This window comes from Paeniglutamicibacter psychrophenolicus, from assembly GCF_030812255.1.
Taxonomy (GTDB): Bacteria; Actinomycetota; Actinomycetes; order Actinomycetales; family Micrococcaceae; genus Paeniglutamicibacter; species Paeniglutamicibacter psychrophenolicus_A.
The window spans coordinates 1-56,138 of sequence record NZ_JAUSSH010000003.1 but is presented as its reverse complement, the minus strand read 5'-3'; the positions used below and the strand labels follow the sequence as shown (position 1 = coordinate 56,138).

Genomic DNA, 56,138 nt, shown 5'->3' with positions numbered 1-56,138 from the left:
GCGCACGAGGGGCCGGTGCTGCTGGATGTGGTGACAAACCCGGATGAGGTCTCGATCCCGCCGGACACCAAGATCGGCCAGGCGCTGGGGTACGCGAGTGCCAGGCTCAAGGAGTCCCGGGCGCACCGCCCCGGTGCCTGAACGGGATCGAACCCGGCGGGTAAACGGCGAAGGCGTCGGCCCGGTCGCCCCCATGAGGGAGACCGGGACGGCGCCTGGCGTGTCGTGCAGGTGCCTTCCGGAGGGCTTAGCCTTCGGCTGCGAAGCGCAGCAGCACCTTGCCGGATTCCGCGGAGTTCCTCGCCGTCTCAAAGGCCGCCAGTGCGTCGGCAACGTCGAACTCGTGGGTGATCACGGCCGAGACATCCAGCGTGCCCTCGGCCAGCGCGGTGAGCACCTGGTCGATCTCGTCGTTGAACCGGAAGGAACCGACCAGCTCGAGTTCGCGGGTGATGGCCAGGGAGATCAGCGCGGGCTGCTCGCCCGAGGGCAGCAGCCCGACCATCACGATGCGCCCGCCGCGCATCGCGCCGCGGATGGCCGAGGCCAGGCCGCGGTGGTTGCCGCTGGCCTCGATGACCACGTCGGCTTCCACCGCGGCGATGGCTTCGGCGTCGTCGGCCTTCAGGGTGGCGGTGGCGCCCGCCGCGGCGGCGATTTCCAGCGGGTAGTCAAACATGTCAACCGCGATGATCTCGGCTGCTCCGGCGCGCTTGAGCACCGCGACGGCCAGCGCGCCGATGGGCCCGGCGCCGATGACCATGACACGCTTTCCGGCGACCTCCCCGGCGCGGGCCACGGCGTGCCAGGCCACCGCCGCGGGTTCGGCCAGCGCGGCATCGCGCAGCGAGAGCCCGGCGGGCAGTTCGCGCAGCATCCGGGCCGGCAGGTTCACGCGCGTGGCAAACGCGCCCTCGGTGTGCGGGTAGCGGGCCGCGGACCCCAGGTAGGTGCAGCCCGGGGACAGGTTGGGCCGCTCCTGGGGGTAGCGTGCCCCGGTGCCGCCGGGGGTGGCCGGGTGCACGGCCACCATGGTGCCCGCGGCCGGTCCGGTGCCGTCGGCCGCGGCCATCGTGACGGTGCCTACGATCTCGTGGCCCAGGACCATGGGCGCCTTGAGGATGGACTCCCCCGCCGCCCCGTGGCTCCAGTAGTGCAGGTCCGAGCCGCAGATCCCGCCGTAGGCGATGGCGATCTGTGCCTCGTGCGCCGCGGGTGCCGGGACCTCGATGGTCTCGACGCGCAGGTCGTTTGCCGCGTGGGCGACGACGGCCGTGGCGGTGGTGGTGGTGTTAGACGACAACTGTCATTCCTCCGTCGATGAAGATGGTCTGGCCGTTGACGTAGTCCGAGCCGTCCGAGGCCAGCCACACGGCCGGCCCGGCCAGGTCGGCCACGGTGCCCCAGCGCCCGGCCGGGGTGCGGCCCAGGATCCAGGAGTTGAACTTTTCGTCGTCGACCAGGTTCTGGGTCATTTCGGTGTGGATGTAGCCCGGGGCGATGCCGTTGACCTGCAGCCCGGCCCCCGCCCACTCGGCGGTCATCGCGCGGGTGAGGTTGCGCAGCCCGCCCTTGGCCGCGGTGTAGGCGGCAATGGTGGGGCGGGCCAGATCGGTCTGCACCGAGCAGATGTTGATGATCTTGCCTTCCCCGCGGGCGAGCATGCCCCGGGCCGCTTCGCGGCCCACCAGGAACGCGCTGGTCAGGTTGGTGTCCAGCACGCGCTGCCAGTCGGCGACGTCGAGCTCCAGCAGCGGGACCCGGTGCTGGATGCCGGCGTTGTTCACCAGGATGCGGATCGGGCCGACCTCGGCCTCGATCGCGGCGATGCCGCCGGCCACCGCCTGGGCGTCGGTCACGTCGAACGCGTAGGAGTAGATGCGTTCCTGCCCAAAGCGTTGCGCGAACTCGGCGGCGGTTGCCGCCAGGGTCGCTGCATTGCGCCCGTGCAGCACGATGGTCGCGCCGGCATCTGCCAGGCCAGCGGCAAGTTCCTTGCCGATGCCGCGCGAGGAACCGGTGACCAGGGCGATGCGGCCGGTGAGGTCAAAGAGGTTGCTGCCCATGATTCTTCCTTTGCTGGTGTGCGAGTCGTACGCAGGTGGAGTGTACCTAGAAGGCCGCGGCGACGGCGTAGATCAGGTACGCAATGGCGAAGCCGATGACACCGACCAGTGCCTGTCCGACGGTCCAGACCTTCAGCGTGGTCTTGACGTCCATGCCGAAGAAGCGGGAGACCAGCCAGAAGCCGGAGTCGTTGACGTGCCCGGCGAACACCGAGCCGGCGGCCAGGGCGAGCACGATGGCCACGACCTCGATCTGGTTCAGGTCGGCGTTGCCCACCACGACGGGCTGGATGATGGCGGCGGCGGTGGTCAGGGCGACGGTGGCCGAACCCTGGGCGACGCGGACCACGGCGGCGATGATGAAGCCGGCGACGATGATCGGCAGGCCCAGGGCGTCAAGCGAGTCGGCCACGGCATCGCCGATGCCGCTGGCGCGCAGCACCGCACCGAACATGCCGCCGGCGCCGGTGATCAGGATGATCGAGCAGACCGGGCCGAGCGCGGAGTCGACCACGGTTTCGACGAGGGTCTTGTCCTTGTTCTGCTTGTAGCCCAGCAGGTACATGCCCAGCAGCACGGTGATCAGCAGGGCGATCGGGGTTTCGCCGACCAGGCGCAGGATCTGGACCCACTGGGCGCCCTTGTCCACGATTCCGGCCGAGGCCAGGGTGTTCAGGCCGGTGTTCATGAAGATCAGGACCAGCGGCAGGAGCAGCAGCGTCACCACGGTGCCCAGCTTCGGCGTGGAGGCGAAGTCGTGCTGTTCCTGTTTGGTGCCGGCGAGGATGTCGGGGATGGCGATGTTGAACTTGCGGCCCACGTACTTGCCGTAGAGGTGGCCGGCGAAGTACCAGGTCGGCAGCGCGACGACCAGGCCCAGCAGCAGGACCAGGCCGACGTTGGCCTCGAGCAGGCCGGAGGCCGCCACCGGGCCCGGGTGCGGCGGCACGAAGATGTGCATCACCGAGAAGGCGGTGGCCGCCGGGAAGGCGTAGCCCAGGAAGGAGCCGCCCAGGCGGCGTGCCACGGTGAAGATGATCGGCAGCATGACCACGAGGCCGGCGTCGAAGAAGATCGGGAAGCCGAAGAGCAGCGAGGCGATGGACAGGGCCAGCGGTGCGCGCTTCTCGCCGAACTTGCCGATCAACGCGTTGGTCAGCACCTCGGCGCCGCCGCTGGTCTCGAGCATGCGCCCGAGCATGGCACCCAGGCCCACGAGCAGGGCCACGGAGGCCAACGTTCCGCCGAAGCCGCCGGTCAGTGTCGGTATCACCGAGGCCACCGGGATCCCGGTGGCCACTGCGGTCAGCAGCGAGATGACGACCAGCGCCACGAAGGCATGGATGCGCCATTTGATAATGAACAGAAGCAGCAGCAGGATCGCGCCCACGGCGATGGAGAGGAGCGCGGGGGTGCCCAGCGTCCAGTTCATGACTAACTCGTCGGTCATCATTGTCCTTCGAAAGGTGTAAGTGGTCTCGGGTGGTGGGGATGGAACCGGATGGTCCCTGGGGTGCTACGGGGCGTTCAGCGTCCTGGCCACCTGGGCCACGATGTCCTCGGGGGTGAGACTGACATCGACTTCGATGGCTGCCTCGTCCGGTTCGAGGGCTTCGAGGGTGCTCAGCTGCGAGGCCAGCAACGTCGGGGGCATGTATTCGTGGCTGCGTTCATCCAGGCGGTGCTGGATGAGATCGGCCGTGCCGCGCAGGTGGATGAAGACGGTGGACGGCTCGTGGCCGCGCAACAGGTCGCGGTAGCTGCGCTTGAGTGCCGAGCAGGCGATGACCGCCGGCGTGCCGTCCTGAACGCTTTCGGAGAGTTCGTCTCCAATGGTTGCGAGCCAGGGCGTGCGGTCACCGTCGTTGAGCGGGTGCCCTGCAGCCATCTTTTCCTTGTTGGATGCGGGGTGCAGGTCGTCTCCGTCGATGAACACCGAACCGAGCTTCTCGGCCAGCAAGCGCCCCACCGTGGATTTTCCGCATCCGGAAACGCCCATAACGATCATGGGCGGGTAGGCAGGGCTGTTCATCGTCACTCCATCGTGGAACCAGGCTAATGTCGGACATAACTACGTGATGTTCGGCATAAATATGATTTATACAGACTAGGACGCGCACGACCGGGGTGTCAACAGGGGGCATTGATCCAATCTTTCTAACAACCTCGGCAACCCCCGGATCCCCGTCACCGCGTGCAATCCGCGGTGCCCGCTCACCGATTCGAGGCAGCCTTTCGGGCCGTTTTGCAGCGGTTCCCAGCCAGCGCCAAGGTTCTGTTCCTAGCGTGGGGAGGGTTCACGCAAGATCAACGAAGGGAAAACCCGCCATGGGACTCGGAGACAAGATCAGCAACAAGGCACAGGAAGTAGCCGGCGAGGCCAAGGAAAAGCTTGGCGACGCCACGAACAACGAGCAGCTGCAGGCCCAGGGCCTCAGGGACCAGGCCGCGGCAAAGGCCAAGCAGGCCGGGGAACACGTCAAGGACGCAGCCAAGGACATCACCGGCGGCTAGACCCCGGCACCAACCAGCCGAAGCGCCCCAACCCCCGCACGCGGGGGTTGGGGCGCTTCCATGTCCACCCTCCTATCGCACGAGGCCAAGGCCCTGCCTTCATGTGGCGGACCCTTCACGCCTGGCATGGTCCGCGCAACACGGCACGGAAACCGGTTCACGGGACGAACGCGTCCCGGCCAACGAAGCCCGGCCGGACCGGGGCCAGGTGCCGGGGCTCCCCCGCCGAACCACGTCAAACCTGATTTCAAGCCCGCAGAAGTTCCGCGGCGTACCCGTCGAGGACAGCAAGGATCCCGTCGTGCTGCCACACACGGTTTCGCTTGTATCCCGAACGCTCCACGACAACACCGGCATCCTGGAGCTGGGCCAGCGCACGCAAGGCGCTGGTTTGCGATGTCCCCAATAGCCCGGTGACCAGCTCGGTGTTCATGACAGGATGGGAGACCAGATGCGGCAGCAGCGCCCACGCCATGGCCTGTGGACGCAGGGCGGCAAGCGACTGCCTGGCGGCGTCCAGTTCCAGCCCCAGCTTGTCGATCAGTTCGGCACCCGAGTGCGCCGCGAATCTCGAGGCGGCTGCAAACTGCTCGCATATTGGACCCGCTTCCCCGGCACGGTAAGACGTCAGTGCCTCGAAATATCGGTTCGTGTTCTTCAGCAGGCCCGCGGACAACGGGGCCGTGGTCGAACGCACCAATCCCTTGCCGCGCAGCAAGGCATGGACCAGTGCCCGCCCGGTCCGTCCGTTGCCATCCACGAACGGGTGGATGGTTTCAAGCTGGGCGTGGGCAATGGCGATCTGAACCAGCACCGGAAGGTCGTCCCGAGAGACGAAGTCCACCAGATCCTCAATCAAGTCGTCCACCAGCTCGAACCTGGGCGCCACGAAGGTCGCTCCACGCGGGCTCGTCCCTGTCGATCCAATCCACACCAGCTGCTGCCTGAATCTTCCCGCGTGGCTTTCCCAGCCTTTTTGCCCCATGAGCAGCTTTTCGTGCATTGTGAGGATGGCCGCCCTGTCCACGTGGTCCGCCAGCTCCAGGGCCGCTTCCATGGCGTGGACGTTCGCCGAAACGGACATGGCGTTGGTCGATGTCGATTGGTTGAGTTCGGCCAGGGCAAGCTGCCGCGCACCCACCGTCAGGTTTTCAATTTGCGAGGACGAGGAAGACTCGGTGCGCAACAGGATCGAGGACATCGGGCCCAGCATGGGAGAGGACGTTCCCAGCCGATCCCGGGCGTGGCTGTCGAAACGCACCAAGGCCGAAACCGCGTCCTCGACGTCTGCCGCCAGCAGCGCGGGAACGTCGAGCTGGAGGTTGGCGATCTTCGGCGGGACCGCCGATTCGTACGGCCCGGATCCACGGGCAAGCTGTGCCCGCGAACTCATCCCGTCCTGCTCGGCAAGCCACTGATGGGTTTCAAGTTTGATTGGCGGCACACGCAGTGAAACTGTTGACATGATCCGATCATACTTACAGTTATCGTGAAACTGTAAGTATGGAGTCGGCTTACTTACGGTTCCGGGTGAAATGGAACGCAAAAAAGCTCCGCGTCCCGGAATCTCTTCCATGACGCGGAGCTTTGTTTTGGTGGGCCCTACCGGGATCGAACCGATGACATTCACGGTGTAAACGTGACGCTCTACCAGCTGAGCTAAAGGCCCCGAAACAACACACTTCTTCGGAAGATTTCCGTTCCAGTGCGTTGCAACAAGTAGATAATCTAATACACACATCCCTGACTTGGCAAATCGCCGGTGCCCACGCCGGGATGCCAGGCACGCGTCGTCGGCACGTCCCCAAGGACCACCTGCCGACGACGCAACGCCGGGCTTGCTAGGCCTGCTGGTAGCGCTTGCGCACGAAGTACAGGCCCACGAGGGAAATCACGGCAATTGCCATGTAGTAGAGACTCGGCGCATTCAGCGACCCGGTGACGCTGAGCAGCCACGTCAGCACGAGCGGGGCGATGCCGCCAAGCAGCGTCACCCCGACGTTGTAGGTCACGGCCAGGCCGGTGCCGCGGATGGCCGCCGGGAACAGCGAAGACAGCAGCGCCGGCAACGGGCCGAAGTAGAAGGCCATGATCACACCCAGCAGGCCAATGACCAGGATCAGCATCGGCACCGTTGGCTTGGTGACCATCAGCTGGAACAACGGCCAGGCCAGCAGCAGTGCGCCGATCGCGGCATAGGTCATGACCCGGGCCGGACCGATCCGGTCGGCCAGGTGCCCCACGAACGGGACGCCGACCAGCGCGACCAACCCGGCCACGACGCCGCCCAGGAACGCGGCGGTGGCGGGGATGCCCAGGTTCTTCACGGCAAAGGTCGGCATGTACAGGATCATGTACACCGAGATGGTTGCCACCCCGATGACAGCCGAACCTGCCAGCAGGCGGCCGTGGTGGTGCACAAACAGGTCCTTCAGCGGGGTCTTGGTCCTCTCGCCCTTGGTGAACTCCTCGGTCTCGTCGAGCCTGGCCCGGATGTACAGGCCCACCGGACCGATCAGCAGGCCCACGAAGAATGGCACCCTCCAGCCCCAGCTGTACAACGCCTCCTCGGAGAGCCATTGGGTCAACCCGTAGCCGAAGGCCGAGGCCAGCAGCATCGAGGCGCCCTGGGCGGCGACTTGCCACGAGGCATAGAAGGCCTTCCTGTGCGGGGCCGTTTCGATCAGGAAGGCGGTTGCCGTGCCGAACTCGCCGCCGGCCGAGAAGCCCTGGACCAAACGGGAAACCAGGATGATCACCGCACCCCACACCCCGACCTGGGCATAGGTTGGTGCGACCGCCATGATCAGCGTGCCGACCATCATCAGCATCAGGGTCAGCATCAGGGCATTCTTCCGGCCCTTGCGGTCCGCGAAGCTGCCCAGCACCATGCCGCCCAGCGGGCGGATCAGTTAGGAGATCGCGAAGGTGGCAAAGGTCAGAATCAACCCGATCGTGCCGTTGGACTCCGGGAAGAAGTTCTCGGCAATCACGACGGCGAAGGTCGCGTAGACGATGATGTCGAACCATTCCAGGGCGGCACCGATCGAACTGCTGATCACCGCCTTCTTGGCCGCAGCGAGCTGCTGCGGGGTGGCGGCTAGTATCTCAGCCATGGGTATCTCCTTGGGGGTGGATGTAGCGCCGTGATGTCGCGATGCGAATCAGGCGCTCAGTTCGGTAATGAGGTTCTCGATGAAGGCCTCGCACGCGGCGATCTGTTCGAGTTCGATGTATTCGTCCGGGGCGTGGGCCTGGGCAATGTCGCCGGGGCCGCAGACCACGGTGGGGATGCCGGCGTTGAAGAACAATCCGGCCTCGGTGCCGTAGGTGGCCTTGTCGGGGCTGGGCGTGCCGCCCAGTTTGGCCGACAGGGCCACGATTCCCGCATCTTCCGGGGTGTCCAGGCCGGGGGTCTGTGCCAGCACCGTGAAGTCCACCCGGGCGGCCGGGTTCTGCAGCTGCTGTTCCCCTTCGATGCGCTTGGCCTCGGCGCGGTAGCGTTCGATCAATGCGCCCGGGTCATCGGCACCGATCGAGCGGAACTCGAAGTGCAGGGTGCATCCGGCCGGGATGGTGTTGACCGCGATGCCGCCGGAGATCTTGTTCACCGTGGTGGTGGTGTACGGGACGATGAAGGCCTCGTCGAAGGGACCGTCCTGCTTGAAGCCCCGCGCCAGGGAGTCGACGAAGCCGGTGAATTCGGCCGCGGCGGAAATCGCGTTGACGCCCTGGGTGGTCAGCGAGGAGTGTGCCGCCACGCCGTGGAAATCCACGCGGATCACGTTGACCGACTTGTGGCCGCGGACCACGCGCATGCTGGTCGGCTCCCCCACGATGCACCCGCGCGGGGCCAGGCCCGCCTCGGTGATGGCGGCAACCAGGTCCACGGCGCCGAGGCAGCCGACCTCCTCGTCGTAGGAGAAGGCCAGGTGGATCGGCTCCTTCAGCTTCGCCGCCGTGATCGATTCGAGCTTGGCCATGATCACCGCGACGAAGGACTTCATGTCGCAGGTGCCGCGCGCGTAGAGCTTGCCGTCGCGGACCTCGGGGGTGAACGGGTCGCTGCTCCAGTCCTGCCCGTCGACGGGCACGACGTCGGTGTGCCCGGAGAGCACGATGCCTCCGGTGCGGGTGCCGTCGGCGGCCGGAATCGTAGCCAGCAAGTTGGCCTTGTTGCCCTCGGCGTTGTGCACGAGGGACGATTCGACACCGAGGGCGTCCAGCCGTTCCACGACGTAGTCGATCAGGGGAAGGTTCGAATCCCGGCTGGTGGTGTCGAAGCCGATCAGCTTGGTGATTTCGGCCATGGTGTTGGCGTGGGGTTGTGCTGGCATTGCTGCTCCTCGTGGACGCGAAGGCGATCGGGAAGCCGATGGCCAAATCTGACAGGGATCATGAAAATTCTCTCACTGCGGATGCCGAGGGGCGTGGCCGCACTTCCGCGCACGTAACAGGGTCCGTCCCCGGCCTTGCCGGAACCGGCCCGGGCCCGGGGCCCCGCGTCATAAACCGCGTCGCTCGTGCCGAAAGAAGATGCGCCGACCACGGCACCGGGGGCGGCATCCAGGGTCGCCGGCCACCGAACGGGGACGCCGTTCACCGCCCGGCGACTCATGGTTGCGGCAATGCTCCGCCTCCGGTCCGCCACGGCGCGGAGATGAAAGCACGAGGAAAGTGCCCGGTCGAAGAATGTGGGTTTGTCACTGCGAACCCAGGAGAAGCCAGTCATGCCAGATGAATATTTCGTCCCCGCGCCGGCGGCGGGCGCCGCCAGACCCGCCGCATCCTCCCCAGCTCCGCTGAGCCGGATGCGCGTGGTGTGCGTCTGCCTCGCCTTGTTGCTCGAGGGCATGGGTTCCTCGAGCATCAATGTGCAGATCGTTGCCAGCGCCTTCCTGCTCAGCTATGCTGCGCTGCTGCCGCGGGCCGGGCGCCTGGTCGATGCATGAAACCGCCGTCGGATCTTCCTGATCGGCGTCGGGCTGTTCGGGCTCGGTTGCCTGGCTTCGCAGTTGCCGATTCCGTGCTGCTGCCGGGTGCCGGGCGCTTCATCCAGGGTGCCGGTGCCGCACTCAGCGACCCTGCCGCACTCGCGCCCATCACGACGGGGCTGGCTGAATCGGGCCGCCGCAATCGCGCGATTTCCTTGTACGGGGCGATGGGCGCCGTCGGGTTCTCGCTGGGCCTGGTGCTGCCGGGGGCGGTGGCCACGCTGCTGGGCTGGTGCGTGAGCTTCCTGTTCTTCCTTCCGGTGGTGCTGCTCGTGCTTCGTGCCGGGGCCACGGTGCGGATCCCGGACGTTGGCCTGCGGCAGCGGATCGACGCGTTCGGAACGCTCATGCTCACCGGCGCCCTGATCCTCGCGGTCCATTTGTTGGGTGTGTTCACCACCCTGCCGACGCCGTGGCTGGCTGCCGAGGCGGTTGCACTGCTGGTCTTGGTCGGTGTGCTCCGGTTCCGTGGGTCGCTTCGATGGCTCCCGGGACCACCCTGGCGGGATAGCAGCCGGACCCAAGTGCTCGTTCGATTCCCTGCCCTCGATTGAAGCGCCCTGACTGCGTACCGACGGCACCGCTTCGGGAACACCACCCGCGGATCGCTCGGGCAGCGAATCGGCACGGGGAAATGTCGAGGTCACCGCTACCTGTCGCCTGGTCTCTCCTGCATTGGCAACTGCCGGGCGGCGCGAAGCCGAACAAACCCGGGACGACCGGGCGGCCGATGTCGGCCGCCCCGTGGTTTGGCCGGCCTTGCTGAGCAGGAATATCAGCGTTGGTTCTCACAAGGCGGCCGCCTCTCGCGCCTCCGGATCGAGGCACCGTCCGGGTCTACCCCCGAGGCCTGGTTTCTGCCCTGGCCCAGGCTCCTTCAAGGTTTCATGGCCGAGTTGCCGGGACTGCTGCTCGGCAGCGGCGCAACGGTCGCAGCGCGGGAGCGACACGGCCGCAACGATGCTTTGACAGGAGCGGTTGGTTGCTGAAGTGAACCGAAGGTAGAGGTCACTGGACCAGCTCGGAAAAAGACATGGTCCGGGTTCCTGTCCCCGCTATCAAACAGGAATAGTGCGGTTATTCATCCAGTGGACACTTTCCCGCATCCCACCGAATGGATACAGGTGAAATTGGATTCTTCCGTAATTCTCGCTGTCCATGATGGACGCGAGTCGATTCCAGTATCGGTCCGCGTTGACGTGGAGCGTCGGATCATCCGCCGGCAGTCCATACTCCCGTGCGATGGCCCCCGAGGGTTCGACGCCAAATTGCCGGGCGAAACGGAGGAGCTTGCCTGCTTCGGCGGGACCTGGGACACCAAGTCGAATGGGCGCCTCGATTCCCTCGTGGCGCAGTCGCTCGAGCCAGCTAAGAACTGCATCGGCATCAAAGCCGTACTGTGTCGTGATTTCTACGGTGCACCCTGCGTCCTGCAGAAAGCCGACCTTCCACTTCAAGCTGGACCACAGCGTGTTGGCGTCGATCTTCGGATGCCCCTCCGGGTACCCCACGATGCCCACGTGCCGAATGGAGTGGCGTTCCAGAACACCGCTTTCCAGCAGCGCCATCGAATCTTCGTAGGGTCCTGCCGGAGTGGCCGGATCTCCGCCGACAAAAATATAGCGTGACGGCGCGGCCGCTTCGATCAAGTCATTGAGCAATTCATCGCGGTCATGCCCGGAACGCAGCCGACGCGAGGAAATGATGGGGACGGGTTCGAATCCATTCTCCCGTATGAACCGTGCCGCGTTGATGCGCTGGCTGTGGTCCTCATTGCCGAGGAACGCCACATTGATCGGTGTTTTGGGTGGAATGAGGTCTTTCGCGGCGGCAATCTGGCCGATGCCCTTTCCCGTCGTCTCCAAGGTGTACCAAGCACCGTGGAGTTTCACCGGAGATTCGGGCTTCGGTTTCGTATCGGGAATTTCCATCACCTGGTTCTTCTGAGGCACCGGCATGCGGCTGAGCTGGCCTGCAACCAACCCGGGCGCCACGGCCCGATCTCGTTGCAGGGTTCAAGACATCCCAGCATCCTACCAACCCCGGCAATCGGTCCATCGACGAAGCCACCACCGATCGGGCAGACAACTTCCGGCTGCTATCCCTCTCGAGTTCCATTTGGAGTGAAGGGACCCTCTTGAGGTGCGGATCGGGAGCCATGGCGTTGTGGACGACCCAGCCAATGCGCCGCTGCACAACGGCCCACACCTGGGAGGGGGTGCACCACTTGTCACCCCGGGTGCGCCCAGGTCGTTGGACCGGCGAATCGCATGATGTGGATTTCAAAACCGGGGTACCACGCCGGTGGACCGCCGCAAGGGTGGGCCACCGGCCGTGGGTGAGAAATGCGTGAAGTTGCAGCTTTGGACAGCAACCTGCTGGTGGGCCCTACCGGGATCGAACCGATGACATTCACGGTGTAAACGTGACGCTCTACCAGCTGAGCTAAAGGCCCTTGGCACTACTGAATTCTTTTGGTTGACATTCCGCCGGAAGTGTTCGTGACAAGAATATGACTGTTGGCAATGTACCCGCCCGGGCTGTCGAAATAGACGCAAAGATTCTTCGACAACAATTAGGTGAGTAGGTCCATGGCCTCTCGGTAGCGCGCGATGGCGCGCGCCTGATGGATAGGTGAACTAAAGGAATCCACCACGCGTCCCTCTGCAATGAGGAACGTGTGCCGCGTTGCCGCGCCGGACTCGAAGTTGAATGCGCCGTAGCTGCTTGCTACGGCACCGTGTGGCCAGAAGTCGGCCAGCAGATCAAACCCGAATCGGGCTTGGTCCGCATAGATGCGCAGTGCGTACTTGTGATCCACCGAGACACCCATGATGCGGATGTTTCGTGCGGCAAATTCTTCGCGCACTTCTTCCAGCTCTTCCAGTTCCGACCCGCAGACCGCGGAGAACGCGAACGGATAGAAAACCAGGAAGTAGGCCTGCTCCCCCAAGGACCGGGACTCGATGAGTTCACCGTGTTGGTTGGGAAGGGCGAAGCCCGGGGCCGTTTGACCGGCCCGCGGCGGCGAGGAGGGACTCCCCGTCGCCGTTTGAGATGGTTCCACAGCGCTAGTTCTTGCGGCGCGCAACAAGTCGAGTGGCCGACCAATCCTCGGAAACACCCTCGGTGTTGGTCACGTGGAGGCCCGCGGTGGGCGCATCGGCCTGGATCGAGGCAGGTGAAACGTATCCGTCTCGACCCGACTTCGGGGTCAAGAGCCATACGACGCCCTTTTCATCCAGGCTGACCAGCGAATCGACCAAGGCATCAATCAAATCCCCGTCGTCATCGCGCCACCAGTAGATGATTCCGTCGACTACCTCGTGGTCTTCCTCTGTCAGTAGTTCGGAACCCACTGCGTCCTCAAGGGAATCGCGCAGATCAAAGTCCACATCGTCGTCGTACCCGAGTTCCTGAATCAGGTCCCCGTCTTTGAAGCCCATTTTCTGTGCGGCTTCGTGCTTTGCCGGTGCGGCGTCGCTCACGTCACTCCTCCTGCTGCTGTAAAGCGTCTGGTAACAACCAAACACCCTTTTGCCCTTCCCATCAAGCGCAAAGCGTTCAACACGCCGAAATAGTGACGACTTCGACCCGCATTCGGCTCTCGGCACATTCGCCGTGTAACTTCAAAACGTCGCATGTGTTTAGCCCGGATACGTTTTGGGTCTGCATGCGCATTAGAGTGTAATCGGCGGTCCGCGACCAACCACCCTTGGGGAACGGGCCAAACCTTTGGCGCTAGCAACGCCACTGTGGGTTGGAGATGCTTACTTGCGCCCAACGCACAGTCCCCGCTGTACCCCCATAACGAGGAGAAGATGGACGTGGCTGTAGAGGAACATATTTCTCACATCCGTAGCGGCTTGACCAGCCAGTTGCCCGATCGGGATCCGGAGGAGACCGCCGAATGGATTGAGTCCTTCGATGATCTGGTCGAAACGCAGGGCACCGAGCGTGCCCAGTACATTGTTCGTTCACTGCTACAGCGCGCAGGCGCCAAGAGTGTGGGCGTCCCCATGGTTACCACCACGGACTACGTGAACACGATTCCGGTGGACCAGGAACCAGAGTTCCCGGGTGACGAGCAGATTGAACGACGCTACCGAGCCTTCATGCGCTGGAACGCCGCGGTCATGGTGCACCGCGGGCAGCGCCCGGACGTCGGGGTGGGCGGACACATTTCCACCTACGCCGGTGCCGCAACCCTGTACGAGGTGGGCTTCAACCACTTCTTCCGCGGCAAGAGCCATTCGGGCGGAGGCGACCAGGTCTTCTTCCAGGGCCACGCCTCCCCCGGCATGTACGCCCGCGCGTTCCTCGAAGGACGCCTGAGCGAAGAGGACATGGACGGCTTCCGCCAGGAGAAGTCCCGCAAGGGCCACGCCCTGCCCTCCTACCCCCACCCGCACTCCCTGCCGGACTTCTGGGAATTCCCCACCGTGTCCATGGGCATCGGCCCGATGAACGCCATCTACCAGGCGCAGTCGAACCGCTACCTGCAGAACCGCGGCATCAAGGACACCTCCGACCAGCACGTCTGGGCCTTCCTGGGCGACGGCGAGATGGACGAGCCCGAATCGCGCGGCCTGCTCCAGCTCGCCGCCAACGAGAAGCTCGACAACCTCACCTTCGTGGTCAACTGCAACCTGCAGCGCCTCGACGGCCCGGTGCGCGGCAACGGCAAGATCATGCAGGAACTTGAGGCATTCTTCCGCGGTGCGGGCTGGAACGTCATCAAGGTCGTCTGGGGCCGCGAGTGGGATGCCCTGCTGGACAAGGACGAGGACAACTCGCTGGTCGACATCATGAACCAGACCCCGGATGGCGACTACCAGACCTACAAGGCCGAAAATGGCGCCTTCGTCCGCGAGCACTTCTTCGGAAAGTCCCCGCAGACCAAGGAAATGGTCTCGGACCTCACCGACGAGCAGATCTGGAACCTGAAGCGCGGCGGCCACGATTACCACAAGGTCTACGCGGCCTACAAGGCGGCCACCGAGTTCAAGGGCAAGCCGACGGTCATCCTGACCAAGACGGTCAAGGGCTACGGCCTGGGCCCGCACTTCGAGGCGCGCAACGCGACGCACCAGATGAAGAAGATGACGCTGGCGGACCTCAAGGCCTTCCGCGACCACCTGCGCATCCCGATCACCGACGAGCAGCTCGAAGCCGACCCGTACCTGCCGCCGTACTACCGCCCGGGCCAGGATTCTGCCGAGTACAAGTACATGATGGAACGCCGCAACGAGCTCGGCGGTCCCGTGCCCTCGCGTCGCACCAAGTCCAAGGAGATCCACCTCCCCGAGGACAAGGCCTACGACACCGCCTCCCGCGGTTCGGGCAAGCAGCAGGCGGCCACCACCATGGCCTTCGTGCGCCTGCTCAAGGACCTGATGCGCGACAAGGAATTCGGCAAGCGCGTGGTCCCGATCGTGCCCGACGAGTCGCGCACCTTCGGCATGGATGCCTTCTTCCCGACCGCGAAGATCTACAACCCGGCCGGACAGAACTACCTCTCGGTTGACCGCGAACTGGTTCTTGCCTACAAGGAATCCCCTGCCGGGCAGCTGATCCACCCGGGCATCAACGAGGCCGGCGCCGTCGCGGCGTTCACCGCAGCGGGCACCGCCTACGCCACCCACGACGAGCCGTTGATCCCGATCTACGTGTTTTACTCGATGTTCGGCTTCCAGCGCACCGGCGATGCCTTCTGGGCAGCCGGGGACCAGATGGCCCGCGGGTTCATCATGGGCGCCACCGCGGGCCGCACCACGCTGACCGGCGAGGGCCTGCAGCACGCGGACGGGCACTCCCCGATCCTTGCCTCCACCAACCCGGCCGTGGTCACCTACGACCCGGCGTACGGCTACGAGATCGGCCACATCGTCAAGGCCGGCCTCGAGCGCATGTATGGCGGCAAGCACGAGGACCCGAACGTGATGTACTACATCACGATCTACAACGAGCCCTACCAGCAGCCCAAGGAGCCGGAGAACCTCGACGTCGCCGGAATCCTCGGCGGCATCTACCAGGTCTCCCCGGCGACCGTCGACGGACCGCGCGCCCAGCTGCTCGCTTCCGGCGTGGCCGTCCCGTGGACCATCGATGCCCAGCGGATGCTGGCCGAGGACTGGGGCGTGTCGGCCGATGTCTGGTCCGTCACCTCCTGGAACGAGTTGCGCCGCGACGGCCTGGAGTGCGAGGAGCAGGCGTTCCTGAACCCGGGCGTCGAGCCGCGTGTGCCGTTCGTTGCCCGGCAGCTGGCCGGTGCCACCGGCCCGGTCGTTGCGGTCTCGGACTACATGAAGGCCGTGCCGGACCAGATCCGCCAGTTCGTGCCCAACGAATTCGCCACCCTGGGCGCCGACGGGTTCGGTTTCTCCGACACCCGCGCCGCGGCGCGTCGATTCTTCAAGATCGATGCGCACTCGGTGGTTGTCCGCACGCTGCAGATGCTGGCCAAGCGCGGGGAGGTCGACGCCTCGGTGCCGGCAGCCGCCTTTGCCAAGTACAGGCTCGACGACGTGACCGCCGGCACCAGCGGCAACGCGGGCGGCGACGCCTAGTTTCGCGCTGCATGTAAGCACCGGCGGTGGCGCGGCTCCCCCTTGGCGGGGAGCTGCGCCACCGCTTTTTTGCGTGCATTTCCCGGCTCCGGCACCCGGCCACGCGGCTGTGCCACTTTGCGGCGTGGTTGTGCGAAGCCTACAAAATAGTTCACCGGGCCGATGATGCGTATGCTCGTTCTATGAGTGATGAGCAAACGCCGAATCCTGCCCAACGGATCCGGCCCTTCCGGCAAGCCAAGGCCAGCCCGGAAACCCTCAAGCGGCTCAAGCAGCACCTGGGCGTGCTCTCCACCGTGGCCCTGAAGCACCTTGACCAGTCCCTTCCCTGGTACCGCGGCCTGCGCCCCGAGGAGCGGGCGGCCCTGGGCCTGGTGGCCCAGAAGGGCATCGCCTCCTTCGTCTCCTGGTACGAGCGGCCCACCACCTCACCCCAATGGGTGCTCAATGACGTCTTTGGTGCGGCCCCCACGGAACTGACCCGGTCCATCAGCCTGCAAAAGGCCCTCCAACTGATCCGCACCATCGTGGAGGTCGTCGAATCCCAGGTCCCGGACATCGCCCCGGAGTCCGAGCACACCCAGCTGCGCGAAGCGGTCCTGCGCTACTCGCGGGAGGTCGCCTTCGCCGCGGCCGACGTGTACGCCCGGGCCGCGGAAACCCGCGGGGCCTGGGATTCACGGCTCGAGGCGCTCGTGGTCGATGCGGTGATGCGCGGCGAGTCGCAGGATTCCCTGCGTTCGAGGATTGCCGCCGTGGGATGGAAGTCGCACGAGAACATCCTGGTGATGATCGGTGCCACACCGGTCTCCTCGCAGGTCGGATTCGTCAGCGAGCTCCGCCGCGCCGCCGCCCGCTACGCCCGCGATTCCCTGGTCGGGGTCCATGGCGAACGAGCCATCTTGATGCTCGGCGGGGTGGAGGCGGACCGTGCAGGAATGGACCGCCTGGCCTCGTTCTTCGGCGAGGGCCCGGTCGTCTACAGCCCGCTGGCCCCCACGCTCAAGGAGGCCTCCGCCAGCGCCAAGGCCGCCTTTGCCGCCATCGCCGCGGCCAAGGCCTGGCCACTGGCCCCGCGCCCCGTGGACGCCGACGACCTGTGGCCCGAACGGGTCATGAACAACGACACGGAGGCGCGCGAGGCGCTGGTCTCGGGGATCTACAACCCGCTGATCAAGGCCGGAAACGGGCTGATCGAGACGCTTTCGAGCTACCTGTCGCTGGGCCACTCGCTGGAAGGGACGGCCCGCGAGCTGTTCGTCCACGCCAACACCGTGCGCTACCGGCTCAAACGGGTCTGCGATGTCACCGGCTGGGATCCGCTGGTGCCGCGCGAGGCCTTCGTGCTGCAAACCGCGCTGGTGGTCGGCCGGCTGGACAGCGAAACATCTGCGAACTTGCCCGAAACGCGGCAACCGGTGCCGCGCAAGGGCCCAGCCACCTTGTAGGATTCATACAAAAGCATGCCGTCAAGTCGGTGTGTCAAAACAGCCGTCGTGACCGACTTCTTTGGAAAGCTGGAGTAGTGCTAGCAATCGTGTGCCCTGGACAGGGCTCCCAGACCCCCGGATTCCTTTCCCCATGGCTTGAGGTCCCGGGTGTTTCCGAACATCTCGCCGAACTCTCCGCCATCACGGAACGCGACCTGACCGCCCACGGGACGGTCTCGGACGAGGAGACCATCAAGGACACCGCGGTGGCCCAGCCGCTGATCGTGGCCGCGGGCCTCGTTGCCGCCCGCGCCCTGTTTGGCGAGGCATTGCCGGCCAACGCCGTGCTGGCCGGCCACTCCGTCGGCGAGATCACCGCAACCGCACTGTCCGGCGCGCTGTCCGAGCAGGACGCCATGGTCTTCGTGCGTGAACGCGCCAACGCCATGGCCCTGGCCGCCGCGGCAACCCCCACCGGCATGGCCGCCGTCCTCGGCGGGGACCCCGAGGACGTCAACGCGTCGATCATCGCCGCCGGGCTGACCCCGGCCAACGCCAACGGCGGAGGCCAGATCGTTGCCGCCGGCACGCTGGAGCAGATTGAGGGCTTCGCCGCCAATCCTCCGGCCAAGGCCCGGGTCATCCCGCTGAAGGTCGCCGGGGCATTCCACACCCACCATATGGCCCCGGCCGTGGCGGTGCTGGAGGAACTCTCCGAAACGCTGGAGGCCAAGAACCCGAGCACCACGCTGCTGTCCAACTACGACGGCGCCCCGGTCACCGGCGGTGCGGCCAACCTTGCCTCGCTGGTTGCCCAGGTCTCCCGCCCGGTGCGCTGGGACAAGTGCATGGAGCAGATGGCCGCACTTGGCGTCACCGGCATCATCGAGCTGGCCCCGGCAGGAACGCTGGTGGGCCTGGCCCGCCGCGGCCTGAAGGGCGTGCCCACGCTGCCCCTGAAGTCCCCCGCAGACCTCGAGGCGGCACGCGCCTTCGTACTCGAACACACCCAAGCATAGGAAGTCACCGAACCATGACTGCAGTGATGAACCAGACCAGCGCGCGCGAATTCAGCCGCATCCACGGTGTGGGCTCCTTCCGCCCCGATGTCATCGTCACCAATGACGACGTCTGCCAGTGGATCGATTCCTCCGACGAGTGGATCCAGCAGCGCACCGGCATCGTGACCCGTGCGCGCGCCGGTGAAGACACCTCGCTGCTGGACATGGCCGAAGGCGCGTCCCGCGAAGCATTGGCTTCGGCAGGCATCGAGGCCAGCCAGATCGGTGCCGTCATCGTTTCCACCGTGACGTTCCCCTATGCCACCCCGTCCGCGGCGGCAGCCCTTGCCGATCGCATCGGGGCCACCCCGGCACCGGCATTCGACATCTCGGCAGCCTGCGCCGGCTACTGCTACGGCGTGGCCCAGGCAGACGCCTTGGTGCGTTCCGGCATGGCTGAATACGTGCTGGTCGTGGGCGCCGAAAAGCTCTCTGACGTCATCGACAACCACGAACGCACCATTTCCTTCCTGCTCGGCGACGGCGCCGGCGCCGTCGTCATCGGCCCCTCGGACATCCCGGGGATCTCCCCGTCGGTGTGGGGCTCGGACGGCTCGAAGTGGTCCGCCATCGGCATGACCCACTCCCAGCTGGATCTGCGCGACGCGGTCCTGCAGGCCGAGTCCTCCCCCGAGGGCACCGCGCTGGTCGCAAGCACCGAGGCCCAGCTGTGGCCCACGCTGCGCCAGGACGGCCAGACGGTCTTCCGCTGGGCCGTGTGGGAAATGGCCAAGATGGCCAAGAAGGCCCTGACCGATGCCGGAGTCACCGCCGAGGACCTGGCCGCGTTCATCCCGCACCAGGCCAACATGCGCATCATCGACGAGATGGTCAAGCAGCTGAAGCTGCCGGAGTCGGTGGTTGTCGCCCGCGACATCGCCACTTCCGGGAACACCTCCGCCGCCTCCATCCCGATGGCCATGGACCGGATGCTGAAGGAGAACCCCGAGCTCTCCGGCGGCCTGGCCCTGCAAATTGGATTTGGCGCCGGGCTTGTCTTTGGCGCACAGGTCGTTGTCCTGCCCTAGGGTTAACCCCCAGGGACACAACCCATCATTCGGACCGCACACCTGTGGTCTGCATAGTCGTCGGGCTTGTTACCGGCAAACACAGAAAAGGAGCCATCATGGCTAGCAACGAAGAGATTCTGGCCGGCTTGGCCGAGATCGTCAACGAAGAGACCGGTCTGGAGACCGAAGCAGTCGAAATGGACAAGTCCTTCACCGAGGACCTGGACATCGACTCGATCTCGATGATGACCATCGTCGTCAACGCCGAGGAAAAGTTCGACGTGAAGATCCCGGACGAAGAGGTCAAGAACCTCAAGACCGTTGCCGATGCAGTGAACTTCATCGCTGGCGCACAGGCCTAGGCACGGCATTGATGCCACCCCTTGAAGTACGTTCCCGCTATGGGTCGTGCTTCAGGGGGTGCATCGCCCCGGCCCCCATGGCCACCGGTTTGCCGGCACCTGCCAGCCAATCCGCTTTACCGGTTTCGTAACCGATCCCCAGATTTTCGATTCAATCCGGATCCCGCACCCGTTGGTGCCGCGGCCCGATGCATGGATCGCGCGCTAGCTTCGCTAGCCGTATCGCCCCAACCAGTAGAGAGTTTCAACATGGCTCGCAAAGTTGTTATCACCGGCCTTGGTGCCACCACGCCCATCGGCGGAGACGTCCCGACCCTGTGGGCCAACGCCCTCAAGGGTGTTTCCGGCGCCCACACGCTGCCCGATGAATGGGTTGAAACCTACAACTTGCCGGTGAAATTTGCCGCCAAGGCATCCACTCCGGCTTCCGAGGTCCTCTCCCGCGTGGAAATGAAGCGCATGGACCCGTCCACCCAGTTCGCCGTGGTTGCCGCGCGCGAGGCCTGGAAGGATTCCGGCATCGAGACGGTCGACCACGACCGCCTGGCGGTGGCGTTTGCCACCGGAATCGGCGGCGTTTGGACGCTGCTTGACGCCTGGGACACCTTGAAGGAAAAGGGCCCGCGCCGCGTGCTGCCCATGACGGTTCCGATGCTGATGCCCAACGGCCCGGCCGCGGCCGTCTCGCTGGACCTCGGCGCACGCGCCGGAGCACACACCCCCGTTTCCGCCTGCGCCTCGGGCACCGAGGCCATGCACATGGGCCTCGAGCTGATCCGTTCGGGCAAGGCCGACGTCGTGGTTTGCGGCGGTGCGGAAGCCGCCATCCACCCGATGCCGATGGCCTCCTTTGCCGCCATGCAGGCGCTGTCCAAGCGCAACGACGACCCGGAGCACGCCTCGCGCCCTTATGACATCGACCGTGACGGCTTCGTCATGGGCGAAGGAGCCGGTGCCCTGGTCCTCGAGGCCGAGGAGCACGCCATTGCCCGCGGCGCCACGATCTACGCAGAGTTGGCCGGCACCTCGGTCACGGCCGACGCCTACCACATCACCGCGCCGGACCCGGAGGGCCTGGGTGCCACCCGCGCCCTGAAGGCCGCGATGTTCGACGGTCGGATCCAGCCCGAGGACGTGGTGCACGTCAACGCGCACGCGACTTCGACGCCGGTTGGCGACAAGCCCGAGTACACGGCCCTGCGTGCGGCCCTGGGCTCGCACCTGGACAAGGTCTGCGTCTCGGCCACCAAGTCGCAGATGGGCCACCTGCTCGGCGCCTCCGGTGCCGTCGAGTCGGTGCTTGCCGTGCTGGCCGTCTACCACCGCAAGGCCCCGGTGACCATCAACCTGGAAAACCAGGATCCGGAAATTCCGTTGGATGTCGTTGTCGGCACCCCGCGCGAACTGCCCGAGGGCTCCATCGTTGCACTGAACAACTCGTTCGGCTTCGGCGGCCACAACGCCGTCGTTGCCATCCGCAGCGTCTAGCGCCCCGGCGGGGCAGCGCCCGCCGAGCTGACAATGCCCGGGACTCGATTCGAGTCCCGGGCATTGTCGTTAACGAGCTGGGTCGGGGAAGTGTGGGACCGGCAAGGACAACCGGCCCGAAGTGCGGCAAGGGTGCGACCGTCTCTCGCCGATCGCGTCCTCTTGGGAAGCCCAACCGTCGCCGGCTTTCCCGGAGCACAGCGCATCCCTCCCTGCGGGCAACGCCACGACAGACCGCCAAGCCGGGCCTTGAAGCCAGAAGCAGTGCCAAGCTGGTGGGCGGCAAGGGAACTGGCGGATTTCCGTTGCCGCGGCGCGTCCCGGTCGCCGGAGCGGACTGCTGCTTGCTGTGCGTTTTTGCGCCGGGCTTCTTCGGCACATGGTCGAACGGTCCCGCGTCATTCCCGGAGCAGGATCGCCCGTGTGCGACGCGCGTTGCAACCAATCGCAAAGTCGCCGGATGCCTTGTCCCCGAACGATGTTCCTCCTGGTTGAAATGGTGACCATTCCGTCCAGGCCGTGCCGCTCTGGTGCTTTCGTCACGGCCCGGAGGAAAGCCGTGGCTGTGCGGCGCGGATTGCCCCGGTGGGATGAGCCGGCTAGATGACCTGGTGCAGCCAGCGCACGGGTGCGCCCTCGGCCGCATAGCGGAAGGGTTCGAGTTCCTCGTCCCAGGCCTCACCCAGGGCGATGGAGAGCTCTTGGTACACGATGGCCGGATCCCCGGCACCCTTTTCGTAGGCCCAGCGGATGCGTTCCTCGGAAACCATGATGTTGCCGGCGGCATCGGTGGTGGCATGGAAGATGCCCAGTTCCGGGGTGTGCGACCAGCGGCTCGAGTCGACACCGGGGCTCGCTTCCTCGGTGACCTCGTAGCGAAGGTGTGCCCAGCCGCGAAGAGCGGACGCCAAAAGAGCACCGGTCCCGGGCCTGCCGGTCCAGTTGACCTCCGCCCGGGACATGCCGGGGGCCGCGCTCTGCTCCGTCCAGTGCAGGTCGGTCCGCTGGTCGACCACGGATCCGATCGCCCATTCGATATGCGGGCACAGCGCTGAAGGGGCTGAGTGTACGAAAAGTACGCCCCTTGTCAGTGCGTCAGACATGCTTTCCTCCGATGTGCTGTTGGAACGTCTTCCCCAACGTCAACAACCCTGATTCGAAGTCCAGTAAGTCCTGTTTAGTATTGTGCATGATTATACGTCGTTCGGCCAGCGACTTTAGACCATGACTTCGGTTTATGCGCGCGGATGGGCCTTTTGGTAGCTGTCCTTGAGCCGCTCCACGGACACCTGGGTGTAAAGCTGCGTGGTGGCCAGCGAGGAATGCCCCAGGATCTCCTGCACGGCACGCAGATCCGCTCCCCGATCCAACAGGTGGGTTGCCGCGCTGTGGCGCAGTGCGTGTGGCCCGCGCGCGGCGGTGTCCCCCAGCGCCGCGAGCGCGTCTGAGACCACCTGGCGGGCCTGGCGGGCATCGAGCCGCTTCCCGCGACGACCCAGCAGCAGCGCACGGGCGGAGCCATCGGTGCGCAAGACCGGTCGGCCACGGCGCAGCCAGTCATCGAGGGCATTCAACGCCGGCTGGCCGAACGGGACGGTGCGTTCCTTGTTGCCCTTGCCGATGACCCGCAGCGTCCGCCGGTCCAGGTCGATGTCGCCGATATCCAGCGACACCAGCTCCCCCACGCGGATGGCGGTGGCATAGAGCAGTTCCAGGATGAGCTTGTCGCGGTCGGCGAGCGCGAGCTGTTCGGCGGTGGGCTCCGGGGTCTTGTCGTCAGGGGTGCCGGGTGATTGGGACGTGGGCTTGAAGATCCGTTCGATCTGGTTGTTTTGCAGGATGTGCGGGAGGCGTTGTTCGCGCTTGGGTGACTGGAGGCGGATGGCCGGGTTGGTGGTGATGAGGTTTTCGCGTACTGCCCAGGCGAGGAAGCTGCGGATGGTGGCGGAGCGTCGGGCGAGGGTGGCGCGGGAGAGGCCGGATTCCTGGAGTGTCATGAGCCAGCCGCGCAGCAGTGTGAGGTCGAGGCCCGCCATGTTGGTGGCGCCGCGTTTGGTGGCATAGGCGTAGAGGTTGGTGATGTCACCACCGTAGGCGCGCAGGGTGTGTTCGCTGCGTTCGCGCTCCAGGGCCATGTGTCTCAGGAAGCCGTCGTGGGCTTCCTGGAGCTCGGCCGGGAGGGGCGGGGCTTCGGTTTTTCGTTCGATTGGCTCTGGCACGTCTCTACTGTCTCCCGTGCGGGGCCCGGGGCAATGGTGCCACGCCGGTTGGTCGGTGCGTGGTGGTGCTCAGTCCGGCTGGGGGGCTCCGCGTTGGGGTTCGCGTCCGTTGGGGAAGCGGCGTATCCATCCGTTGCCGGTGCGTTGGGCCAGCGAGCGGGCCGACAGGCGGGAGAGTCCCCCGAGGATCGATCCCATGCCCAGTCCGGCGACGATGGCCAGTTGGTCGGCGGTGCGCGGGATGCGGACGGGCAGGGCGTCGAGCAGGAGCAGGTCTTGGACGGGCAGTCCGTCGTAGTCCCTGCGGTCCTCCGCTTCGGTGGTGCCGGAGTCCCGGGTTGCGGGGACGGGTGCCTGCGCGGGGAGGTTGAGTAGTTCGATGGCTTCTGCGGCGTCGGTGACAAGGGTTGCCGCGCCCTCGCGGATGAGACGGTGGCACCCGGCGGAGTTGGCGGAGAAGACGGAGCCGGGGACGGCTCCGACCTCGCGGCCCATTTCGGCCGCGTGGTGTGCGGTGCTCAGTGCCCCGGAGCGCCAGCGGGCTTCGGAGACGATGGTTGCGGCGCACAGGGCGGCAATCATCCTGTTGCGTTGCAAGAACCTCCAGCGGCTGGGGGTTGCCCCGGGTGCCACCTCGGCGAGGAGCAGGCCCCGGCGGTGGACGGCCTTGAGAAGGTCTTCGTTCCCCACGGGGTAGAAGCGGTTCAGTCCCCCCGCCATGACGGCAATGGTTGGGGGCGTGGCGGGCTGGCCCGGGGACTGGTTGGTGGGCGGGTCTTCGGCGAGCGCGGCTTGGTGGGCCTGGGCGTCTATGCCGTAGGCGCCGCCGGAGACGATGCAGATGCCGTGTGCGCGCAGCCCGTGGACGAGTTCCGCGGTGACGGTGCGTCCGTACTCGGTGGCGTCGCGTGATCCGACGATGGCGACCAGGCGGGAGGTTTCGCGCAGGATGGCCAGGTCCCCTTCTCCCCGGTACCACAGGGCCAGCGGTGCGGCGAGGCCGAGGGCTTCGAAGCCGGTGGGCCAGTGGGGGTCGTTCGGGGCGATGAGCCCTCCCCCGAGGTGGGCCATGAGCTTGAGGTCCGCTTCGGGGTCGGCGAGCGCCGCGCGTGGGCGCCAGCGTTCGAGTCCGGCGTCCAGGCGCAGGGCGGAGCGGGAGGCTCCGTGGGCGTCGAGCAGTTCTGCGACTTGTTGCTGTTCGCTGGCCGGGGCGGGTCCGGCATGGTCTTGGATGAGCCGGTAGGCGTCGATGGCTCCGGCTACCTGCACCAGGGCGGCTCCGGTTTGGTCGTTTGGTTCGATGATGTGGGTGAGGCCGGCTCGCGCCAGGACCTCCGGGTCGGTGTTGTCCATGTCGGCGTTGCTTCCCGCTGGTGTGGTGGCGTCCTCCCGGGCGTTGCGCCGTGCCCTTTCCGCTCGTGTTCGGGCAGGGGCCGGGAGGGTCTTGGTGTTCCCCCATGGTGCGGTGGACTGCTGCCGGTGGTTCGGGCGGGGATCGCGGCGTGTGGACGGGGCGCGGGCACACGGCCTTGCCGGTTGTGGGGGCAAGTGTGTCTCGCGTGCCGGTGATCGTCACTCGGCGGCGTCTGGGCGCTCCCGGAAGGGAACAAATGTTGCTTGTGGGAGAGCAAATAGGTAACGATGGGTTCAACGTCCATACCGACGGCCACGAGCTTTCGGGGGCGATCGCCGGTCCGAACAACTGAAACGAAACTAGGCACCACACATGAGAAAACAGAAGCTTCCCCTGATTGCAGCCCTGTCCGTCGTGGCCGGTTCGCTGATCCTGTCCGGGTGCTCCAATCCCACCGCGGCTCCTTCCCCCAGCGATACGGCAAGCGGCGGCACCCTGACGGTGTCCTCGGCGAACTTCACCGAATCCGAGATCATCGGCAACCTCTATGCCGAGGCGCTGAAGGACGCGGGCTTCACCGTGGAAACGAAGTTCAACATCGGGACCCGCGAGGCCTACATCCCGGCGCTGTCCGACGGTTCGATCGATGTGATCCCGGACTACACCGGGAACCTTTTGCTCTTCCTGGACAAGAACGCCGACGTGTCTTCGCCGGACTCGATCCTTTCAGCCCTTCCGGCGGCGCTGGCCACCAAGAAGCTGGCCATGCTCACCGCGGCCTCCGCCGAGGACAAGGACGCGGTCGTTGTCACCCGGGCCACGGCCGAGAAGTGGAACCTGAAGACGATCGAGGACCTGGTGCCGCACAACGACGAGGTCATCATGGCCGGTCCGCCCGAGTTCAAGGAACGGGCCGTGGGGCTGCCGGGGCTGGAGAAGAACTACGGGTTCGCCCCGGTGAAGTTCGAACCGATTTCCGATGGCGGCGGCCCGGCAACCGTGAAGGCACTGCTTGACGGGAAGGTGACCGCGGCGAACATCTTCACCACGTCCACCGAGATCCCGGCCAACGACCTGGTGGTCCTCGAGGACCCCAAGAACAACTTCCCGGCCCAGCAGGTCGTCCCGGTCGCCGCGGAGGGCAAGCTCGACGACAAGGCCGTTGCGGCGATCGATGCGATCTCCGCGAAGCTCAGCACCGAGGAACTGATCAAGCTCAACGGACAGGTCTCCGGGGACGCGAAGGTCGAGCCGAAGCAGGCGGCCATCACGTGGCTCACCGAGCAGGGTTTGCTGGGCAAATAGCGCGGGATTCCGCCCAAAAACAACCGAATTAGAACGCATGTTCGATTCGGGGATGGGTGGGCTTGCCCGCCGGTGGGCCACACCCATCCCCGACCGGATTTTCGCGCCGCACCGCCACGACAAGGACCCCAAGAGACCGCAATGATCACCTTCGAATCAGTGTCCAAGCTCTACCCGGGCGGCACCCAGGCGGTCACCGACCTGGACCTGCAGATCGCCACCGGCTCCTTCACGGTGCTGGTGGGCCCCAGCGGCTGCGGCAAGACCACCTCGATGAGGATGATCAACCGCATGGTCGCACCGACCGGCGGCCGGGTCCTCATCGACGGGCAGGACGTGGCGGACATCCGTGCCGTCACCCTGCGTCTGGGGATCGGCTACGTGCTGCAAAACGCCGGGCTCTTCCCGCACCGCACGGTGCTGGACAACATCGCCACCGTCCAACGCCTGCTGGGCCTGTCCAAGGCCCAGGCCCGCACCAAGGCCCACGAGGCCATGGAACGGGTCGGGCTGGACGCCTCCCTGGCCACCCGGTACCCGGCACAGCTCTCCGGCGGACAGCAGCAACGCGTCGGGGTCGCCCGCGCGCTGGCCGCCGACCCGCCGATCCTGCTCATGGACGAACCCTTTTCCGCGGTGGACCCGATCGTGCGCCTGGAACTGCAGCAGGAGGTCGCCCACCTGCAGGCCGAAATCAAGAAAACCATCGTGATGGTCACCCACGACATCGACGAGGCCCTGACCCTCGGGGACCGCATCGCGGTGCTGGCCCCCGGCGGGGTGCTACACCAATACGCCGCCCCGATCGACATCCTCGCCCGGCCTGCCACCGACTTCGTCGCCTCGCTGGTTGCCAAGGACCGCGGGTTCCGCACCCTGTCCTTCGAGACGCTCACCGGCCTGGGCACCACCACCCTTCCGGCATCGGGCCCCGGGGGCCTCATCGACATGTCCGCGCTGTCCCCGGGATGGAGCGTGCAGGTCAACCGCGATTCCGGCACCGCCGCCTGGATCGACGCCGACGGGGCCGTGTTCGGCCCGCACCCGCTGGTGCCGGCGGATGCCTCCCTGCGCACCGGGCTGGACGCGGTGCTGGCCTCCCCGACCTCAGCGGCCCTGCTGGTGGATGGTACCGGGAACATCGGATCCTACTTCACCCTGGCGGACCTGGGGCCGCTGCTGCGTCCCAACGAACAGGCCCGCGCATGAACTGGCTGCTGGACAACCTCCCGCAGGCTCTGGGGCTGACCGTTGAGCACCTGTACCTGAGCCTGGTCCCCACCCTCGTCGGGGTCGTGGTGGCCCTGGGGCTCGGGTTGGCCTTCGGGAACCGGCCGCGCGCCCGGGCGATCATCACCGCGGTGGCCAGCGCGATCTTCACCATCCCCTCGCTGGCGCTGTTCGTGGTGATCCCCTCGATCATCGGCACCCAGATCCTGGATCCGCTCAACGTGGTCCTTGCCCTGGCCCTGTACTCCACCTCGCTGTTGGTGCGCACCGTGTTCGACGCGCTGGACGCCGTGGCCCCGGAGGTGCTTAATGCCGCCGAGGCCCTGGGCTACTCCCACGCGAGGCGCCGGATCTTCGTGGACCTGCCCCTGGCCGTGGCCCCGCTGGCCGCCGGCACCCGGGTCGCCGCGGTGACCAACGTGTCGCTGGTGTCGGTGGGTGCGGTGATCGGCGTGGGCGGACTGGGCCAACTCTTTGTCTCGGGCTACCAGCGCAACTACCCGGACCAGATCCTGGCCGGAATCATCGTGATCCTGCTTGTGGCCCTGGTCTTTGACCGGGTCATCGCGGTCACCGCCCGGCTGCTGACCCCCTGGCTGCACCAGGGTGCTTCGGCGGCTTCCGGGGACGGCAAACGCCGCCGCACCAGCCCGGCACCCGCCGCACCGGCACCGCAAGGGCTGGCCGCATCCGGGCGGGAGGCCAAATGATCAACGAAATGCTGGCCTACTTCGCCCAGGGCGCCAACTGGGCCGGGGAGGCCGGGATCCCGGCCCGGCTCGGCGAGCACCTCTGGTACTCGTTCCTGGCCGTTGCAGCCGCCGCGGTGCTCGCGTTCCCCGTCGGCGTGTTCATCGGGCACACCGGGGTGGGCAGGGTCTACCTGGTGTCGGCCTCCAACGTGCTGCGCGCGCTGCCCTCGCTGGGCATCATGACGCTGCTGGTGCTCCTGATGGGCATCGGGCTGCTGCCGCCGCTGGCCGCGCTGGTGCTGATCGCGATCCCGCCGATCCTGGCCGGGGTCTACGCCGGGGTCGCCAACGTCGATCCCGAGGTGGTGGACGCCGCCCGGGCCATCGGCATGAAGGACTCCCGGATCATCCTGCAGGTCGAGCTGCCGCTGGCGCTGCCGCTGATCCTGGGCGGGCTGCGCGGGGCGATCCTGCAGGTGGTGGCCACCGCCACGATCGCCGCCTACGTGAACCTGGGCGGGCTGGGCCGCTACATCTTCGACGGGCTCGCGCTCTACGACTACGGCCAGGTGCTGGTCGGCGCGGTGCTGGTCACCGCGCTGGCGCTGGTGCTTGACGGGTTGCTGGCCTTGCTGGTCAAGGCCGTGTCCCCGGCCCGGCGCGCGATCGCCAGGTAGCGCCTGCACCCTTCGGCGAGCGCGGTCGCGAACCACAGAACCCCTGTGTCTTTGTCGGGATCCAGGGAAACCGCCTGAAACTCCTGTCACATGCAACCCACGACGCCCAGGAGCCAGATGTCGTCCTGCGCAGTTGCACCCGCGCGGACACGGAATTCTTTGCGCGCATGGTCACGGATGGACACGTCACGCGTTTTGTGGGCGAGGGCCGCCCCTGGGACAGCGGGCTGATCGCCGCGCAGGTTGATTCCGCGTTGGGTGGGTTGCCGACGGGGCATCCCAAGGCCACGCGCTGGTTCATTGCCGCCCTAGGTGATGAGCCCGCCGGCCTGGTCGTCTCTTCCCGCCGCGAAGGGGCTGTCGAAATCGGTTATTGGTTGGCACCCGGTTATTGGTTGGCATCCGGGCATTGGGGCAGGGGCTTGGCCCGGCGGATGGTGGTTTTGGCGGTCCCCGCCGTTTGGGCTGCATACGGTCCGGTGCCGCTTTCCGCGCGGGTCGACCCGGCGAACCAGGCTTCCGTCAGCATCTTGACGCGCCAGGGCTTCCGCGCTGACGGGGTGGCGCCAGAGGGCCTGGACGTATATGGGCTTGAGCACCATTCCCCATGTAACGGTCTTGAACAGTTGTTGCCCGGGCCAGGGTGCGTTCAACCGGAATGAGAGCCTCGGGGAGCGCGGAGGCGAAGACGGTGGCAGACTGTTGGCAGACGCCAGCCACGGGCACCACCCCTGCATCGGCTGGACACCGCTTCCCGAGAGGAAACCCGTGGCAGCCTCCATGGACCTGGAATACCCGTTCACCGGGCGCTGGCTCACCCAAAACAGCCCCGACAACCGCGTACCCAGCCATGGCACGACACTGTTCGCCACCTCGTACGCCATCGACTTCGTACCGGTCACCGACGCCGGGCGCACCGCACCGATCACATTCGCCGCCCTTCTGCGTCCCGAACCGCCCGGGAACTTTCCCGGCTTCGGACGCCCGCTGCTGGCACCCATTGGCGGAGTCGTCTTAGCCGCCCACGACACCATGCCCGACCACGCCGCATACCGCGGCCTGCCCTCGATCGGCTACGCGCTGACCCAGCAGCGCCGCGCCCGGGCCGGCTGGACGGCGCTGGCCGGGAACCACGTTTTGATCAAGAGCCGCGGCGGCGTGGTTGCCCTTTGCCACCTCCAACAAGACAGCATCGAAGTCCGCCCTGGCCAGCACGTCACCACCGGCCAGTTGCTCGGTCGCTGCGGAAACTCCGGCAACAGCACCGAACCCCACGTCCACATCCAAGCCATCGACATCCACGACGTCCATGCCGCCAAGGAGGTGCCCTTGACGTTCAGGTCGGCGCTGCCGCGCAACGGAGAGATCATCGAGATCCCCGGGTAGCGGTTACGAGGCCACGACGCAGCCGGGTTCAGCCCACATCCCCCTTGCCGTGCTGGCGCAGCTGGATTGCCACATCCACATCGTCCGCGGTGGGGCAGACGTGCTCATTCAAGTCCGCGATGGACCAGGCGATGCGCAGCACCCGGTCATATCCGCGGGCGCTCAGCCGCAGGGACTCGGTGGCCCGGTTCACCCCGGCCAGGGTGGCCGAAAGCAGGCGCAGCTCGTTGCGCAGGATCGATCCGGGCACCTCGGCATTGGTGGTGATCCCCCAGCGCTTGAGCCGGTCGCGGGCCGCGGCACGGGCCCCTGCCACCCGGGCGGCCACCGCCGCGGAGCGTTCCCCGGTACCGCGCCCGGCCAACTCCCGCGAGGACAGCTGCGGGACAAAGAGCTGCATGTCGATGCGGTCCAGCAACGGGCCGGAGAGGCGGGCCAGATAGCGGCGGCGCTGCATCGGGGTGCAGGTGCACTCGGTCCCCTTGCCCAGGTTGCGCCCGCAGGGACACGGGTTGGCCGCCAGCAGCAGCTGGAAGCGCGCCGGGTAGCTGGCGGTGCCCGCCGCCCGGTGCAGCGTCAGCACCCCGGATTCCAGGGGCTGGCGCAGCGCGTCCAGGGCCGTGGCCGAGAACTCGGGCGCTTCGTCCAGGAAAAGCACGCCCCGATGCGCCCGGGAGGCGGCCCCGGGGCGCGGGATGCCGCTGCCGCCGCCGATGAGCGCGACCATGGAGGCGCTGTGGTGCGGGGACTCGAAGGGCGGGCGGCGCAGCAGCGAGGTGATGGGCATCCCCCCTGCCGCCAGCGAGTGCACGGCCGTGGTTTCCAGCGCCTGGCCATCGTCGAGGTCGGGAAGCAGCCCGGGCAGGCGTTGGGCGAGCATGGTCTTCCCCGCCCCTGGAGGCCCGGTGAACAACAGGTGGTGTCCTCCGGCCGCCGCGACCTCCAGGGCGTACTTGCCCTGGGCCTGCCCGAGGACCTCGGACAGGTCCGGCTCGGGGCTGCCTGTTGCCGCCCATGCCGAGCTCTTGCGCGCGGGCGAATTGTGGCGCGCTCTGTAGCGCAGCGCGAGAGGGTCGGCGCCGCAGTCGGCCAGGACCTGGGACAGGTGCGCGTAGGAGCGCACGCGGGCCCCCGCCACCAGCCGCGCCTCCGCGCTGTTCTCCTCGGCGACCACCACCGCCGGGCAGCCCGCGCGCACCGCGGCCATGACGGCGGGAAGGACCCCGGGGATCGGGCGCAGGGATCCGTCGAGCCCGAGCTCGGCCAGGTAGACGACGCCCGGGGCCGGGGTGATGGCCCGGTCCGCGGCCAGTGCCGCCAGCAGGATCGCCAGATCGAATCCGGAACCGCGCTTGTGCAACGTGGCTGGGGTCAGGTTCACCGTCAGCCGGCGGTTGGGCAGCGGGATGCCGGAGTTGCGGGCCGCGGAGCGGATGCGCTCACGAGATTCGTTCAATGCGGCATCGGGCAGCCCCAGCAGGATGAAGCCGGGGATGCCGTTGCCGACATCCGCCTCCACCTCGATGAGCGCACCGGACAGGCCAGTGAGCCCGATGCCCAGGGTTCGGGCAAGGCTCATGACTCGACCCCCACCAAATGCTCGATGCTTGGCTGCGCACCCGGCGGCATGAGGATCGCCACCACGTCCACCCGCACGGCTCCCGGGTTGCGCCGGTGGGTCACGCACCAGCGCCGCACCAGGCGCGAGAGCCTGCGCAGCTTGGCCGGGTTCACCGCCTCGGCCGGGTGCCCGAAGCCCATGGAGCTGCGGGTCTTGACCTCCACGCCGACGATGCTGCCGTCCGCCTCGGCGACGATGTCCAGCTCGCCGAGGTTGCAGCGCCAGTTGCGTTCCAGCACCTGGTAGCCGGCGTTGAGCAGGTAGCTGGCGGCAAGTTCCTCACCTTTGGCACCGAGTTCCTGGTTGTGGTTCATGGGCACACTCCTGGGTCATCCGGCCGCTGTCCCCCGGGCGTTGCCCGGGGTTGCTGGCCGGTTGGTTCCAAGGATGCACCGGGCCGGTCGGCGAGCGCCGGGATGCGGGCAGAAGTGTGGATAACCACTGGAAAGGACCCCGGCGGGCGCCGGGCCCAGGAAAGGGGAAACCGAGCGCGGAGGTTCCGGCCGAATGGACCTGGGCCTGGGCCATCCGAAGCAGGTGTCCGTCGATCTCGAATTCGACCTCGCGCGGGAGGTCGGTGCCGCGCAGGCACAGCACCAGGGAGCCGGCCCCGAAGGCGCCCGGCACCCGGTATTCGAGGCGGGCGTAACTGGCGTTGCGGTCCTCCGATGTTTCCCCGGTGACCGGGCCGAGGACCGATTCGGTCCCGTCGGGGTCGATGGCCACCGGTTCCCCTTCCCCTGTCTGGTAGGAGTCCATCAACGCCCGGCGGTAGGCCAGCTGCTCCTCGGCGGGCAGGCGGCGGAACACGCGGTCAAGGACCAGCACGGCGCCGATGCAGTGGACGCGGGCCTCACGCAAGGACAGCCGGTGCCGCTGGTCCCGGTAAAGCACCCGGTTGAAGGCGAGCACGAAGGGCACCTCGGTTGCGGGGATCGGATCGAGCGGGGAACCGGGGTTCATGTTCCCGGTTCCCGGGGCCCGAAGGTGCGGATGCGTTGTGCCGCCTCGCGCAGCGCGGAGGTCTCCAAGCGGAAGCGGACCTCGAGCGGTTCGGCAGTGCCGTCGTGCCCGATCGCGTCGTGGACGGTGAGGGTCCCGGCCAGTTCCGCGGCCTGCGGTGCGGGATGGATCCAGAATTGGTGGTTCACCGTGTAGCAGTGCGGCCCCACGTTCCCGTCGGCCCGGTGTGGCGCACAGGGCTGTGGCGCGCCGGTGGCCGCATCGCGAAGCCCCAAGGAGATCTCGACGTTCCCGTGCTGTTCGTTGCTGCGCCGGAACCAGATCAACCCGTCCTCGCGCACCCCGCGCACAATGACGCAGTCGATCATCAGCAGCACCCCGTTGCCGAAGACCTGCGCGGTGTCCAGCCGCAGGAACTCGGCCGGTGTGTGGTGGATGACTTGGTCCAGGACCACGGTGGCGCCAAGCTCGGTGGGGCGAGGCCAGTGCGTGTCGTCGGCATCCTCGGTGGACTCGTTGGCCGCAATAAGTTCCGCCCAGTCCTCCGGGGCGGTCAGCCCGTCCGGGAGGGACCGCTCCGGCTGCACCTCGGGCAGGCCCTCGCCGGTGTACACCTGGTGCGCGACCAGCAGCTCGTCAAGCGCCGCGTGGACGCCGCCGGAGGCCGCGAACAACTCGGGTGCCAGCTCGGGCCGGCGCAGGGCGTCGGAGATCCGTCCCTGTCGATCCTCCAATGCGTGGGCGTAGTCCAGCAGTGCCGCGTTCAGTGCCGGGATGGAAGCATCGAAGGCTCGCTTGCCGACCTCGGGATCGTGCTCGACGCCGCCGAGATCGAGCGACAGCGAACTGTCGTAGCCGTGTGAGCCGACGAGGAACCCGAAGTCCTCGCCTTCGGGTTCTTCCCCGTGCGCATCCCCCGGTTCGTTTGGGTCCTCGGGGTCGGGCGTGCCTGGCTGCTCGCTCATGATCGTGGGCGCTCCTTCGTTGCTCCCGGGCTACCCGCCGTAGGGCCAGGACCAGCCGCCATTGTCCTCGGGGTCGTAGGCCACCTTGCCCTTGGTCGCGTCCACGTCCAGGACGACCTTCCCGGTGACGCTTTGGCCGGGGTTGACCACCGGCGGCAACAGCACCGAATCGTCGAAGCAGCCCCAGGCCGTTTCCGAGGTGACGTTGCGGTCCGGAGTCCCGCTGGAGGTGGTCACCGAGAACGCCTCGGCCACCAGCGGCATGAACAGGTCCTTGGTGCTTCCGCCGACCTGTTCCGAGACCGAGGCGTCCAGGGTGGCTTTCACGTCCAGGACCAGGAACCGTGAGCGGGTCGGTGCCAGCTGCTGGTTGCCCACGCGCGAGGTGCAACTGGATAGCAACTGCGTCTTGGTGACCTCGAAGGTGAAGTAGCTCTTGTTGGTCTGCTCATCGACCAGGCCGGCCTTTTCGCCGATCTTCTTCTGCACGTTGTCGAACCTGTCGGTTTTCACCGCGGTACCGGTGGAAGGATTGGCCTCGGCAATCGCGGGGCCGGCCACCAGGTCGCCGGGGAGCTTCCATTCGGTGCTGCTGGCGGCACCGGCGAACCCGATGCCCCAGGCCACCAACCCCACGACCGCGGCGGATGAGACGACGCCGGTGATGATCTTGCCCTGCTTCTTCATGCTCAGAACCTCTTCAGGTAGTCGCCGGAAGTCACACGGATTCCGTTTTTGGTCAGGTAGGCGCCGATCTTCTTCGAGCCCAGATAGGCCCAGGACCTGTGGCCGTCCTTGTCGGTGACCAGCACGCGGTTGTAGTTCTGGTCGGCCAGCGGCTTGTTGGGGTCAAAGCGCTCCCACTTGTCCATGTTCACCACGGTCGTCCGGTAGCTGGCGGGCTTGATTTCCATCCGTTCGACAACCACCTTGTCGGAGGCGCTCTTGCTGGGGATGACGTAGGAGAGCCAGGTCTTGTTCGGCTGCAGATACATGCGGTGGGAAGCGATCGTCGTCTTGGTTTCCTTCGAGGTCTTGCCCTTGAGGATGTAGTACGCCGATTGCCCCTTGCGCAGGGTTCCGTAGACGGCGAAGGAATGCTGGCCTTCCTTGTCCAGGTATTGGTTGGAGATCCAGCCGGTGCCCTTGGACGAGACCACGTTCGACCAGCCGTTGGCGGTCTTGAGGTAGGTGACGCGCTCGTTGGCCGGGACCAGGCCCAGGGACTTGTGCGAGGTGCCCGACCCCTTGCGGATGTTGACCGGTGCCGTGGTCCAGCGGTAGGTGGCACGGGGTGTCGGGGGCTTGGCGGTGGTGGGGCCGATGGTGCTGTTGGACAGCGACGAGGTCGGCACCCAGCCGTTGCCGTTGCCCGTCCGGATGCCGGTCCACTGGCCGCTGGTGCGCAGCCATTCGACCTTGGCGCCCTTTTTCACCGAGGTGACCTTGGCCGATTTGTTGTTGGTGCCCGCGTACACGAACTGCGTCGATTTCAGCCAGCGGTTCACGATGGCGGGATTGGTCTTGGACAGGTGGGCGGAGTCGATGTAGCCGGTCTTTCCCGACACCCTGACCTTGCTCCAGGACCCGGAGGCCGCGAGGTGTTCGACCTTGGCACGGCGCTGATAGACCCCCAGCGATGCGCTGGTCTTCGATGCGCTCTTGCGCAGCGTGGTGAACCCGGTGGTGTAGCGATGCGTGGCGGCCTGTGGCTTGGGTGCCGGCTTCTTGGCCTCGGGGGCGTTCTTGAGGTAGCTGGAGGCCACCCAGCCGGTCTTGCCCTTGTACTTCGTCTGGCTCCAGGCGCCGCTGGTTGCGGTGACGGTGATGGTGGTGTTCTTCGGGATGGTCACCAACGCCTTGGTCTTGGTGCTCTTGCCCTGGCGCAGGTTGAGGTTGTTCTTGGTGATCTTCCTGGCGGAGGGCTTGGCCCTTGCCTGGGGATCGGACTTCTGGGCTGCAGGCTTCTTCGCGGCCGGGGCGTTCTTCAGGTACCGGGAGGCAACCCAACCGGTTTTGCCCTTGTACGCGGTCTTGCTCCAGGTGCCGATGGTCTCGGTGACGGTCAGGGCGGCGTTTTTCGGGATCACCAGCAGGACCTTGGCCTTGGCGCTGCGCGACTTGCGCAGGTTCAGGTTGTTGATGGTGGCCTTCTTCAGGTTCACCTTTTTCGCGGCGATGCCCAGTGGCGCACTGCCCATCGGTTCCAGCAGCCCCGGCATTGCCCAGGACGTTGTGGTTGCCGGAGCGAGGACCTGGCTGGTCGCCGGAGACATGAAACCGGTGCTGCTTCCCGTCACGGCGATGGCCAGTGCCAGCACGGCGGCGATTCTCTTCTTTTGCACTCGGATCCCCCATTGGTCCTGTTTTTGCCCGATGCCGCGCACGGCCGCGGTGGCGGCCCCGGCGACGGCACTAGATCAACCATACGTGCGACGAATGGACGATCTGCATTTGAACGCGATCGTTACGGTTCAATGTACTGACTATTGCGGCGCGTTGGTAGTGGCCAGAACCGCCAAGGCAAGATGCGAAGTTCTGCCATCAACTGTGCGGAACACCGAAAACGCACGGCGCACCGGCGGGATGCCGGGCCGCTTCCTCTCAGGCCCCCGGGGCGTGGTTCCCGAACCTGCGGATGCCGGCCACCGACTTGCGAAGCACGGCGGTGTCCAGCTCGAACCCGATGGCCAGCGGTGTGGTGCGCCCGTCGGCGGTGGGCGCGCCGTTGACCGTGAACGTTCCGGTGAGCAGGTCGGCATCCAGGGCGCGCGAAACCCAGAAGCGGTGGACCAGCCGGTAGCACCCGCTCTCCACGTTCCCCTCGCCCCCGTGCACCTCGGCGGGGTAGCCGGTCCCGGTGCCGGGGTCCCCCAGCTCCAGCCCGAGTTCGGCCGCACCGAGACTCTCGTGGCTGCGTCGGTGCCAACTGAGGGCGTCCTCGTGGGCGCCGCGCAGGTTCAGGTAGTCGAAGGACAACAGCACCCCGTTGCTGTGCACCGTCGCGGTGCCCAGGTGCAGCACCTCGTGCGCATCGTCGTGCAGCAACCTGCCCATCAGCACCGTGGCGCCCACTTCATCGAGCCGCGGCCCGAAGCGATCCCCTTCCTGGTCCCGGGCGAGCTCGTCCGCTTCGAGCATCCGGGCCCAGTCCTCCGGATCCCCGGGGTCGAACGGCACCTCGCGATACAGCGGGCCTTCCGGGAACGAGCGGCCGGTCCAGGCCCGGTGCCCCAGGCCCAGGTCCTCGAGTGCGTTGTGCACCGCGTCGGAGGCGCCCAACAACTCGGTGTCTTCATGCTCCGGGCCAAGGGCGGAGCCGAATTCCGGCTCGCGGGTCCCCAGCACCTGCAGGTAACCGTGCAGCGCGGTGTTCAGGCCGGAGATCGCGGATTCGAAGGCATGCTTGCCTGCCCGGGCGTCCGGGGCCCCGTCATCGAATTCGAAGGACAAGGCGCTGAGGAAGGGCAGCCCATTCCGGGTGCCGCCCGATATCCTGCCGAAGGAAACCGTCCCGGTTTCCTGTGCCCCCGCGTTTTCCCCGTCGGGGTTCTCGGTGCCTGGCTGCTCGTTCATGCGTGCTTCCTCGCTGTGGGGGCCCGGAACAATGTTTTGGTCGAGCGTAGCAGCGTCGCCGCGAACGACAATGCCCCCCCGAGTCCGGGCACAAAACGCGTGCGCGGCATCGGGGGCAGGTGGCGGTGCGGCCTAGTTCAGCCCGTCCTTGGGGATGGAGAGGTCATCGACGCGGTTCAGTTCCTCGATGTTCACGTCCTTGAAGGTCACGATGCGCACCGATTGGACGAAGCGGCCGGTGCGGTAGACGTCCCAGACCCAGGCGTCGGTGAGCGTGAGGTCGAAGAAGACCTCGCCGTCGGCCGAGCGGGTCTTGAGGTCCACGTTGTTGGCCAGGTAAAAACGCCGTTCGGTTTCCACGACGTAATTGAAGAGGTTCGCCACGTCCTTGTATTCGCGGTAGAGCTGCAGCTCGAGTTCCGCTTCGTAGTTTTCCAGGTCTTCGGCACTCATGGTGTTCTCCCCTCGCCCTTCGCCTTGGTGGTAGGTCCCGGCGACTTGGGTGTCAGCTGCCAGGTCTTGCGGTGGTACTCGCTCGCGCCGTGCGCGAGGATGCCCGCCCGGTGGGCGGCGGTGCCATACCCCTTGTTCTGTATCCAACCGTACGCCGGGTAATCGCGATCGTAACCATCCATGAGGTCGTCACGTTCGACTTTGGCCAAAATGGACGCCGCGGCGATGGACAGCGCCAGCAGGTCGCCCTTGACCAAGGTGCGGACGGGAATCAGCAGCCCGTCGATGTCCGCCGGTTCCCCGAATCCGGGCACCAGGGAATCGAGCAGCGTGGGTTGGACGGTGGCCGAGAGCCAGTCGAGGTTCCCGTCCAGCAGCACCGCGTCGGCCTGCTGCACCCGGTGCGCTGCGGTGGCGGCGCGGTACCCGGCCAGGCGCAGGGCCGGGACCAGGCCCAGGGCGTCGATTTCCGCGGCGCTGGCGTGCCCCACGCCCCAGGCCGCGGCCCAGGACTTGATCGCCGGGGCCAGTTCGTGGCGCACGGCGTCGGAGAGCAGCTTCGAATCCCGCACCCCGGGCAGCTCGGGAACCGCCGCGGGGTCGATCACGATATAGCCCACGGACACCGGTCCGGCCAGCGAACCGCGCCCCACCTCGTCGGCGGCGCCGATGAAGCGGTGCCCCCCGCCGGCGGCCAGGGCCAGTTCGTGTTCCAGGGTCGGGGCGGCCGGGCTCATTTGCTGGCCGGGGCCGGGATATTGGCGAAGACCTCGTGGTGACCGGAGATCGAACCGAGGCGGTCCAGCGGCCAGGAAATCACCGCGGCGCGCCCCTCGACCGAGGAGATGTCCACGAAGCCGCCCTGCAGCTCCTCGTGGTAGCGGGAGTCCGCGGAGGCCGCGCGGTGGTCCCCCATGACCCAGAGCTTGCCCTCGGGCACGGTCTTGGTGAACTCGGAGTCCGAGGGGTTGTCACCGTCGAAGATGTAGGTCTCGGTGATTGCCGTGCCGTTGACGGTCAGCTTCCCGTCGGCGGAACAGCAGGCCACGGTGTCCCCCGGCATGCCGATGATCCGCTTGATCAGGTGCTGGTTGGACGGGTCCGGCACCAGGCCGACGAAGGTGAAGAATTCGGTCACCGGGTTGGTGGCCGTGGCAGGGATCGGGGGCAGCCAGCCCTCCTCGTCGCGGAAGACCACCACGTCGCCGCGGTTGAGCTCGAAGGGGCCGGGAGCCATGAGGTTGGCAAAGATGCGGTCGTTGACCTGCAGGGTTTCTTCCATCGATCCCGAGGGGATGTAGAAGGCGCGGAAGAAGAACGTCTTGACGACCAGTGAGATCACCAGGGCGACCACGACGATGATCAAGACCTCGCGGACCGCTGCCCATACGGGATTTCTTTTTTTGCCCGGTTGCTCCGGTGTTGCGGCTGGGTCGCTGGCGTGGCTCACGTGGGTGCAGGCCCTTTCAAGTTCTTGTCTCTGGCAATGCGGGCCGCACCCGAGCCCGACCGCCCCTTCAGGCAGGCGGAAACGAATCACGGTCCCTCAGCTACCACCCTACGTCGCACGGCCAGTGGGAGCCGTATGGCGCGCCTGCGGATGCCGCAAGGCGCGCCACACACCATGGTGCGGCCTAGTTGGTGCTCGCCGCCGGGGAAGCCGGGCCGGCCGATTCCTCGAAGACCAGCGAGATGCCGCCGGTGACATCGGCGGCGGCCAGGCCCTTTTTGACGGTTTCGAGCTGGGACGGGTCCACGGCCAGGGTGATCGATCCGTTGCGCCCGGAGGGGACGTAGCGGTGGATGGCGGTGGCGACGGTTCCGCCCTGCTCGCGCTGCCACGCCATGATCTTACCGATCGCGGCGTCGAGTTCGGCCGCGTTGTACTTGGCCAAGTGCGCCACCGCGCCGGCCTCGGTGACCGTGGCCTCGGCGGCCTTGTCGGTGACCGCAACGTGCAGCTTGTTGTCGGCGATCCACGCCTCGGAGTACTTGTCCCCCAGGGTGTCCTTGAGGGTTTCATTGAGTTGAAGCAATTGGGGGTCCTGGCTCTGCTCGGGCGCGCTGCTGACGGATGCCGGACCTGTCGGGTCGGACGAGGCCGGGGCACCGGCCTCGTACCCGCAGGCCGAAAGCAGCAGCGCCGCAGCCAATGCGGCCCCGCCCAGGGCAACGCGTGTCGTGGGGTTCTTCATGTGTGATGACCACCTTCTTCTTCGGGCCGAGTCTAGGGGCCCATCTGGGGTGTTTGCTGACAGGCTCGTGGGAAAAGCGGCGGGGGCCTCCCAGGGAATTGCAAGCAATTCCGCGAAAGGCCCCCGCGCTCACGGGTCCCGGCTAGCCGAGAACCAAGTGGTTAGGCACCGTGGTGCCCCTTGGTGTTCTTGCGGCGGAAGAGCAGGAACGCTCCGCCTGCGACCAGCAGGACGCCGCCGGTGGCGATGAACGGCAGTGCGGCGTTCGGGCCGGTGTTGGCCAACGGGTCGCTGTCGTTGTCATCGTCGTTGGTGTTGCCCTGCGGGGCTACCGGTGCCTTGGAAGGCTCCGGATCCTGGCTGGGCCTCGGCGACGCGGTCGGGGCCTCGGAAGGCTCCGGCGATGCGGTCGGCTCCTCGGTCGGCTCCGGCTTCGGCTCGGCTGCCAGGGTGAAGGAGATCGATGTGGATGCCGAGGCAACCTCGTCGATGACCTGCACTGCGGTGACCTTGTGGTCGCCGGACTTGAGGTCGGCCGGAACCAGGACGGTCCAGGCGCCGTCGGCAACCGTTGCGGTCAGCTCGGCGTCGCCGATTGTCACCTTGATGGTGGCACCGTTGATGCCGAAGCCGCTGATGGTCTTCGGGGCCTTGTCGAAGGCGAACTTCTGGCCATCGGTCGGCGAATCGATCGACGGGGCGACCGGGACCACCTTGAAGCTGGACTTGGCGGCGACCGAGGTGGTTTCCCCGACGCTCTGCACGGCGGTGACGCTGTGCGACCCGTAGGACAGGGCAGCATCGTCTTCCAGCGTGAAGCTCCACTTGCCGTCGTCGCCGACGGTGACCAACTGCGTGGCAGCCGCGGGGGCCTGTTCGGCATCGGGCAGGGTCAACTTGACCTCGGCGCCGGCGACGCCGGTACCGGCAACCACCTTCTGTGCCTCGGTGTAGGTCTTGCCGTTGGCCGGGGTGGTGATGGCCGGTGCGTCAAGCTGGATCTTGAAGGCGCTGGTGACTGCCTTCGAGGTCTGGCCGTCGCGCGCCTGGGTGGCGGAGATCGAGTGTTCGCCGTAGGACAGTGCCTCGGTGAGCTTGACGCTCCAGGTGCCGTCGGCCGCGACCTTGGCGGTGCCGGTGGCATCGCCGGTGAGGGTCACGGTGGCTCCGGCAACGCCGGTGCCCGAGATGGTGGACACCGGTGCGTTGAGCGTGGCGTCGTTCTTTGGGGTGGTGATGGCCGGGGCGCCGATGACGACGTTGAACGATCCTGCGGTGATCGTGGACTCGTTGAAGCCGTTGATCGTCTGCAGCGTGAAGTCGAACTTGCCAAACTTGGCCGGCGCCTTGAAGGTGAACTTGCCGTTGGCAACCTTGGCGGAAATGTCGTCCTGGCCGGCCGACTTGATTAGCACTGTCGAACCGGTCGGTGCGCCTGCCACGGTGCCGTTAAGGGTTTCACCCGCGGAGACGTTCGAGCCGCTTGCCGGAGTGGAAACGGCAGGTGCGTTCAGGAACAGCGCGATGGAGTAGCCGGCGGCGTGCGCCAGTCCATCCTTGATGTCGGTGAAGTATGCACGTCCCCCGTCATATGGGGAGACAGCGCTGGTTATACCGACTGCCTTGTTGCCCGCGATAACGGATCCGCCCGAGTCACCCTGGAAAGCCTTTTCGCTTCCACCTGGGTTCACCATGCCGAAACCACGAACACCGCGAACATCATTGTTGAATCCACCCACTAGGAAGATTCCGACTTCATCCACAGTTCCGCACGTCCAGCCGGTAGTACGGCCAGACTTGCAAATATTGGTCCCGTCGACAGCCGTTGACACTCCGGTTACCCTGGTGCCGGAATCCCGTTCGTCAGCACCCTTCCAGTCGGAAACCATGGCCTTCAGGTTCAGATCCTTATTGATCTTGTCGATGACCGAGATATCGGTACCGACATTGCCCGGATCCTGTGCCTGTGGATCATTAACCGGTGAGTCATCGACACCACCGAACTGCGAAAAACCGAATGTGCCAAGGTCAGCACCAATCGCGATCGGATTGTTCTTTCCGTCGTGTTCGATGATCTTCACATCGGTGATATCACCGTCGTGGCTGCAGTGACCGGCGGAAATAACTGCCGGCGCACCGGCTGCGTTGAACCCATTGAACCCGATTGAGCACAAAGAAACCTCAGTCGGGCTCGTTTGTGCTCCATAGCCTATGCCGCCCAACACGTCGTTGTCTGCTGCAGCCTTTGCCGGACCTTCTACGCTCTCAATGGTGACCTTGGTGTACTTCGATGCGAATTGCTCCGGTGTGAGCTTCGCGTTCTTGAACTGAACATCTTCGGCGCCGGCGCTTTCCTTCGCCTTGCCGTCATCCAGCTTCGCAGCACCACCGGTCCGGATGACGTAATTGCCGTCGCCGTCCTTCATGATTGCCTGAAGTTTCGAAACCGTCTTTGAATCGACGCTGTCTACGTAGGCCTGAAAGAGTGATTCCGCGCTCTTCGGCCTGACCTTTGCCTCCGTTTTAGGCAAGACCGGTTCAACGCTCTCCTGGTACTTAGGCGTCTCAGCAACTTCTTTTTTCATCTGAGACTGAACATCGCTGGTTTCGGGAGCGCCCGTGGCTTCGACCTTTTCGGGAGCCACGGATGCTTCGATCTCGGGTTCGGCCACGATGTTGAGTTCAACGTCGGTGCCCTTGGTCAGCTCGTCGAGCTTCTTGGTGACGTCTTTAAGTGACGCCGACGTCACAGTGACGTTGATCTTGTTCTCAGCAATTGCAAAGTCAGCAACAAGCTTTGACTGCTTCAATTCCTTGGTGAGCGAATCAACAACCGCGCTCAGCTCACCGTTCTTGTAGAACTCTTCGATGGTGATGCCGAGATCGCGTTCAACGGCTTCTTCCAGACCGCTTGGTAGCGCCGCCTGATTCGCGTCCGTTGACGCTTCGGTGGTGGGGGCCGCCGAAGTTTCCGTGGATACAGGTTCGGGGCTTGCCGTGGTGGTGGCGATTGCCGGCGCAGCGAAGCTGCTGCCGATCACCAACGCCGTGGTCGCGGCGGCGATGCTGCCCCGCTTTAGTAGAGCACGTGATGAATCGTGCATATGGAATTCTCCCAATTCAAGGTGTGGTACCTCGCTTTTGTGTGCGCCGCGTCTGTCGTTGGGGACATCCGATTGGGCCTACCGCGAGCAATGAGTGTTACCAAAATGAAACCCTAACCTCTGTAGATATCCAGATCCAAACATCAAGAGGGCTAATCTCCACCCTTTGGATAATTTGACACATCAATCATTTTGGTGACATCCGCGTAATTCCGGGGCAGGGCTGGAGGGGCGGCCTTCTATCGCCCGCGACACGCCCGAGCAAAAATTCCTAGGCCCACTCGCGTAATTTTCTCGAAATTCCCAGCTCCTGCGCAGGATGATGTGCGTCCGAAGCAATCTGCTGCTCGGCGCCGGGTGCGCCCGCGGCACGTCGGCTGATTTAAACATTAAATGTAGATACTTGAATCTCCAACCAAAACCGTGCACTGTCTCTCTCCAGCAACTTTCATGGCGCACGACGGGGATGATTGCGCCCTTCGGGCTGCTTCACGGGATGCCCCAACGATCTATCACCACTAAGGTGTGATGCCGCGCCACGCCGCCGCTTCAACCCCGTCCATCGGCCACACGCAGCCATACCGCGTGGCGCACTTGGTCGATGCCTGCAGCGACACGCAATCCATTGGAGACAGCGGCCACGTTCGATCCCGGCCCAAGATGCAATCTGGCTTCTTGTCGGGACGAAGGTGATCTTCAAGGAACACGACGGCCCTCGCTTGGAAGTTGAAGCAAGCACGTCGCCGGCCTGTGCAACGGCAAGCATCCAAGGATCTGCCGGCCTCGCTCGGTCGGCCTGCCGCGTGGCAGGTACCAGCTTGGAGGGAAGCGACAACTTACGAGGCATCATCCGTCGTAGGCAGCTCGACTTCAATGACGGCCCAAGGGAATCCAATGGTTTGTGCAAGCGGAAATGGATCAGGCGCCCGGAGGGGGCGTGTTCGGAATGGGCAATAAAAAACCCGCCACTGCAACAGTGGCGGGTTCCAAACTATGGGGCCGGCGCGTGGCCCTCGACGGGGTGCCGGCGATCCAGCGGCCAGATCACATCGGTGACCTTGCCGATGACTCGATCGACGGGAATCATGCCGCCGCCCGGTGCACCAAGAAGCGCACGCGAGTCCTCGGACACCGAGCGGTGGTCCCCCATGATCCACAAGCGCCCCTCGGGGATCTTCACGTCGAATTCAAGGTCGCTTGGCTTGTTGCCCTCAAGAACGTAAGGCTCCTCCAGCGGGATGCCGTTGACGCTCAGGCGCCCGTCGGGGCCGCAGCAGGTGACGGTGTCGCCGCCGACGCCGATGACGCGCTTGACGTACACCGCATCCTTGCCGGCAAGGCGCAGCGCCCAGGCCAGGGAATCGAGGGCACCGGGGCGCTGGTAGGGCAGGAAGGAACCGCGGCCGTCAAAGATGACCACGTCCCCGCGCTGGATCTCGGCGTCCTTGTAGGCAAGCCGGTTCACCAGCAGCCCATTACCCGGGTTCAACGTGGATTCCATGGAAGTGGACCCGATATAGAAGAAGTCAACGACGGTGGCACGAACGACCAGGGTGATCAGCGCCGCCGCTGCAAGCGCGCCAACGACAAAGCGCCAGCCCCTCGAAGGAGACCGGCGCTTTGTCGAAGCGGAAGAACTTTCCGATTCAGTAGATCGATCCACGATGGATCCCCATCTCCGCAGCCCCGGGGGCCGCGAAGACGAAGGCTCTCGTTTTTCTGGCTACTTGGCGGTCCGGAAGTCGCGCTTTTCGCGGATCTTCGCGGCCTTGCCGTGGCGATCGCGCATGTAGAACAGCTTCGCACGGCGAACGTCGCCGCGGGAAACCAGTTCGATCTTTTCGAGGACCGGGGAGTGCACCGGGAAGGTGCGCTCTACGCCGACGCCGAAGGAGACCTTGCGAACGGTGAAGGTTTCGCCCACGCCGCGGCCCTGGCGACCAAGGACGAAGCCCTGGAAAACCTGAACACGTGTGTTCTTGCCTTCGATGATGTTGACATGGACCTTGACGGTATCGCCCGGGCGGAAGTCAGGAACATCGCTGCGCAGCGAGGCTGCATCGACAGAGTCGAGAATATGCATGAATGCATCTCCTAGATAGACGCCGCAGGTCACCTATCTTAGACACGGACCGTAATTGTTCCCCGGGGCGCACGAGTGCGCCCGGAAAAAGATGTGGCGGTCCGAAGTTTGGTACCGCGATCCGTTTGCGGATCGACGGCTGGTCCAACTGTTGACTCGTTCCCCCTGCGGCAGGAGCAGAACCCAGTAGACCCAAGAATCCATTTTGCCACACTCCGGGGAATGGCGCGAAGTCCCGCACCCGCCGGCGAACCTGCACGGAAAGGATCCGCCCGATGATGCTCCGGGCTTGAGCAGCACCGGCAGTTTCTGCCCGGACGGGAACCCGCCGCGATCGCGGCCCCGAGCGCGCCCAGAGGGCCGGAAACCCGCCGAGAAGAGGCCCGATTCGATCGGAACCGGTCATCGGGAACACATCGAACGAGCCCCGGTCCGCGCCGCCGGGCGCAACCTGCCGGTGCCCAAGGTCACAAACGGTGCCGGGCCGGATCGTGTGATAGTTTCGTTTTCGACCACACGGGGGCCCTTGCAAGGGCTGAGATCGAGCTGATGCAGCGAGAGACCGTTGAACCTGTCCGGGTAATGCCGGCGAAGGAAGTGAGTACTCCTTGAGCAACACCGTTTCAATGCACAGCCCTGTCCAAAACGCCGTGGAAGCAACGCAGACCCAGTCCCTGAAGTCCCACGCGCTGGCCTACCTCGAGGATGAAGAATCCGGGATCCGGGTACCGGTCACGCAAATTGCGCTGGAGCCGTCCCCGGGCGGGAAGGACAACGCCCCGCTGCAGGTCTACCGCACCGCCGGCCCGGGAAGCGACCCCGTGGTTGGGCTGCCGGCTTTCCGCAGCAGCTGGATCGAGGAACGCGCGGACACGCAGACCTACGCAGGGCGTGAGCGGAACCTGCTCGACGACGGGAAGTCGGCGGTGCGCCGGGGCAAGGCCTCGGCTGAATGGAAGGGCAGCCGGCCGGTCCCCCGGCGTGCTGCGGCAGGCAAGCGCGTGACCCAGATGCGCTATGCACGGGCCGGAATCACCACCCCCGAGATGCGTTTCGTGGCGCTGCGCGAGAACTGCGACGTGGAGCTGGTGCGCAGCGAGGTCGCCGCGGGCCGGGCGATCATCCCGGTGAACATCAACCACCCGGAGTCCGAGCCGATGATCATCGGCAAGGCGTTCCTGGTGAAGATCAATGCCAACATCGGCAACTCGGCGGTGACCAGTTCCATCGCCGAGGAGGTGGACAAGTTGCAGTGGGCCACCCAGTGGGGCGCCGACACCGTGATGGACCTTTCCACCGGGGACGACATCCACACCACCCGCGAGTGGCTGATCCGCAACTCCCCCGTGCCCATCGGCACCGTGCCGATCTACCAGGCACTGGAAAAGGTCGACGGCGAGGCCAACGCGCTGACCTGGGAAATCTTCCGCGACACGGTGATCGAGCAGTGCGAGCAGGGCGTGGACTACATGACCATCCACGCCGGGGTGCTGCTGCGCTACGTGCCGCTGTCGGCCAACCGGGTGACCGGCATCGTCTCGCGCGGCGGGGCCATCATGGCCGGCTGGTGCCTGGCCCACCACCAGGAGAACTTCCTGTACACGCACTTCGACGAGCTGTGCGAAATCTTCGCGCAATACGACGTGGCGTTCTCCCTGGGCGACGGGCTGCGCCCCGGCTCCATCGCCGACGCCAACGACGCCGCGCAGTTCGCCGAGCTGGACACGCTGGCCGAGCTGACGGCGCGGGCCTGGGAATTCGACGTGCAGGTCATGGTCGAGGGACCCGGGCACATCCCGTTCCACCTGGTGCGCGAGAACGTGGAGCGCCAGCAGGAACTGTGCAACGGCGCGCCGTTCTACACGCTGGGCCCGCTGGTCACCGACATCGCGCCGGGCTACGACCACATCACCAGCGCCATCGGCGCCACCGAGATCGCCCGCTACGGCACCGCGATGCTCTGCTACGTCACCCCCAAGGAACACCTGGGGCTGCCGAACAAGGACGACGTGAAGACCGGGGTGATCACCTACAAGATCGCCGCCCACGCCGCGGACCTGGCCAAGGGGCACCCGGGAGCCTCCGAGCGGGACGATGCGCTGTCCAAGGCGCGCTTCGAGTTCCGCTGGCGCGACCAGTTCGCCCTGTCGCTGGATCCGGTGACCGCCGAGGCCTTCCACGACGAGACGCTGCCGGCCGAGCCGGCCAAGACCGCGCACTTCTGCTCGATGTGCGGGCCAAAGTTCTGCTCCATGCGCATCAGCCAGGATATCCGCGACGAATACGGCTCGGCGGACTCGCAAGCGGCCATCGCGCAGATGGTGGATGGCATGCGCGAAAAGAGCCAGGAGTTCCTGGCCTCCGGCGGCAAGGTCTACCTGCCCGAACCCGGGATGCCCGCCAGGGCCTAGCGCCACCGGCCGGCCCACAAAAAAGGGGCTGTCCCCGCCCTTGCCCCGGTCAGGGGAAAGGACGGGGGCAGCCCCCGGAACATTGCCGCGTGCCGTACTACTGGGGTGCGATCTGGTCCTTGGACACGACGCGGCCGTCAACGATGGCAAAACCGTTGTGCCACAGGGTGTCGCGGTCGTGCCGGTTCAGCGTGGAGGCATCCAGCTGCACGATCAGGTCCGGGCGCCGGGTGGCGGTGCGCTCCAGCTGCTTGTTGCGGCGGAAGCGCGCGATCTTGCCGTGGTTGCCCGAGAGCAGCACCTCGGGGACCTCGCGACCCTCCCAGGTTCCGGGCTTGGTGTACACCGGGTATTCCAGCAGTCCGTCGGAGTGCGATTCCTCGACCAGCGACTCCGGGTTTCCGATGACCCCGGGGATCAGCCGGCCAATGGCCTCGACCATCGCCAGCACCGCGACTTCTCCCCCGTTGAGCACGTAGTCGCCGATGGAGACCGGGCGCACGTCGAAGGCCTCTGAGGCAAATTCCAGGACCCGCTCGTCGATGCCCTCATACCTGCCGCAGGCAAAGGCCAGGTGCCGCGCCCCGGCCAGTTCGTAGGCCATCTCCTGGTCGAAGACCGCGCCGGCCGGCGAGGGGACGATCAGGATCGGCTTGTCGCCCAGCGCGTTGGAGACCGGGGATTCGGTGGCGATGCGTGCCAGCGCGGCACCCCAGGGCTCCGGTTTCATGACCATGCCGGCGCCGCCGCCATAGGGGGTGTCATCCACGGTGCGGTGGCGGTCGTGGGTGTAGTCGCGCAGGTCGTGCACGTTCAGCTCCAGCAGCTTCTCCCGCCGGGCCTTGCCGATCAGCGACAAGTCCAGGGCGGCAAGGTACTCCGGGAAGATGGAGACAACATCGATGCGCATCGTGACTAGGCTTCCTTGCCTGCTGCGTTCTCGCCCGTGCCGTCCTCGCGGTTGACCTCGAAGAGGCCGGCCGGCGGGGTCAGCATGATGTAGCCGCCCTCGATGTTGACCTCCGGGACGATGTCCTCGACGAACGGCACGTAGATCTCGTCGCCTTCGGTGGATTCGACAACCAGCAGGTCCTGGACATTGCCGGTGCGCAGCGCGGTGACCTTGCCGACGACCTTGTCGTCCACGCGGGCCTCGAGGTCCACCAGTTCGTGCTCGTACCAGCCCTCGGAATCATCCTCGACTTCTTCGGTGTCGATGAACAGCTTGGCCCCGCGCACCGTCTCGGCGGTGTTGCGGTCAAGCAACTCCTCGAAGGCCAGCAACAGGATTTCCTTGTTCCAGCGTGCTCCCTCGACGGTGAGCTGCTTGATGCTGGGGTGCTCGACCTCGAAGACCGCACCGGGAACAAACCTGTCTTCCGGCGCATCGGTGAGCACCTGGACGGTCACCTCTCCGCGGATGCCGTGTGGTTTGCCAATGCGGGCGACCTGGAGGCGCATGCGTTTTCTCCTTGAATACAAATCAGTGGGTGGCCGGAGTTGTCCGGCAAGGGGCGTGCATTGGCGGGACACTCATCCCCCAGGGCACTTTTCTAGGTTCAATCTTACGTGCGAGTTGGTCGTTGCCGGTTCCGTGCCGCCAACGGTTGCGTCGCACCTTGGCCGTTAAGCCACTTTGGTCCCACGATCCGTCATGGATCGTGGGACCAAAGGTACACAAAAATGTGTGGTGAGGCTGGCTACCGGCGACGGTCCGTGTCGACTACGTCGACGCGGATCGGTTCCTCCGCCAGTGCTGCAACCACGGTGCGCAGCGCCTTGGCGGTGCGACCCTGGCGGCCAATGACCCGACCGAGATCCTCGGGGTGCACTCGCACCTCAAGGATGTCACCGCGACGATTTGCCTTCAACGCAACCTGCACGTCTTCGGGGGTGTCTACGATGCCACGTACCAGGTGATCCAGCGCCTCAACGAGCACTGGTTACTCAGCCTCGGTTGCTTCTGCCTCGACCTCGGCCTCGGCAGCAGGCTTTTCAGCCTTCTTGGTGATGGCCTCGGGCAAGATGACCGAGCCCTTCTCCGGGACGACGAATGCAGGCTTGGCTTCCTTGACGCGCAAGGTGCCTTCCTGGCCTTCGATGCCCTTGAACTTCTGCCAGTCACCGGTGATCTTCAAGAGAGCGGCAACCTGCTCGGTCGGCTGTGCGCCGACGGAGAGCCAGTACTGGGCGCGCTCGGACTTGACCTCGATGAACGAAGGCTCTTCGGTCGGGTGGTACTTGCCGATTTCTTCGATGGCACGGCCGTCGCGCTTGGCGCGAGCATCCATGACGACGATGCGGTAGTAAGGTGCGCGAATCTTGCCGAAACGCTTCAGACGAATTTTAACGGCCACGGTAGTGGTCACTCCTGTTTTCTCAACATGTGCGAAGTCCTGTTTCTGCACCCGTGGGGCGGGCCATACCGCAGATCTTCAAAAGGACAGGATTCAAGGCGGAGAGAGGGGCCACTTCAAATCGAGTACCTGTCCATTATGCCAGATAGATTTGACCGCAATGGACCTGCCAGCACTTTTCCTTGGCTGCGTGTCGCATCGCACAAAAACCATCGCCCGGACAGGAGGGCTTCGACGTCGAATGCAGCTGACATTCGCCATGTATGAGACGTGTCCGGGCCCAGCCACCATGCCCGGGCACGAGCGCTCCGGCGCGACTGTCACGACGAAAAACCGCCGGCCCGAGTCGCGGGATCTGACGATGAATCCCCGGCCAGAAGGTGCACGGCACCCTTCCCTTGATATATTTCGGTATCCACCAGGGAAGAGGTTCGAGGTCCTGGATCGAAGGCGAAGCAAAGGGAATCGATGGCACTGGCCGACAACTGGAAGCGCGCCCAGCCCGGCGACCCGTTCTGGGATGAGCAGGCGAAGGGCTTACATGCTGCACATGTGGCTCCCCTCAATGAGTTGATCGTGCGGCTTGGCGATGCCAAGGGCGGGGTCCGCCTGCCGCTGGCCGCCCCGTGGCATGGCGGCATCCACGCCCCGGCACTGGTCGTCCTCAACGACGCAGACGAACCCCGCGACGAAACCACGTTCCTGTGCATCAGGAACCCGGACCGGGCCGCGGATCGCCAACGCCACCTGATGACCGAGTTCGACATCGACCCGACCGACTTTTGCCATTGGAACGGCTACCCATGGCCCCGCAACGACCCCAAGCGGGACCTGACGCCCGAGCAGTCGGCCGAGGGCGGCCGGGCACTGCTGGAGGTCATGGGGCTGATGACTGACCTGAAGATGCTGTTGCTCCTGGGGAAGAAGGCCCAGGAAGCGGCGGATGCGGTGCTTCCACAAATCCATTCCACGTTCCCCGAACTGCACATCCTGCGCTCGCTTCACCCGCTGGGCGCCAAGCGGACCGTCGACCGAGAGGAACAAAAACGTGTCTGGGCGGGGATTGCCGACCGGCTCCGTGAACGCAATACGGGAGCGTGACGGATCGCTCCGAATCCGCAGGTTCCACACGAACAACCCAGTGACCCTTGATACGTCGTGGTACCCGGGGTGCGGGTTCGACTCCGGCCCGTGCCATGCTTGTGGCTAGACCCCTCGAAAGTTACATGAGAGAAACCTTCATGCCCCGCAAAATGATCGACCCCGAATTCAGGAACTCGCAGGAATCGGAGTTGTGGGCCGAACACGTTGCACCCCTCAATTCCCTGGTCCAGGACCTGCGCGCCGAATCGCCCGGGAACCCCGCATCCGTTCCGTTCTTCGCGCCCCTTCATGGCGGCACGGACGCCACAATCCTGTGCCTGATGCCGGCTCCCGAGGCTGCGAACCGTGCCGAGGACGGCGAGGACATCCTCTCCACCGAGGATGATGATGCGGCGGCCGAGGCACTGGCCACCTTGCTGGCCGAGGCGGGAATCGATGCCAAGGAAGTTGTGCTCTGGCACGCCTATCCCTGGTACCGGGCCGAGGGCGCTGGCGGGCGGTTGACGGGCGCGGAGACAAATGCCGGGCTCGAACCCATGGGCAGGTTGCTGCGCCTGGTTCCCAACCTGCGCGCGGTCATTCTCATGGGCAAGGGCCCCGAGGAATTCTGGGCCAAGCTGACCAAGAAATACCCGCAGGCAATCACCCGGATCACTGCCATCCCCAGTTTCTCGCCCGCCCCGCTCTCACTGAGCGGCACCACGGCCCAGCGCGAGCAACGCATTGCCCGTCGCTCCGAAGCCATGCGCGAGGCTCGCACGATCGTAAAGGTCCCCCGTGGTCCGGCAGGACCCCGCCGTGAATCGATGGTGCGTGCCGCGGATCTTGGACCCGAGCACCTGAAGCGCGTGATCGAGGTCAGCGACGGCAACCAGACGCTGCACGGTCCCCTGCTCAAGGCCTTCCAACCGAGCCCCGAGTGGCGAGTGACCCTGACCGTCGAGGTTGCAGGCCAGCGCCGCGCGCTCGGCGTCACCGCGGACACCTGGGTGCGGGTCTACCGAGGTTCCGGCCTCCGCTAGGAACGCACGGAACGGCTGCAGAGACAAAAATGCCTGTTCGACGAGGGTTTTCCTTCCGCCGAACAGGCATTTTCAGGTGTATTCGAGGTGGCCATTTAGATCAGCCACACCGCATGGCGGTTATTTCGAAACCTTGCGCACGGGGTCAAGGATCGATTCCCCCGCCGTCTTGGTGCGCTTTTCGGCGCGCTTTTCCTTGATGGACTTTGAAGGTTTCTTGGCTTCTGCCTTACGCGGTGACTTCGACATGATGTGCCGTCCTAGCTGGGATCGCTCGGCAATCCCAAAATTTAGGGGAAAGTACCCCTACCGGCAAACCCTAGCCTGTATTGCTGTGCATTTGGCTGGACCCGCCGGATTCCGCTCACGGCACCATGCCAGTGCCCGCCGCCCGAACCCGTCGCTATTCGGCCAGCCACGCGCGGGCAGCAGCGACCAGGGCATCGACTCCCACGCGCAGGGTCGGCTGGATTCGCGGGGCGAAATGCGGCGAATGGTTCGAGGGAATGTTCTCCGGCATCCTTCCCGTCGCGGCAAAGTCCGTGAACAGGCTTGGGTCGGCCCCGCCCAGCAACCAGTACACCAGCGGCACCCCGGCCGCAGTGGCCAGGACGCCCACATCCTCGCTGCCCGCGACCGGTCCGGGATCAATGACATGATCGGTGCCGAAGCGCCCGGCCAGTGCGGAGGCAACCCGTGCCGACGCCGCGGTGTCGTTGACGGTCAAAGGGAAATGCTCCTCCAAGGTGATCACTGGCTCCGTGGGCGACCCGGAGGCCAAGGCCTCGCCGCGCACCACGCGTTCAATGGAAGCAAGCACCTTTGTCCGCACCGATTCGTCAAAGGTCCTGATGCTCAGCCCCAGGGTGGCATGCGAGGCAATGATGTTGTTCTTGGTGCCGGAGTGGATCTGCCCCACGGTCAGCACCGCCTGGTCGGCGGCGGCAAGTTCCCGCGAGACGATGCCATGCAGGCGCATGGTGGTGGCCGCGGCCAGCAGCACCGGGTCGACGGTGGTCTCCGGGCGCGAACCGTGCCCGCCGGATCCATGCAGGGTGATGTTCAGCGAATCGGCCGAGGCCATGGCTACCCCCGGGCGCAGTCCGAGCCAGCCGGCGGGGAACGGCGCGACGTGCTGGCCGAGCACGACGACGGGTTTCGGCACCTTCGCATAGAGCCCGTCATCGACCATCGCCTGGGCCCCGCCGCCTTGCTCCTCCGCGGGCTGGAAGAGCGCCACCACTGTCCCTGACCAGGTGCCGCGTTCGGCGACAAGTTTTTCCACGGCGCCCAACAGGCAGGTGACGTGCACGTCGTGGCCGCAGGCGTGCATGACCGGGACCAGGTGGTCGTCGCCGTCGGTCGCGAACGCGGTGCTCGCGTAGTCCAGCCCGGTGGCCTCGAGCACCGGCAGGCCGTCCATGTCCGCTCGCAGCAGCACGGTGGGTCCGGGCCCGTTGGCCAGCACGCCAACGACGCCGGTGCCGCCGATGCCGCCGTGGACCTTGAGGCCGAGCTCGGACAGGTGCCCGGCGACGATGCCGGCGGTGCGGTGTTCCTGGAAGGAGAGTTCGGGGTTGGCGTGCAGGTCGCGATACAGGTGCTCGAGGTCAATGCCCATGGGCTCGAGTCTAGGACTCCAACACCGGTCAGTACCATGGTTTTGACGTTTTTCCGCTTGGGTTCCGATGCTTCGGCTCGAGGGTGCCATCCGAGGGTTTTGCCTCGCCTGGGCACCAAGCCACGGTTTTGGTCCGGCAGCGCCTATTCTGGAATCCATGCGTGTCGCTGCAATGAAATACAGGCCCTCGGTTCGGGCACTGCTCCCGAGGCATCCGGCCCAGGCAATCGCCCTGGGTTTCGGTTTGGCCGTCGCCGTGGGAACGGCGATCCTGATGCTGCCCATGGCCAAGACGGGGCCGGGCGGGGCCACCTTCCTCGAAGCACTGTTCACCGCCACCTCTGCCGTCTGCGTGACAGGCTTGGCGGTCGTTGACACCGCGACCTACTGGACGAGGTTCGGGCAGGTCGTGATCCTCGTGCTGATCCAGCTCGGCGGCTTTGGCATCATGTCCTTCGCCTCGCTGCTCGGGGTGCTGATGGCCAGGCGGCTGGGACTGAGATCGCGGATCCAGGCAGCTGCAGAAACCAAGGCGCCGGCTTCGGCGAAGTGCGTTCGGTGCTGTTGGGGGTCCTGCGCATCACCGCCGGAACAGAGCTGGTCGTCGCGGTGCTGCTGACCCTGCGCTTTGCCGTGGGCCTGGGCAACCCGTGGGGACACTCCATCTGGCTGGGTTTCTTCCACTCGATCTCGGCCTTCAACAATGCCGGGTTTGCGCTGTTCAGCGACAACCTGATGGGTTTCGTGGGAGATCCCTGGATCTGCCTGCCGATCGCCGCCGCCATCATCATCGGCGGGCTGGGTTTCCCGGTGCTCTTCGAGCTTCGGCGTCACTACCGCCGGCCGCTGCACTGGACCATGAACACCAAGCTGGTCCTGGGCGGGACGGTGACGTTGCTGGCCGGCGGCACCTCATTCATCTGCGCCCTGGAATGGACGAACCCCAAGACCCTGGGCGTGCTTTCGACCGCCGACAAGTTGCTGGCCGGGTTCTTCCAATCGGTCATGACCCGCACCGCGGGATTCAATTCGCTGGACTTCGGGCAGATGGATCCGGCGAGCTGGCTGGGCATGGACATCTTGATGTTCATCGGCGGCGGCCCGGCAGGCACCGCGGGCGGGCTGAAGATCACCACGTTCGCCGTGCTGTTTTTCATCCTGCTCACCGAGATCCAGGGCGGCGCGGCCGTGAACGTCTTTGGCAAGCGGCTTTCCCGCTCGGTGCACCGCCAGGCCATCACCATCGTGCTGCTGGCCGTGGCACTGGTCATCGGTTCGACCATGGCGCTGATGCTGATGACCGACATCGGCCTGGACCGGCTGCTCTTCGAAACGATCTCCGCCTTCGCCACCGTGGGGCTGTCCACCGGCATCACCGCCACGCTGCCGCCGGCCGGACAGCTGCTGTTGGTCTTCCTGATGTTCATCGGGCGCCTGGGGCCGGTCACCCTGGCCTCGGCGCTGGCATTGCGCGCCCGACCCGTGATGTATGAATTCCCGAAAGAAAGGCCGCTCATTGGCTAAGCACCATTTGTTCACGCCCAAGTCCATGGAACGCATTGCCGAGGCCAACTCGGTGGTTGTCATCGGCCTGGGACGCTTCGGCGGGGCGCTGGCCCTGGAACTGGCCGCCGCCGGCACCGAGGTTTTGGGCATCGACAACGACGAGGACATCGTCCAGTCCTTCAACGGCAAGCTCACCCACGTGGTCCGCGCCGACTCGACCAAGGAGGAGGCGCTGCGCCAGCTCTCGGTGCACGAGTTCGACCGCGCCGTGGTCGGCATCGGCAGCGACCTGGAGGCCAGCATCCTGACCACCTCGGCCCTGCTGCGCTTCAACAAGCCCACCATCTGGGCCAAGGCGGTCAGCGCCGCGCACGGCCAGATCCTGGAGCAACTGGGCGTCGAGCACGTGATCCGTCCCGAGCAGGACATGGGCCGGCGGGTGGCGCACCTGGTTCGCGGCGCGATGCTCGACTACGTCGAGTTCGAGGACGGCTTCGCGATGGTCAAGACCCGCCCGCCGAAGGAAGCGGTGGGCCGCCCGCTCGGGGACACCGGCATCCGGTCCAAGCACCATGTCACCATCGTGGCGGCCAAGCGGCCGGGCCAGGAATGGGACTACACCACCACCTCCACGGTGCTGCACGAGGGCGACGAGATCATCGTGGCCGGTGCGACCTCCGCGGCCGAGCGCTTCGCCACGCTGCTCTAGACGATTGATTCCAAGGGGTCAGTGGTCATAGGCGGTCAAGGAGCGCAGCGGATGGGCACCGATGTTTTGGTTGTGCCAGATCGCCGCGGCC

54 protein-coding genes, 2 tRNA genes, 1 pseudogene and 1 riboswitch (1 of these 58 running past the window's edge) are annotated in these 56,138 nt (G+C 65.8%); of the genes and pseudogenes, 21 read left to right on the top strand and 36 right to left on the bottom strand.

The window, feature by feature from the left end:
• Window positions 1-141 carry the 3' end of a thiamine pyrophosphate-dependent enzyme gene (locus tag J2T21_RS06420; RefSeq protein ID WP_307579669.1) on the top strand. 1,587 nt of this gene lie to the left of the window's left edge, so 141 of the gene's 1,728 nt are visible here — the last part of the coding sequence; its start codon lies off the left edge, out of view; it ends in the stop codon at window positions 139-141.
• A 106-nt stretch (window positions 142-247) separates the two neighbouring features.
• Here the strand turns inward: J2T21_RS06420 and J2T21_RS06415 are convergent, their stop codons facing one another.
• The 4 genes from J2T21_RS06415 to J2T21_RS06400 form a co-directional block, all read right to left on the bottom strand.
• A complete protein-coding gene (locus J2T21_RS06415; protein ID WP_307579666.1) occupies window positions 248-1,303 on the bottom strand; it encodes an L-idonate 5-dehydrogenase in 1,056 nt (351 codons plus the stop codon).
• On the bottom strand, window positions 1,293-2,066 hold the full coding sequence (locus J2T21_RS06410; protein WP_307579664.1) for an SDR family oxidoreductase: 774 nt from the start codon (window positions 2,064-2,066) through the stop codon (window positions 1,293-1,295). The genes J2T21_RS06415 and J2T21_RS06410 overlap by 11 nt, the downstream gene beginning before the upstream one ends.
• Before the next feature lie 46 nt (window positions 2,067-2,112).
• A complete protein-coding gene (locus tag J2T21_RS06405; RefSeq protein WP_307579662.1) occupies window positions 2,113-3,516 on the bottom strand; it encodes a GntP family permease in 1,404 nt (467 codons plus the stop codon).
• Between the two features lie 66 nt (window positions 3,517-3,582).
• A complete protein-coding gene (locus J2T21_RS06400; protein ID WP_307579660.1) occupies window positions 3,583-4,098 on the bottom strand; it encodes a gluconokinase in 516 nt (171 codons plus the stop codon).
• Between the two features lie 296 nt (window positions 4,099-4,394).
• On the opposite strand from J2T21_RS06400, the gene J2T21_RS06395 reads away from it, so the two are divergent.
• A complete protein-coding gene (locus J2T21_RS06395) occupies window positions 4,395-4,580 on the top strand; it encodes a CsbD family protein (RefSeq protein ID WP_307579658.1) in 186 nt (61 codons plus the stop codon).
• A gap of 247 nt (window positions 4,581-4,827) precedes the next feature.
• On the opposite strand, the gene J2T21_RS06390 is transcribed toward J2T21_RS06395, so the two are convergent.
• The 5 genes from J2T21_RS06390 to argE form a co-directional block, all read right to left on the bottom strand.
• On the bottom strand, window positions 4,828-6,045 hold the full coding sequence (locus J2T21_RS06390; protein WP_307579656.1) for a Fic family protein: 1,218 nt from the start codon (window positions 6,043-6,045) through the stop codon (window positions 4,828-4,830).
• A gap of 128 nt (window positions 6,046-6,173) precedes the next feature.
• Window positions 6,174-6,249 (bottom strand) — tRNA-Val (locus tag J2T21_RS06385).
• 172 nt (window positions 6,250-6,421) lie between these two features.
• Window positions 6,422-7,480, bottom strand: coding sequence for an MFS transporter (locus J2T21_RS06380; protein WP_307580055.1), 1,059 nt, complete (start codon window positions 7,478-7,480; stop codon window positions 6,422-6,424).
• 12 nt (window positions 7,481-7,492) lie between these two features.
• The gene (locus tag J2T21_RS06375; protein ID WP_307579654.1) at window positions 7,493-7,696 is read right to left on the bottom strand and encodes a hypothetical protein; all 204 of its coding nucleotides are present in this window, start codon (window positions 7,694-7,696) and stop codon (window positions 7,493-7,495) included.
• Window positions 7,697-7,744: 48 nt separating this feature from the next.
• A complete protein-coding gene (argE, locus tag J2T21_RS06370) occupies window positions 7,745-8,917 on the bottom strand; it encodes an acetylornithine deacetylase (RefSeq protein ID WP_307579652.1) in 1,173 nt (390 codons plus the stop codon).
• Between the two features lie 393 nt (window positions 8,918-9,310).
• On the opposite strand from argE, the gene J2T21_RS06365 reads away from it, so the two are divergent.
• A complete protein-coding gene (locus J2T21_RS06365) occupies window positions 9,311-9,532 on the top strand; it encodes a hypothetical protein (RefSeq protein ID WP_307579650.1) in 222 nt (73 codons plus the stop codon).
• A gap of 47 nt (window positions 9,533-9,579) precedes the next feature.
• Complete coding sequence (locus tag J2T21_RS06360; protein WP_307579648.1) at window positions 9,580-10,128, top strand: MFS transporter; 549 nt, start codon at window positions 9,580-9,582, stop codon at window positions 10,126-10,128.
• 504 nt (window positions 10,129-10,632) lie between these two features.
• On the opposite strand, the gene J2T21_RS06355 is transcribed toward J2T21_RS06360, so the two are convergent.
• The 4 genes from J2T21_RS06355 to J2T21_RS06340 all read right to left on the bottom strand — a co-directional run bounded on the left by J2T21_RS06355 (window position 10,633) and on the right by J2T21_RS06340 (window position 13,020).
• The gene (locus J2T21_RS06355; RefSeq protein WP_307579646.1) at window positions 10,633-11,568 is read right to left on the bottom strand and encodes a methylenetetrahydrofolate reductase; all 936 of its coding nucleotides are present in this window, start codon (window positions 11,566-11,568) and stop codon (window positions 10,633-10,635) included.
• 385 nt (window positions 11,569-11,953) lie between these two features.
• Window positions 11,954-12,029: transfer RNA gene (locus tag J2T21_RS06350), tRNA-Val, on the bottom strand.
• A 120-nt stretch (window positions 12,030-12,149) separates the two neighbouring features.
• Entirely contained in the window at window positions 12,150-12,641 is a 492-nt protein-coding gene (locus tag J2T21_RS06345; RefSeq protein WP_307579644.1) for a redoxin domain-containing protein, read from the bottom strand.
• A gap of 4 nt (window positions 12,642-12,645) precedes the next feature.
• On the bottom strand, window positions 12,646-13,020 hold the full coding sequence (locus J2T21_RS06340; protein ID WP_139194884.1) for a DUF3052 domain-containing protein: 375 nt from the start codon (window positions 13,018-13,020) through the stop codon (window positions 12,646-12,648).
• Between the two features lie 375 nt (window positions 13,021-13,395).
• On the opposite strand from J2T21_RS06340, the gene aceE reads away from it, so the two are divergent.
• From aceE to fabF, 6 genes are all read left to right on the top strand, one after another.
• The gene (gene aceE / locus J2T21_RS06335; RefSeq protein WP_307579642.1) at window positions 13,396-16,143 is read left to right on the top strand and encodes a pyruvate dehydrogenase (acetyl-transferring), homodimeric type; all 2,748 of its coding nucleotides are present in this window, start codon (window positions 13,396-13,398) and stop codon (window positions 16,141-16,143) included.
• A 182-nt stretch (window positions 16,144-16,325) separates the two neighbouring features.
• Window positions 16,326-17,591, top strand: a complete 1,266-nt coding sequence (locus tag J2T21_RS06330) for a PucR family transcriptional regulator (protein ID WP_307579640.1) — start codon at window positions 16,326-16,328, stop codon at window positions 17,589-17,591.
• Between the two features lie 77 nt (window positions 17,592-17,668).
• A complete protein-coding gene (locus tag J2T21_RS06325) occupies window positions 17,669-18,592 on the top strand; it encodes an ACP S-malonyltransferase (protein ID WP_307579637.1) in 924 nt (307 codons plus the stop codon).
• Window positions 18,593-18,606: 14 nt separating this feature from the next.
• Window positions 18,607-19,662, top strand: coding sequence for a beta-ketoacyl-ACP synthase III (locus J2T21_RS06320; protein WP_307579635.1), 1,056 nt, complete (start codon window positions 18,607-18,609; stop codon window positions 19,660-19,662).
• A 98-nt stretch (window positions 19,663-19,760) separates the two neighbouring features.
• On the top strand, window positions 19,761-20,006 hold the full coding sequence (locus J2T21_RS06315; RefSeq protein ID WP_007271483.1) for an acyl carrier protein: 246 nt from the start codon (window positions 19,761-19,763) through the stop codon (window positions 20,004-20,006).
• Between the two features lie 249 nt (window positions 20,007-20,255).
• Window positions 20,256-21,494: a beta-ketoacyl-ACP synthase II gene (fabF, locus tag J2T21_RS06310; RefSeq protein WP_307579632.1), complete on the top strand. Its 1,239-nt coding sequence runs from the start codon at window positions 20,256-20,258 to the stop codon at window positions 21,492-21,494.
• 599 nt (window positions 21,495-22,093) lie between these two features.
• On the opposite strand, the gene J2T21_RS06305 is transcribed toward fabF, so the two are convergent.
• The 3 genes from J2T21_RS06305 to J2T21_RS06295 form a co-directional block, all read right to left on the bottom strand.
• A complete protein-coding gene (locus J2T21_RS06305; protein WP_307579630.1) occupies window positions 22,094-22,597 on the bottom strand; it encodes a DUF3145 domain-containing protein in 504 nt (167 codons plus the stop codon).
• 132 nt (window positions 22,598-22,729) lie between these two features.
• Complete coding sequence (locus J2T21_RS06300) at window positions 22,730-23,713, bottom strand: tyrosine recombinase XerC (protein WP_307579628.1); 984 nt, start codon at window positions 23,711-23,713, stop codon at window positions 22,730-22,732.
• A 69-nt stretch (window positions 23,714-23,782) separates the two neighbouring features.
• The gene (locus J2T21_RS06295) at window positions 23,783-25,066 is read right to left on the bottom strand and encodes a DNA-processing protein DprA (protein ID WP_307579626.1); all 1,284 of its coding nucleotides are present in this window, start codon (window positions 25,064-25,066) and stop codon (window positions 23,783-23,785) included.
• 373 nt (window positions 25,067-25,439) lie between these two features.
• On the opposite strand from J2T21_RS06295, the gene J2T21_RS06290 reads away from it, so the two are divergent.
• From J2T21_RS06290 to J2T21_RS06270, 6 genes are all read left to right on the top strand, one after another.
• Entirely contained in the window at window positions 25,440-26,372 is a 933-nt protein-coding gene (locus tag J2T21_RS06290) for an ABC transporter substrate-binding protein (protein ID WP_307579624.1), read from the top strand.
• A 141-nt stretch (window positions 26,373-26,513) separates the two neighbouring features.
• The gene (locus tag J2T21_RS06285) at window positions 26,514-27,581 is read left to right on the top strand and encodes an ABC transporter ATP-binding protein (RefSeq protein WP_307579622.1); all 1,068 of its coding nucleotides are present in this window, start codon (window positions 26,514-26,516) and stop codon (window positions 27,579-27,581) included.
• A complete protein-coding gene (locus tag J2T21_RS06280) occupies window positions 27,578-28,312 on the top strand; it encodes an ABC transporter permease (RefSeq protein ID WP_307579620.1) in 735 nt (244 codons plus the stop codon). The genes J2T21_RS06285 and J2T21_RS06280 overlap by 4 nt, the downstream gene beginning before the upstream one ends.
• Complete coding sequence (locus J2T21_RS06275; RefSeq protein WP_307579618.1) at window positions 28,309-28,971, top strand: ABC transporter permease; 663 nt, start codon at window positions 28,309-28,311, stop codon at window positions 28,969-28,971. The genes J2T21_RS06280 and J2T21_RS06275 overlap by 4 nt, the downstream gene beginning before the upstream one ends.
• A gap of 59 nt (window positions 28,972-29,030) precedes the next feature.
• On the top strand, window positions 29,031-29,633 hold the full coding sequence (locus J2T21_RS20840; protein ID WP_373457906.1) for a GNAT family N-acetyltransferase: 603 nt from the start codon (window positions 29,031-29,033) through the stop codon (window positions 29,631-29,633).
• A 106-nt stretch (window positions 29,634-29,739) separates the two neighbouring features.
• Window positions 29,740-30,357 carry a M23 family metallopeptidase gene (locus tag J2T21_RS06270; protein WP_307579616.1) on the top strand — a complete coding sequence of 206 codons (618 nt, stop codon included), beginning with the start codon at window positions 29,740-29,742 and terminating at the stop codon, window positions 30,355-30,357.
• A gap of 28 nt (window positions 30,358-30,385) precedes the next feature.
• Here J2T21_RS06270 and J2T21_RS06265 read toward each other — a convergent pair whose 3' ends face one another.
• The 14 genes from J2T21_RS06265 to rplS all read right to left on the bottom strand — a co-directional run bounded on the left by J2T21_RS06265 (window position 30,386) and on the right by rplS (window position 45,317).
• Window positions 30,386-31,936 (bottom strand): YifB family Mg chelatase-like AAA ATPase, encoded by a 1,551-nt coding sequence (locus J2T21_RS06265; protein ID WP_307579615.1) that lies wholly within the window; start codon window positions 31,934-31,936, stop codon window positions 30,386-30,388.
• Window positions 31,933-32,292: a YraN family protein gene (locus tag J2T21_RS06260; RefSeq protein WP_307579613.1), complete on the bottom strand. Its 360-nt coding sequence runs from the start codon at window positions 32,290-32,292 to the stop codon at window positions 31,933-31,935. Before J2T21_RS06260 ends, J2T21_RS06265 begins: the two co-directional genes overlap by 4 nt.
• Complete coding sequence (locus J2T21_RS06255; protein ID WP_307579611.1) at window positions 32,258-32,941, bottom strand: hypothetical protein; 684 nt, start codon at window positions 32,939-32,941, stop codon at window positions 32,258-32,260. The genes J2T21_RS06260 and J2T21_RS06255 overlap by 35 nt, the downstream gene beginning before the upstream one ends.
• Window positions 32,938-33,906: a hypothetical protein gene (locus J2T21_RS06250; protein ID WP_307579609.1), complete on the bottom strand. Its 969-nt coding sequence runs from the start codon at window positions 33,904-33,906 to the stop codon at window positions 32,938-32,940. The genes J2T21_RS06255 and J2T21_RS06250 overlap by 4 nt, the downstream gene beginning before the upstream one ends.
• A 30-nt stretch (window positions 33,907-33,936) precedes the next feature.
• Window positions 33,937-34,593 (bottom strand): hypothetical protein, encoded by a 657-nt coding sequence (locus J2T21_RS06245; protein WP_307579607.1) that lies wholly within the window; start codon window positions 34,591-34,593, stop codon window positions 33,937-33,939.
• A gap of 2 nt (window positions 34,594-34,595) precedes the next feature.
• Window positions 34,596-36,251, bottom strand: a complete 1,656-nt coding sequence (locus tag J2T21_RS06240) for an SH3 domain-containing protein (RefSeq protein WP_307579605.1) — start codon at window positions 36,249-36,251, stop codon at window positions 34,596-34,598.
• A 259-nt stretch (window positions 36,252-36,510) separates the two neighbouring features.
• Window positions 36,511-37,482: a hypothetical protein gene (locus tag J2T21_RS06235; RefSeq protein ID WP_307579603.1), complete on the bottom strand. Its 972-nt coding sequence runs from the start codon at window positions 37,480-37,482 to the stop codon at window positions 36,511-36,513.
• Window positions 37,483-37,614: 132 nt separating this feature from the next.
• The gene (locus J2T21_RS06230; RefSeq protein WP_071215368.1) at window positions 37,615-37,935 is read right to left on the bottom strand and encodes a DUF2469 domain-containing protein; all 321 of its coding nucleotides are present in this window, start codon (window positions 37,933-37,935) and stop codon (window positions 37,615-37,617) included.
• Window positions 37,932-38,672: a ribonuclease HII gene (locus J2T21_RS06225; RefSeq protein ID WP_307579601.1), complete on the bottom strand. Its 741-nt coding sequence runs from the start codon at window positions 38,670-38,672 to the stop codon at window positions 37,932-37,934. Before J2T21_RS06225 ends, J2T21_RS06230 begins: the two co-directional genes overlap by 4 nt.
• On the bottom strand, window positions 38,669-39,385 hold the full coding sequence (gene lepB / locus J2T21_RS06220; RefSeq protein WP_307579599.1) for a signal peptidase I: 717 nt from the start codon (window positions 39,383-39,385) through the stop codon (window positions 38,669-38,671). Before lepB (J2T21_RS06220) ends, J2T21_RS06225 begins: the two co-directional genes overlap by 4 nt.
• 184 nt (window positions 39,386-39,569) lie before the next feature.
• A complete protein-coding gene (locus J2T21_RS06215; RefSeq protein WP_307579597.1) occupies window positions 39,570-40,130 on the bottom strand; it encodes a hypothetical protein in 561 nt (186 codons plus the stop codon).
• Window positions 40,131-40,291: 161 nt separating this feature from the next.
• Window positions 40,292-43,234: an Ig-like domain-containing protein gene (locus tag J2T21_RS06210; protein WP_307579594.1), complete on the bottom strand. Its 2,943-nt coding sequence runs from the start codon at window positions 43,232-43,234 to the stop codon at window positions 40,292-40,294.
• A 991-nt stretch (window positions 43,235-44,225) separates the two neighbouring features.
• On the bottom strand, window positions 44,226-44,900 hold the full coding sequence (lepB, locus tag J2T21_RS06205; protein ID WP_373457905.1) for a signal peptidase I: 675 nt from the start codon (window positions 44,898-44,900) through the stop codon (window positions 44,226-44,228).
• Window positions 44,901-44,957: 57 nt separating this feature from the next.
• Window positions 44,958-45,317, bottom strand: a complete 360-nt coding sequence (rplS, locus tag J2T21_RS06200) for a 50S ribosomal protein L19 (RefSeq protein WP_307579589.1) — start codon at window positions 45,315-45,317, stop codon at window positions 44,958-44,960.
• A gap of 506 nt (window positions 45,318-45,823) precedes the next feature.
• A riboswitch (TPP riboswitch) is annotated at window positions 45,824-45,931 on the top strand.
• 12 nt (window positions 45,932-45,943) lie between these two features.
• On the opposite strand from rplS, the gene thiC reads away from it, so the two are divergent.
• Window positions 45,944-47,728 (top strand): phosphomethylpyrimidine synthase ThiC, encoded by a 1,785-nt coding sequence (gene thiC / locus J2T21_RS06195; protein ID WP_307580051.1) that lies wholly within the window; start codon window positions 45,944-45,946, stop codon window positions 47,726-47,728.
• Window positions 47,729-47,825: 97 nt separating this feature from the next.
• Here the strand turns inward: thiC and trmD are convergent, their stop codons facing one another.
• The 4 genes from trmD to rpsP all read right to left on the bottom strand — a co-directional run bounded on the left by trmD (window position 47,826) and on the right by rpsP (window position 50,085).
• The gene (gene trmD / locus J2T21_RS06190; RefSeq protein ID WP_307579587.1) at window positions 47,826-48,638 is read right to left on the bottom strand and encodes a tRNA (guanosine(37)-N1)-methyltransferase TrmD; all 813 of its coding nucleotides are present in this window, start codon (window positions 48,636-48,638) and stop codon (window positions 47,826-47,828) included.
• A gap of 5 nt (window positions 48,639-48,643) precedes the next feature.
• Window positions 48,644-49,189, bottom strand: coding sequence for a ribosome maturation factor RimM (gene rimM / locus J2T21_RS06185; protein WP_307579585.1), 546 nt, complete (start codon window positions 49,187-49,189; stop codon window positions 48,644-48,646).
• A gap of 239 nt (window positions 49,190-49,428) precedes the next feature.
• Window positions 49,429-49,668, bottom strand: coding sequence for an RNA-binding protein (locus J2T21_RS06180; protein WP_071215358.1), 240 nt, complete (start codon window positions 49,666-49,668; stop codon window positions 49,429-49,431).
• 3 nt (window positions 49,669-49,671) lie between these two features.
• Window positions 49,672-50,085, bottom strand: a complete 414-nt coding sequence (gene rpsP / locus J2T21_RS06175; RefSeq protein WP_071215357.1) for a 30S ribosomal protein S16 — start codon at window positions 50,083-50,085, stop codon at window positions 49,672-49,674.
• A gap of 468 nt (window positions 50,086-50,553) precedes the next feature.
• Between rpsP and J2T21_RS06170 the strand changes: the two genes are divergently transcribed.
• Entirely contained in the window at window positions 50,554-51,186 is a 633-nt protein-coding gene (locus tag J2T21_RS06170) for a hypothetical protein (protein WP_307579583.1), read from the top strand.
• 140 nt (window positions 51,187-51,326) lie between these two features.
• On the top strand, window positions 51,327-52,211 hold the full coding sequence (locus J2T21_RS06165) for a hypothetical protein (RefSeq protein WP_307579581.1): 885 nt from the start codon (window positions 51,327-51,329) through the stop codon (window positions 52,209-52,211).
• 120 nt (window positions 52,212-52,331) lie between these two features.
• On the opposite strand, the gene J2T21_RS06160 is transcribed toward J2T21_RS06165, so the two are convergent.
• Window positions 52,332-52,460 (bottom strand): hypothetical protein, encoded by a 129-nt coding sequence (locus J2T21_RS06160; protein WP_307579579.1) that lies wholly within the window; start codon window positions 52,458-52,460, stop codon window positions 52,332-52,334.
• Between the two features lie 154 nt (window positions 52,461-52,614).
• Window positions 52,615-53,832 (bottom strand): amidohydrolase, encoded by a 1,218-nt coding sequence (locus J2T21_RS06155; protein WP_307579577.1) that lies wholly within the window; start codon window positions 53,830-53,832, stop codon window positions 52,615-52,617.
• Between the two features lie 172 nt (window positions 53,833-54,004).
• Here J2T21_RS06155 and J2T21_RS06150 point away from each other — a divergent pair.
• Together J2T21_RS06150 and J2T21_RS06145 are read left to right on the top strand one after the other, a co-directional pair.
• Window positions 54,005-55,356: pseudogene (locus tag J2T21_RS06150) on the top strand (TrkH family potassium uptake protein).
• A gap of 25 nt (window positions 55,357-55,381) precedes the next feature.
• On the top strand, window positions 55,382-56,047 hold the full coding sequence (locus J2T21_RS06145; protein ID WP_373457904.1) for a potassium channel family protein: 666 nt from the start codon (window positions 55,382-55,384) through the stop codon (window positions 56,045-56,047).
• The last annotated feature ends 91 nt before the right edge of the window (window positions 56,048-56,138 follow it).

Bases quoted from the DNA above. Each gene is read 5' to 3' on its own strand.
- J2T21_RS06280 (WP_307579620.1), top strand. From the start codon at position 27,578: ATGAACTGGCTGCTGGACAACCTCCCGCAGGCTCTGGGGCTGACCGTT.
- J2T21_RS06375 (WP_307579654.1), bottom strand. From the start codon at position 7,696: ATGGCTGAGATACTAGCCGCCACCCCGCAGCAGCTCGCTGCGGCCAAG.
- J2T21_RS06390 (WP_307579656.1), bottom strand. From the start codon at position 6,045: ATGTCAACAGTTTCACTGCGTGTGCCGCCAATCAAACTTGAAACCCAT.
- J2T21_RS06405 (WP_307579662.1), bottom strand. From the start codon at position 3,516: ATGACCGACGAGTTAGTCATGAACTGGACGCTGGGCACCCCCGCGCTC.
- J2T21_RS06230 (WP_071215368.1), bottom strand. From the start codon at position 37,935: ATGAGTGCCGAAGACCTGGAAAACTACGAAGCGGAACTCGAGCTGCAG.
- J2T21_RS06305 (WP_307579630.1), bottom strand. From the start codon at position 22,597: ATGTCTGACGCACTGACAAGGGGCGTACTTTTCGTACACTCAGCCCCT.
- J2T21_RS06160 (WP_307579579.1), bottom strand. From the start codon at position 52,460: ATGTCGAAGTCACCGCGTAAGGCAGAAGCCAAGAAACCTTCAAAGTCC.
- J2T21_RS06265 (WP_307579615.1), bottom strand. From the start codon at position 31,936: ATGAGCCTTGCCCGAACCCTGGGCATCGGGCTCACTGGCCTGTCCGGT.
- J2T21_RS06285 (WP_307579622.1), top strand. From the start codon at position 26,514: ATGATCACCTTCGAATCAGTGTCCAAGCTCTACCCGGGCGGCACCCAG.
- fabF (WP_307579632.1), top strand. From the start codon at position 20,256: ATGGCTCGCAAAGTTGTTATCACCGGCCTTGGTGCCACCACGCCCATC.
- J2T21_RS06250 (WP_307579609.1), bottom strand. From the start codon at position 33,906: ATGAGCGAGCAGCCAGGCACGCCCGACCCCGAGGACCCAAACGAACCG.
- J2T21_RS06260 (WP_307579613.1), bottom strand. From the start codon at position 32,292: ATGAACCACAACCAGGAACTCGGTGCCAAAGGTGAGGAACTTGCCGCC.
- J2T21_RS06235 (WP_307579603.1), bottom strand. From the start codon at position 37,482: ATGAACGAGCAGCCAGGCACCGAGAACCCCGACGGGGAAAACGCGGGG.
- J2T21_RS06395 (WP_307579658.1), top strand. From the start codon at position 4,395: ATGGGACTCGGAGACAAGATCAGCAACAAGGCACAGGAAGTAGCCGGC.
- rimM (WP_307579585.1), bottom strand. From the start codon at position 49,189: ATGCGCCTCCAGGTCGCCCGCATTGGCAAACCACACGGCATCCGCGGA.
- argE (WP_307579652.1), bottom strand. From the start codon at position 8,917: ATGCCAGCACAACCCCACGCCAACACCATGGCCGAAATCACCAAGCTG.
- J2T21_RS06410 (WP_307579664.1), bottom strand. From the start codon at position 2,066: ATGGGCAGCAACCTCTTTGACCTCACCGGCCGCATCGCCCTGGTCACC.
- J2T21_RS06315 (WP_007271483.1), top strand. From the start codon at position 19,761: ATGGCTAGCAACGAAGAGATTCTGGCCGGCTTGGCCGAGATCGTCAAC.
- J2T21_RS06210 (WP_307579594.1), bottom strand. From the start codon at position 43,234: ATGCACGATTCATCACGTGCTCTACTAAAGCGGGGCAGCATCGCCGCC.
- J2T21_RS06290 (WP_307579624.1), top strand. From the start codon at position 25,440: ATGAGAAAACAGAAGCTTCCCCTGATTGCAGCCCTGTCCGTCGTGGCC.
- aceE (WP_307579642.1), top strand. From the start codon at position 13,396: ATGGACGTGGCTGTAGAGGAACATATTTCTCACATCCGTAGCGGCTTG.
- J2T21_RS06245 (WP_307579607.1), bottom strand. From the start codon at position 34,593: ATGAAGAAGCAGGGCAAGATCATCACCGGCGTCGTCTCATCCGCCGCG.
- J2T21_RS06155 (WP_307579577.1), bottom strand. From the start codon at position 53,832: ATGGGCATTGACCTCGAGCACCTGTATCGCGACCTGCACGCCAACCCC.
- J2T21_RS06320 (WP_307579635.1), top strand. From the start codon at position 18,607: ATGACTGCAGTGATGAACCAGACCAGCGCGCGCGAATTCAGCCGCATC.
- J2T21_RS06340 (WP_139194884.1), bottom strand. From the start codon at position 13,020: ATGGGCTTCAAAGACGGGGACCTGATTCAGGAACTCGGGTACGACGAC.
- J2T21_RS06225 (WP_307579601.1), bottom strand. From the start codon at position 38,672: ATGAGCCCGGCCGCCCCGACCCTGGAACACGAACTGGCCCTGGCCGCC.
- J2T21_RS06170 (WP_307579583.1), top strand. From the start codon at position 50,554: ATGGCACTGGCCGACAACTGGAAGCGCGCCCAGCCCGGCGACCCGTTC.
- J2T21_RS06275 (WP_307579618.1), top strand. From the start codon at position 28,309: ATGATCAACGAAATGCTGGCCTACTTCGCCCAGGGCGCCAACTGGGCC.
- J2T21_RS06215 (WP_307579597.1), bottom strand. From the start codon at position 40,130: ATGAAGAACCCCACGACACGCGTTGCCCTGGGCGGGGCCGCATTGGCT.
- J2T21_RS06295 (WP_307579626.1), bottom strand. From the start codon at position 25,066: ATGGACAACACCGACCCGGAGGTCCTGGCGCGAGCCGGCCTCACCCAC.
- rplS (WP_307579589.1), bottom strand. From the start codon at position 45,317: ATGCATATTCTCGACTCTGTCGATGCAGCCTCGCTGCGCAGCGATGTT.
- J2T21_RS06165 (WP_307579581.1), top strand. From the start codon at position 51,327: ATGCCCCGCAAAATGATCGACCCCGAATTCAGGAACTCGCAGGAATCG.
- J2T21_RS06400 (WP_307579660.1), bottom strand. From the start codon at position 4,098: ATGAACAGCCCTGCCTACCCGCCCATGATCGTTATGGGCGTTTCCGGA.
- J2T21_RS06145 (WP_373457904.1), top strand. From the start codon at position 55,382: ATGGAACGCATTGCCGAGGCCAACTCGGTGGTTGTCATCGGCCTGGGA.
- thiC (WP_307580051.1), top strand. From the start codon at position 45,944: ATGCACAGCCCTGTCCAAAACGCCGTGGAAGCAACGCAGACCCAGTCC.
- J2T21_RS06255 (WP_307579611.1), bottom strand. From the start codon at position 32,941: ATGAACCCCGGTTCCCCGCTCGATCCGATCCCCGCAACCGAGGTGCCC.
- J2T21_RS06365 (WP_307579650.1), top strand. From the start codon at position 9,311: ATGCCAGATGAATATTTCGTCCCCGCGCCGGCGGCGGGCGCCGCCAGA.
- J2T21_RS06330 (WP_307579640.1), top strand. From the start codon at position 16,326: ATGAGTGATGAGCAAACGCCGAATCCTGCCCAACGGATCCGGCCCTTC.
- trmD (WP_307579587.1), bottom strand. From the start codon at position 48,638: ATGCGCATCGATGTTGTCTCCATCTTCCCGGAGTACCTTGCCGCCCTG.